Source organism: Streptococcus oralis subsp. dentisani, from assembly GCF_002096335.1.
GTDB classification, from domain to species: Bacteria; Bacillota; Bacilli; order Lactobacillales; family Streptococcaceae; genus Streptococcus; species Streptococcus oralis_Z.
The window spans coordinates 1-56741 of the sequence record NZ_NCUW01000024.1; the positions used below are offsets into that span (position 1 = coordinate 1).

Annotated in this window: 66 protein-coding genes and 2 pseudogenes (1 of these 68 running past the window's edge); 60 read left to right on the top strand and 8 right to left on the bottom strand. The window is 41.2% G+C overall.

The features are described 5' to 3' along the window. The first annotated feature begins 450 nt into the window (after positions 1–450). From B7709_RS00785 to B7709_RS00840, 12 genes are all read left to right on the top strand, one after another. Positions 451–696 (top strand): YneF family protein, encoded by a 246-nt coding sequence (locus B7709_RS00785; RefSeq protein WP_084971013.1) that lies wholly within the window; start codon positions 451–453, stop codon positions 694–696. A gap of 205 nt (positions 697–901) precedes the next feature. Continuing rightward, positions 902–1696 (top strand): glutamate racemase, encoded by a 795-nt coding sequence (gene racE / locus B7709_RS00790; protein WP_000370379.1) that lies wholly within the window; start codon positions 902–904, stop codon positions 1694–1696. Then, complete coding sequence (locus tag B7709_RS00795; RefSeq protein WP_084970899.1) at positions 1693–2664, top strand: nucleoside-triphosphate diphosphatase; 972 nt, start codon at positions 1693–1695, stop codon at positions 2662–2664. Before racE ends, B7709_RS00795 begins: the two co-directional genes overlap by 4 nt. Next, positions 2640–3161 carry a metallophosphoesterase gene (locus B7709_RS00800; protein WP_001118939.1) on the top strand — a complete coding sequence of 174 codons (522 nt, stop codon included), beginning with the start codon at positions 2640–2642 and terminating at the stop codon, positions 3159–3161. The genes B7709_RS00795 and B7709_RS00800 overlap by 25 nt, the downstream gene beginning before the upstream one ends. Continuing rightward, positions 3158–3619: a cyclic-di-AMP-binding protein CbpB gene (gene cbpB / locus B7709_RS00805; RefSeq protein WP_000560697.1), complete on the top strand. Its 462-nt coding sequence runs from the start codon at positions 3158–3160 to the stop codon at positions 3617–3619. The genes B7709_RS00800 and cbpB overlap by 4 nt, the downstream gene beginning before the upstream one ends. Continuing rightward, positions 3616–4350: a site-specific tyrosine recombinase XerD gene (xerD, locus tag B7709_RS00810; protein ID WP_345769896.1), complete on the top strand. Its 735-nt coding sequence runs from the start codon at positions 3616–3618 to the stop codon at positions 4348–4350. Before cbpB ends, xerD begins: the two co-directional genes overlap by 4 nt. After that, entirely contained in the window at positions 4350–5078 is a 729-nt protein-coding gene (locus tag B7709_RS00815; protein WP_084970903.1) for a segregation/condensation protein A, read from the top strand. Before xerD ends, B7709_RS00815 begins: the two co-directional genes overlap by 1 nt. 18 nt (positions 5079–5096) lie before the next feature. After that, a complete protein-coding gene (scpB, locus tag B7709_RS00820) occupies positions 5097–5666 on the top strand; it encodes an SMC-Scp complex subunit ScpB (RefSeq protein WP_000105288.1) in 570 nt (189 codons plus the stop codon). Further along, the gene (locus B7709_RS00825; protein WP_001222214.1) at positions 5653–6375 is read left to right on the top strand and encodes a pseudouridine synthase; all 723 of its coding nucleotides are present in this window, start codon (positions 5653–5655) and stop codon (positions 6373–6375) included. Before scpB ends, B7709_RS00825 begins: the two co-directional genes overlap by 14 nt. Then, on the top strand, positions 6375–6626 hold the full coding sequence (yidD, locus tag B7709_RS00830) for a membrane protein insertion efficiency factor YidD (RefSeq protein WP_061454564.1): 252 nt from the start codon (positions 6375–6377) through the stop codon (positions 6624–6626). Before B7709_RS00825 ends, yidD begins: the two co-directional genes overlap by 1 nt. A 102-nt stretch (positions 6627–6728) precedes the next feature. Further along, positions 6729–7793 (top strand): glutamyl aminopeptidase, encoded by a 1065-nt coding sequence (pepA, locus tag B7709_RS00835; protein WP_084970905.1) that lies wholly within the window; start codon positions 6729–6731, stop codon positions 7791–7793. Positions 7794–7814: 21 nt separating this feature from the next. Beyond that, the gene (locus B7709_RS00840; RefSeq protein WP_084970907.1) at positions 7815–8111 is read left to right on the top strand and encodes a bacteriocin immunity protein; all 297 of its coding nucleotides are present in this window, start codon (positions 7815–7817) and stop codon (positions 8109–8111) included. A 95-nt stretch (positions 8112–8206) separates the two neighbouring features. On the opposite strand, the gene B7709_RS00845 is transcribed toward B7709_RS00840, so the two are convergent. Next, on the bottom strand, positions 8207–9838 hold the full coding sequence (locus B7709_RS00845; protein ID WP_084970909.1) for a Na/Pi cotransporter family protein: 1632 nt from the start codon (positions 9836–9838) through the stop codon (positions 8207–8209). 339 nt (positions 9839–10177) lie between these two features. Here B7709_RS00845 and B7709_RS00850 point away from each other — a divergent pair, with 339 nt between their 5' ends. The 13 genes from B7709_RS00850 to dnaJ all read left to right on the top strand — a co-directional run bounded on the left by B7709_RS00850 (position 10178) and on the right by dnaJ (position 26335). Then, the gene (locus tag B7709_RS00850) at positions 10178–14902 is read left to right on the top strand and encodes an endo-beta-N-acetylglucosaminidase (RefSeq protein ID WP_084970911.1); all 4725 of its coding nucleotides are present in this window, start codon (positions 10178–10180) and stop codon (positions 14900–14902) included. Positions 14903–15131: 229 nt separating this feature from the next. Further along, positions 15132–16331: a phosphoglycerate kinase gene (locus B7709_RS00855; RefSeq protein WP_084970913.1), complete on the top strand. Its 1200-nt coding sequence runs from the start codon at positions 15132–15134 to the stop codon at positions 16329–16331. Positions 16332–16468: 137 nt separating this feature from the next. Beyond that, positions 16469–16996 carry an FUSC family protein gene (locus B7709_RS00860; RefSeq protein WP_061454557.1) on the top strand — a complete coding sequence of 176 codons (528 nt, stop codon included), beginning with the start codon at positions 16469–16471 and terminating at the stop codon, positions 16994–16996. 76 nt (positions 16997–17072) lie between these two features. Then, positions 17073–17429 carry a transcriptional repressor GlnR gene (gene glnR, locus B7709_RS00865; RefSeq protein WP_084970915.1) on the top strand — a complete coding sequence of 119 codons (357 nt, stop codon included), beginning with the start codon at positions 17073–17075 and terminating at the stop codon, positions 17427–17429. 36 nt (positions 17430–17465) lie between these two features. After that, positions 17466–18812: a type I glutamate--ammonia ligase gene (glnA, locus tag B7709_RS00870; protein WP_001122883.1), complete on the top strand. Its 1347-nt coding sequence runs from the start codon at positions 17466–17468 to the stop codon at positions 18810–18812. Positions 18813–18925: 113 nt separating this feature from the next. Further along, a complete protein-coding gene (locus B7709_RS00875; protein WP_084970917.1) occupies positions 18926–19246 on the top strand; it encodes a PadR family transcriptional regulator in 321 nt (106 codons plus the stop codon). Beyond that, complete coding sequence (locus B7709_RS00880; protein ID WP_061454574.1) at positions 19246–19821, top strand: DUF2812 domain-containing protein; 576 nt, start codon at positions 19246–19248, stop codon at positions 19819–19821. The genes B7709_RS00875 and B7709_RS00880 overlap by 1 nt, the downstream gene beginning before the upstream one ends. A 34-nt stretch (positions 19822–19855) precedes the next feature. Next, positions 19856–20368 carry a DUF2812 domain-containing protein gene (locus B7709_RS00885; protein ID WP_084970919.1) on the top strand — a complete coding sequence of 171 codons (513 nt, stop codon included), beginning with the start codon at positions 19856–19858 and terminating at the stop codon, positions 20366–20368. Between the two features lie 160 nt (positions 20369–20528). Further along, positions 20529–21563 carry a heat-inducible transcriptional repressor HrcA gene (gene hrcA, locus B7709_RS00890; RefSeq protein ID WP_084970921.1) on the top strand — a complete coding sequence of 345 codons (1035 nt, stop codon included), beginning with the start codon at positions 20529–20531 and terminating at the stop codon, positions 21561–21563. A 38-nt stretch (positions 21564–21601) separates the two neighbouring features. Then, the gene (grpE, locus tag B7709_RS00895) at positions 21602–22117 is read left to right on the top strand and encodes a nucleotide exchange factor GrpE (RefSeq protein WP_084970923.1); all 516 of its coding nucleotides are present in this window, start codon (positions 21602–21604) and stop codon (positions 22115–22117) included. A gap of 252 nt (positions 22118–22369) precedes the next feature. Beyond that, the gene (dnaK, locus tag B7709_RS00900; protein WP_084970925.1) at positions 22370–24193 is read left to right on the top strand and encodes a molecular chaperone DnaK; all 1824 of its coding nucleotides are present in this window, start codon (positions 22370–22372) and stop codon (positions 24191–24193) included. 213 nt (positions 24194–24406) lie between these two features. Then, entirely contained in the window at positions 24407–25039 is a 633-nt protein-coding gene (locus B7709_RS00905; protein ID WP_084970927.1) for a DJ-1/PfpI family protein, read from the top strand. 159 nt (positions 25040–25198) lie between these two features. Beyond that, entirely contained in the window at positions 25199–26335 is a 1137-nt protein-coding gene (dnaJ, locus tag B7709_RS00910; protein WP_061454552.1) for a molecular chaperone DnaJ, read from the top strand. Positions 26336–26413: 78 nt separating this feature from the next. Here the strand turns inward: dnaJ and B7709_RS00915 are convergent, their stop codons facing one another. From B7709_RS00915 to B7709_RS00925, 3 genes are all read right to left on the bottom strand, one after another. Continuing rightward, complete coding sequence (locus B7709_RS00915; RefSeq protein WP_084970929.1) at positions 26414–27067, bottom strand: hypothetical protein; 654 nt, start codon at positions 27065–27067, stop codon at positions 26414–26416. Between the two features lie 69 nt (positions 27068–27136). Next, positions 27137–27415 carry a hypothetical protein gene (locus tag B7709_RS00920; RefSeq protein ID WP_084970931.1) on the bottom strand — a complete coding sequence of 93 codons (279 nt, stop codon included), beginning with the start codon at positions 27413–27415 and terminating at the stop codon, positions 27137–27139. 9 nt (positions 27416–27424) lie between these two features. Further along, on the bottom strand, positions 27425–27835 hold the full coding sequence (locus B7709_RS00925) for an HIT family protein (RefSeq protein ID WP_084970933.1): 411 nt from the start codon (positions 27833–27835) through the stop codon (positions 27425–27427). Between the two features lie 67 nt (positions 27836–27902). On the opposite strand from B7709_RS00925, the gene B7709_RS00930 reads away from it, so the two are divergent. Together B7709_RS00930 and B7709_RS00935 are read left to right on the top strand one after the other, a co-directional pair. Next, on the top strand, positions 27903–28634 hold the full coding sequence (locus B7709_RS00930; RefSeq protein WP_084970935.1) for an ABC transporter ATP-binding protein: 732 nt from the start codon (positions 27903–27905) through the stop codon (positions 28632–28634). Next, positions 28631–29674, top strand: a complete 1044-nt coding sequence (locus B7709_RS00935) for an ABC transporter permease (protein WP_084970937.1) — start codon at positions 28631–28633, stop codon at positions 29672–29674. The genes B7709_RS00930 and B7709_RS00935 overlap by 4 nt, the downstream gene beginning before the upstream one ends. 61 nt (positions 29675–29735) lie before the next feature. Here the strand turns inward: B7709_RS00935 and B7709_RS00940 are convergent, their stop codons facing one another. Beyond that, positions 29736–30065 carry a helicase BlpT gene (locus B7709_RS00940; RefSeq protein ID WP_084970939.1) on the bottom strand — a complete coding sequence of 110 codons (330 nt, stop codon included), beginning with the start codon at positions 30063–30065 and terminating at the stop codon, positions 29736–29738. Between the two features lie 278 nt (positions 30066–30343). On the opposite strand from B7709_RS00940, the gene B7709_RS00945 reads away from it, so the two are divergent. Genes B7709_RS00945 through B7709_RS00955 form a run of 3 tightly spaced genes read left to right on the top strand, consistent with a single transcriptional unit; the run spans position 30344 to position 32778 of the window. Further along, entirely contained in the window at positions 30344–30682 is a 339-nt protein-coding gene (locus B7709_RS00945; protein ID WP_084970941.1) for a LytTR family DNA-binding domain-containing protein, read from the top strand. A gap of 4 nt (positions 30683–30686) precedes the next feature. Next, on the top strand, positions 30687–31424 hold the full coding sequence (locus B7709_RS00950) for a response regulator transcription factor (protein ID WP_084970943.1): 738 nt from the start codon (positions 30687–30689) through the stop codon (positions 31422–31424). A 13-nt stretch (positions 31425–31437) separates the two neighbouring features. After that, entirely contained in the window at positions 31438–32778 is a 1341-nt protein-coding gene (locus B7709_RS00955) for a sensor histidine kinase (RefSeq protein WP_084970945.1), read from the top strand. 43 nt (positions 32779–32821) lie between these two features. Here the strand turns inward: B7709_RS00955 and blpC are convergent, their stop codons facing one another. The 3 genes and pseudogenes from blpC to blpA form a co-directional block, all read right to left on the bottom strand. Further along, complete coding sequence (blpC, locus tag B7709_RS00960) at positions 32822–32977, bottom strand: quorum-sensing system pheromone BlpC (RefSeq protein ID WP_084877481.1); 156 nt, start codon at positions 32975–32977, stop codon at positions 32822–32824. A 56-nt stretch (positions 32978–33033) separates the two neighbouring features. Then, positions 33034–34411, bottom strand: a pseudogene (gene blpB / locus B7709_RS00965) (peptide export ABC transport accessory protein BlpB). A gap of 10 nt (positions 34412–34421) precedes the next feature. Next, entirely contained in the window at positions 34422–36575 is a 2154-nt protein-coding gene (gene blpA / locus B7709_RS00970; RefSeq protein ID WP_084970947.1) for a peptide cleavage/export ABC transporter BlpA, read from the bottom strand. Between the two features lie 282 nt (positions 36576–36857). On the opposite strand from blpA, the gene B7709_RS00975 reads away from it, so the two are divergent. The 30 genes and pseudogenes from B7709_RS00975 to B7709_RS01125 form a co-directional block, all read left to right on the top strand. Beyond that, the gene (locus B7709_RS00975) at positions 36858–37055 is read left to right on the top strand and encodes a class IIb bacteriocin, lactobin A/cerein 7B family (RefSeq protein ID WP_084874605.1); all 198 of its coding nucleotides are present in this window, start codon (positions 36858–36860) and stop codon (positions 37053–37055) included. Between the two features lie 4 nt (positions 37056–37059). After that, positions 37060–37221, top strand: a complete 162-nt coding sequence (locus tag B7709_RS10395) for a Gip family bacteriocin immunity protein (protein WP_084970949.1) — start codon at positions 37060–37062, stop codon at positions 37219–37221. 298 nt (positions 37222–37519) lie between these two features. Next, complete coding sequence (gene blpJ, locus B7709_RS00985) at positions 37520–37789, top strand: bacteriocin-like peptide BlpJ (RefSeq protein WP_084874606.1); 270 nt, start codon at positions 37520–37522, stop codon at positions 37787–37789. 67 nt (positions 37790–37856) lie between these two features. Further along, positions 37857–38087, top strand: a complete 231-nt coding sequence (locus B7709_RS00990) for a Blp family class II bacteriocin (RefSeq protein ID WP_084970951.1) — start codon at positions 37857–37859, stop codon at positions 38085–38087. 286 nt (positions 38088–38373) lie between these two features. Next, positions 38374–38508, top strand: coding sequence for a hypothetical protein (locus B7709_RS10370; RefSeq protein ID WP_275655628.1), 135 nt, complete (start codon positions 38374–38376; stop codon positions 38506–38508). 208 nt (positions 38509–38716) lie between these two features. After that, positions 38717–38944 carry a bacteriocin class II family protein gene (locus B7709_RS01005; protein WP_084970957.1) on the top strand — a complete coding sequence of 76 codons (228 nt, stop codon included), beginning with the start codon at positions 38717–38719 and terminating at the stop codon, positions 38942–38944. A gap of 14 nt (positions 38945–38958) precedes the next feature. Next, a complete protein-coding gene (locus B7709_RS01010) occupies positions 38959–39279 on the top strand; it encodes a hypothetical protein (protein WP_000645118.1) in 321 nt (106 codons plus the stop codon). A 28-nt stretch (positions 39280–39307) separates the two neighbouring features. Continuing rightward, complete coding sequence (locus B7709_RS01015) at positions 39308–39712, top strand: immunity protein (RefSeq protein ID WP_084970959.1); 405 nt, start codon at positions 39308–39310, stop codon at positions 39710–39712. Positions 39713–39898: 186 nt separating this feature from the next. After that, on the top strand, positions 39899–40132 hold the full coding sequence (locus tag B7709_RS01020) for a bacteriocin class II family protein (RefSeq protein ID WP_084970961.1): 234 nt from the start codon (positions 39899–39901) through the stop codon (positions 40130–40132). Positions 40133–40163: 31 nt separating this feature from the next. Continuing rightward, entirely contained in the window at positions 40164–40853 is a 690-nt protein-coding gene (locus B7709_RS01025; RefSeq protein WP_084970964.1) for a CPBP family intramembrane glutamic endopeptidase, read from the top strand. Positions 40854–40895: 42 nt separating this feature from the next. After that, positions 40896–41144 (top strand): immunity protein BlpZ, encoded by a 249-nt coding sequence (gene blpZ, locus B7709_RS01030; protein ID WP_061454541.1) that lies wholly within the window; start codon positions 40896–40898, stop codon positions 41142–41144. Positions 41145–41174: 30 nt separating this feature from the next. Further along, positions 41175–41786: a CPBP family intramembrane glutamic endopeptidase gene (locus B7709_RS01035; RefSeq protein WP_084970966.1), complete on the top strand. Its 612-nt coding sequence runs from the start codon at positions 41175–41177 to the stop codon at positions 41784–41786. Between the two features lie 162 nt (positions 41787–41948). Beyond that, positions 41949–42743, top strand: a complete 795-nt coding sequence (gene ccrZ, locus B7709_RS01040) for a cell cycle regulator CcrZ (RefSeq protein ID WP_084970968.1) — start codon at positions 41949–41951, stop codon at positions 42741–42743. After that, positions 42740–43375, top strand: a complete 636-nt coding sequence (trmB, locus tag B7709_RS01045) for a tRNA (guanosine(46)-N7)-methyltransferase TrmB (protein ID WP_001266087.1) — start codon at positions 42740–42742, stop codon at positions 43373–43375. Before ccrZ ends, trmB begins: the two co-directional genes overlap by 4 nt. A gap of 126 nt (positions 43376–43501) precedes the next feature. Further along, positions 43502–43981: a ribosome maturation factor RimP gene (gene rimP, locus B7709_RS01050; RefSeq protein ID WP_000338695.1), complete on the top strand. Its 480-nt coding sequence runs from the start codon at positions 43502–43504 to the stop codon at positions 43979–43981. Between the two features lie 42 nt (positions 43982–44023). After that, complete coding sequence (gene nusA, locus B7709_RS01055; RefSeq protein WP_084970970.1) at positions 44024–45160, top strand: transcription termination factor NusA; 1137 nt, start codon at positions 44024–44026, stop codon at positions 45158–45160. Positions 45161–45181: 21 nt separating this feature from the next. Further along, positions 45182–45475, top strand: coding sequence for an RNase P modulator RnpM (gene rnpM / locus B7709_RS01060; protein ID WP_000857555.1), 294 nt, complete (start codon positions 45182–45184; stop codon positions 45473–45475). Then, the gene (locus tag B7709_RS01065) at positions 45468–45767 is read left to right on the top strand and encodes a YlxQ-related RNA-binding protein (protein WP_084970972.1); all 300 of its coding nucleotides are present in this window, start codon (positions 45468–45470) and stop codon (positions 45765–45767) included. Before rnpM ends, B7709_RS01065 begins: the two co-directional genes overlap by 8 nt. A 16-nt stretch (positions 45768–45783) precedes the next feature. Beyond that, on the top strand, positions 45784–48570 hold the full coding sequence (gene infB, locus B7709_RS01070; protein WP_084970974.1) for a translation initiation factor IF-2: 2787 nt from the start codon (positions 45784–45786) through the stop codon (positions 48568–48570). 169 nt (positions 48571–48739) lie between these two features. Then, positions 48740–49090 (top strand): 30S ribosome-binding factor RbfA, encoded by a 351-nt coding sequence (rbfA, locus tag B7709_RS01075; protein WP_001273601.1) that lies wholly within the window; start codon positions 48740–48742, stop codon positions 49088–49090. 151 nt (positions 49091–49241) lie between these two features. Beyond that, positions 49242–50020, top strand: a pseudogene (locus tag B7709_RS01080) (hypothetical protein). 1 nt (position 50021) lies between these two features. Next, positions 50022–50195 (top strand): hypothetical protein, encoded by a 174-nt coding sequence (locus B7709_RS10100; protein WP_084970976.1) that lies wholly within the window; start codon positions 50022–50024, stop codon positions 50193–50195. Positions 50196–50329: 134 nt separating this feature from the next. Continuing rightward, positions 50330–50563 carry a DUF1858 domain-containing protein gene (locus B7709_RS01090; protein ID WP_000368739.1) on the top strand — a complete coding sequence of 78 codons (234 nt, stop codon included), beginning with the start codon at positions 50330–50332 and terminating at the stop codon, positions 50561–50563. Next, positions 50563–51897, top strand: coding sequence for a DUF438 domain-containing protein (locus B7709_RS01095; RefSeq protein WP_084970978.1), 1335 nt, complete (start codon positions 50563–50565; stop codon positions 51895–51897). Before B7709_RS01090 ends, B7709_RS01095 begins: the two co-directional genes overlap by 1 nt. A 9-nt stretch (positions 51898–51906) precedes the next feature. Continuing rightward, positions 51907–52161, top strand: a complete 255-nt coding sequence (locus tag B7709_RS01100) for a DUF1912 family protein (protein ID WP_084970980.1) — start codon at positions 51907–51909, stop codon at positions 52159–52161. 97 nt (positions 52162–52258) lie between these two features. Beyond that, complete coding sequence (locus B7709_RS01105; RefSeq protein WP_084970982.1) at positions 52259–52654, top strand: helix-hairpin-helix domain-containing protein; 396 nt, start codon at positions 52259–52261, stop codon at positions 52652–52654. Between the two features lie 285 nt (positions 52655–52939). Then, positions 52940–53518 carry a flavin reductase family protein gene (locus B7709_RS01110; RefSeq protein ID WP_084970985.1) on the top strand — a complete coding sequence of 193 codons (579 nt, stop codon included), beginning with the start codon at positions 52940–52942 and terminating at the stop codon, positions 53516–53518. Further along, on the top strand, positions 53505–54071 hold the full coding sequence (locus tag B7709_RS01115) for a GNAT family N-acetyltransferase (protein ID WP_084970987.1): 567 nt from the start codon (positions 53505–53507) through the stop codon (positions 54069–54071). Before B7709_RS01110 ends, B7709_RS01115 begins: the two co-directional genes overlap by 14 nt. Positions 54072–54137: 66 nt before the next feature. After that, positions 54138–55118, top strand: a complete 981-nt coding sequence (locus B7709_RS01120) for a hypothetical protein (protein ID WP_025168473.1) — start codon at positions 54138–54140, stop codon at positions 55116–55118. Between the two features lie 37 nt (positions 55119–55155). Next, on the top strand, positions 55156–56741 hold the 5' portion of the coding sequence (locus B7709_RS01125; protein WP_084970988.1) for a valine--tRNA ligase. 1066 nt of this gene lie beyond the right edge of the window; 1586 of the gene's 2652 nt are visible here — the first part of the coding sequence; the start codon lies at positions 55156–55158; the stop codon falls past the right edge of the window.

The following is a 56741-nucleotide window of genomic DNA, read 5'->3' on the forward strand; positions in this document are numbered from 1 at the left end:
GGGATATTTCCTTCAGAGGTTGGAAAGGTTTTTTTCTATCATTTGTCTAGTCAGCTACAGTCCCTCAAAAGTTAGATTTTCCTGTTTAATTTTTTGGGGGGCGGTGGGTCAATCGCTCATGCAATGTACTTCACGAAGTGATTTCGATGAGCGGGGGTTAAGTCTATTTATAGATTAAGCTTTCTGAGATACTCCCATAACTACAGAGAGTCATCATTTCCAGCTGGGATCTATAGTCAAGAGGTGTAGCTACATCCATCGTTATGATTGCTGAAGGCCTATTGTCTAAGAATATTAGCGGGTAATATTACTAGTAGATTGATAAGTGACCAATTGAATTCCTTCTTACTACCTTCCCCTCTCTCTGAAAGCGTAAAACAAACTAGTCAGAAAAGCCACTTTGTGGTATAATATAGAAGACTCAAAAAGAAACAGGAGAATAATATGGAAATCAATCTTATTTTAGCAATTATCTTGATTGTGTTAGCTTTTCTAGGAGGAGCTCTTGGAGGTATGTATTTGGTTCGTAAGCAAATCGAAAAAGAATTTGCAGACAATCCACGTTTGAACGCTGAGGCAGTTCGTGCTCTCTTGAGCGCAAATGGTCAAAAACCAAGCGAAGCCAAGGTTCAACAAGTTTACCACCAAATCATCCGTCAACAAAAAGCGGCTCTTGCTAACAATAAAAAGAAATAAATAGGAAAAGTCTGGGATGAAAGTTCCAGACTTCTCACTATGTTCAATAGTTCTCAAGGATAAGACTTTTTCCTTGCATTCTATTGATATTTGATTATGATTAAAAGAGAGGCAGTTGCCATTCTATCAAGCTGTCTGTCCGTTCATTTAGGACAAGTAATCATGATGAACTATCAATCAGAAAAAAGACTAGAAAGAAGACTGTATGGATAATCGACCAATTGGTTTTTTGGATTCGGGTGTCGGGGGCTTGACCGTTGTTCGTGAGCTCATGCGCCAGCTTCCCCATGAAGAAATCGTCTATATTGGAGATTCGGCACGGGCGCCCTATGGTCCCCGTCCTGCTGAGCAAATCCGTGAATATACTTGGCAGTTGGTCAACTTTCTCTTGACCAAGGATGTCAAAATGATTGTCATTGCTTGCAACACTGCGACTGCGGTCGTCTGGGAAGAAATCAAGGCTCAACTAGATATTCCTGTCCTAGGCGTGATTTTGCCAGGAGCTTCGGCAGCCATCAAGTCCAGTCAAGGTGGGAAAATCGGAGTCATTGGAACGCCCATGACGGTCCAATCAGACATCTACCGTCAGAAAATCCATGATCTGGATCCGGATTTACAGGTGGAGAGTTTGGCCTGTCCCAAGTTTGCTCCCTTGGTGGAGTCTGGTGCCCTGTCAACCAGTGTCACTAAGAAAGTGGTTTATGAAACCCTGCGTCCCTTGGTCGGCAAGGTGGATAGCTTGATTTTGGGTTGTACCCATTACCCACTCCTTCGCCCTATCATCCAAAATGTCATGGGACCAAAGGTTCAGCTCATCGATAGTGGGGCAGAGTGTGTACGGGATATCTCGGTTTTGCTTAACTATTTTGAAATCAATCGTAGCCGAGATGCGGGACCTCTTCAACATCGTTTTTACACAACAGCCAATAGCCAAAGTTTTGCCCAGATTGGAGCAGAATGGCTGGAAAAAGAGATTCATGTGGAGCATGTAACTTTATGACAAACAAAATTTATGAATACAAGGATGACCAGGACTGGTATGTCGGTGTCTGGGATGTCTATGGAGGCATCTATAGCCTTATCAAAGATCCTCTCGAGCTTGATTTTATGGATTTAGCGCGGATTTTTCGGGACGAGGAAAATGGCTTTCCGATTACGATAACGGTGATGCGCTGGTCTTCTAACTTCCGTCTGCTCTCCTTTATCGTTGAGATTTTAAATGCCGAAGCAGGTCGCAATCTAGAAGTCATCCAACGTCAGGGAGCTCTGCTCTTGGTTGAAAATGGAAAGCTTTTGCATGTTGAATTGCCTAAAGAAGGAGTCGATGTAGAAGCCTTCTTTGAAACTAGCAAGGTTAGAGAAACTCTGCTCATTGCGACTCGTAACGAGGGCAAGACCAAGGAATTCCGAGCTATCTTTGACAAGTTAGGCTACGATGTGGAAAATCTCAATGACTATCCAGATTTGCCTGAAGTAGCTGAAACAGGTATGACCTTTGAAGAAAATGCCCGCCTCAAAGCAGAAACCATTTCCCAATTAACAGGCAAGATGGTGCTAGCAGATGACTCAGGTCTCAAAGTCGATGTCCTCGGCGGTTTGCCAGGAGTCTGGTCAGCCCGTTTTGCAGGTGTGGGAGCAACCGACCGTGAAAACAATGCCAAACTCTTGCACGAATTGGCCATGGTCTTTGAACTCAAGGACCGTTCGGCTCAATTCCACACAACCCTAGTCGTAGCTAGTCCAAACAAGGAAAGCTTGGTGGTTGAAGCTGACTGGCCAGGTTATATCAACTTTGAACCCAAGGGTGAAAATGGCTTTGGTTATGATCCGCTCTTCCTTGTGGGAGAGACAGGTAAGTCAGCAGCTGAATTAACCCTTGAAGAAAAAAATAGCCAATCCCACCGTGCCTTAGCCGTTAAGAAACTTTTGGAGGTATTTCCATCATGGCAAAGCAAACCATCATTGTAATGAGTGATTCCCATGGCGATAGCTTGATTGTGGAAGAAATTCGTGATCGTTATCTGGGGAAAGTTGATGCCATTTTTCACGATGGTGACTCAGAACTCCGTCCAGACTCTCCGCTCTGGGAAGGCATTCATGTCGTCAAAGGAAATATGGACTTTTATGCTGGCTACCCAGAACGGTTGGTGACTCAACTTGGTCCCACTAAGATCATCCAGACGCATGGACACTTGTTTGACATCAATTTCAACTTTCAAAAGTTGGACTACTGGGCTCAGGAAGAAGATGCCGATATCTGTCTCTATGGTCACTTGCATGTGCCAAATGCTTGGATGGAAGGCAAGACTCTTTTTCTAAATCCAGGCTCCATCAGCCAACCACGAGGGACTATCAGAGAATGTCTCTATGCTCGAGTGGAGATTGATGACAGCTATTTTAAAGTAGACTTTTTGACACGTGACCATGAGGTTTATCCAGGCTTGTCCAAGGAGTTTGCTCGATGATTGCCAAGGAATTTGAAGCATTTTTATTGGAGCAGGAAGAGACTTTTCTTACCCCTGCTGAGAATCTAGCAGCCTTGATTGATACCCATAACGCTGACCATGCAATTTTGGTGCTGAGCCAAATCACCTATACCCGTATCCCTGTTGTGACCTTTGACAAACGCTTTGTTGGAACCATTGGTCTGAGGGACATTTTGGCTTATCAAATGGAGCAAGGTTTGACGGATGAGCAGATGGCAACGACAGACATCGTCAATATGACCAAGACAGATGTGGCAGTCGTCGCTCCAGACTATAACATCACAGAGGTCCTCCATAAACTGGTGGATGAACCCTTCTTGCCAGTGGTAGATGGTGAAGGAATTTTCCAAGGAATCATCACGCGCAAGTCCATCCTCAAGGCTGTCAATGCCCTTTTGCATGACTTTAGTAAGGAATATGAGATTCGATGCAAATGAGAGATAGGATTTCAGACTTTTTAGAGGAAAAACAGGGCTTGTCTGCCAATTCCAAGCAGTCCTATAAGTATGATCTGGAGCAATTTTTAGACATTGTGGGTGAGCGGATTTTTGAGACCAGTCTTAAGATTTACCAAGGCCAGCTAGCCAATCTAAAAATTAGCGCCCAGAAGCGAAAACTTTCGGCCTGTAACCAATTTCTCTACTTTCTCTATCAAACAGGAGAGGTGGACAGTTTTTACCGCTTGGAATTAGCCAAACAAGCTGAAAAGAAGACCGAAAAGCCAGAACTGTTAGACCTAGAGTCTTTTTGGCAAGAAAGTGATTATCCAGAGGGGCGCTTGCTGGCACTCTTAATCCTAGAAATGGGACTCTTGCCTAGCGAGATTTTAGCTCTCAAGGTTGCGGATATCAATCTGGATTTTCAGGTGTTGCGAATCAACAAGGCTTCCCAACAGAGGATTGTCACTATTCCCATGACCTTGCTTTCAGAATTGAAACCCTTGATGGGCCAGACCTATCTTTTTGAAAGGGGAGGGAAAGCCTATTCTCGTCAGTGGGCCTTTCGTCAGCTAGAATCTTTTGTCAAGGAGAAAGGTTTCCCAGCCTTATCAGCCCAAGCCTTGCGGGAACAGTTCATTCTAAGACAAATAGAAAACAAGGTCGATTTGTACGAAATAGCAAAAAAATTAGGATTAAAAACAGTTCTGACCTTAGAAAAATATAGATAATGGATATTAAATTAAAAGATTTTGAAGGGCCACTGGACTTGCTCTTGCACTTGGTTTCCAAGTATCAGATGGATATTTACGATGTGCCCATTACGGAAGTCATCGAACAGTATCTAGCCTATGTCTCAACCCTGCAGGCTATGCGTCTGGAAGTGACTGGTGAGTATATGGTCATGGCCAGTCAGTTGATGCTCATCAAGAGCCGCAAACTCCTTCCAAAGGTAGCAGAAGTGACAGATTTGGAGGATGACCTGGAGCAGGATCTTCTCTCCCAAATCGAAGAATACCGCAAATTCAAGCTCTTGGGTGAGCACTTGGAGGCCAAGCACCAAGATCGGGCCCAGTACTATTCCAAAGCGCCGACAGAGTTGATCTACGAAGATGCGGAGCTTGTGCATGATAGGACGACCATTGACCTCTTTTTGGCTTTTTCTAATATCCTAGCCAAGAAAAAAGAGGAGTTCGCTCAGAACCATACGACCATCTTGCGGGATGAGTATAAGATTGAGGACATGATGTCCATCGTAAAAGAGTCCTTGGCTGGCCGAGACCAGTTGCGCTTGCAGGATTTGTTCAAAGAAGCCCAAAATATCCAAGAGGTCATTACCCTCTTTCTGGCAACCCTAGAGTTAATCAAAACCCAAGAACTGATCCTTGTTCAAGAGGAGAGTTTCGGAGATATCTATCTCATGGAAAAGAAGGAAGAAAGTCAAGAGGCACAAAGCTAGACTTGATAGAGAGGAAAGATGAGTACTTTAGCAGAAATAGAAGCGCTCTTGTTTGTAGCAGGTGAAGATGGGATTCGAGTCCGACAGTTGGCTGAACTCCTATCACTTCCACCGACAGGCATCCAGCAGAGTTTAGAAAAATTAGCCCAAAAGTATGAAAAAGACCAAGAGTCGAGCTTGTCCCTGATTGAGACAGGGGGCGCTTACAGATTGGTGACCAAGCCTCAATTTGCAGCGATTTTAAAGGAATACTCCAAAGCTCCCATCAACCAGAGTCTGTCTCGGGCTGCCCTTGAGACCTTGTCCATCATTGCCTACAAGCAGCCCATTACGCGGATAGAAATTGATGCCATCCGTGGGGTTAACTCGAGTGGGGCCTTGGCAAAGTTGCAGGCCTTTGACTTGATACGAGAAGACGGAAAAAAAGAAGTGTTGGGGCGCCCCAACCTCTATGTGACTACGGATTATTTCCTAGATTACATGGGAATTAACCATTTGGAAGAATTACCAGTGATTGATGAGCTTGAGATTCAAGCCCAAGAAAGCCAATTATTTGGTGAAAGGATAGAAGAAGATGAGAATCAATAAATATATTGCCCACGCAGGTGTGGCCAGTAGGAGAAAAGCAGAAGAGTTGATCAAGCAAGGCTTGGTGACGGTCAACGGCCAAGTGGTGCGTGAACTAGCAACGACCATCAAGGCTGGTGATAAGGTTGAAGTTGAAGGCCAACCTATCTATAACGAAGAAAAGGTCTACTATCTTCTCAATAAACCCCGCGGAGTGATTTCTAGTGTGACAGATGACAAGGGACGCAAGACGGTTGTTGACCTCTTGCCCAATGTCAAAGAGCGCATCTACCCAGTGGGACGTTTGGACTGGGATACATCTGGTGTCTTGATTTTGACCAATGATGGGGATTTTACGGATGAAATGATTCACCCGCGTAATGAGATTGACAAGGTCTATGTCGCGCGTGTTAAAGGTGTGGCCAACAAAGAAAATCTCCGTCCCTTGACCCGTGGCCTTGAGATTGATGGCAAGAAAACCAAGCCTGCTGTCTATGAGATTCTCAAAGTGGATCCAGTCAAAAATCGCTCAGTAGTGCAGTTGACCATCCATGAAGGGCGTAACCATCAGGTTAAAAAAATGTTTGAAGCCGTCGGTCTCCAAGTGGACAAGTTGTCTCGGACTCGTTTTGGACACTTAGATTTGACAGGCCTTCGTCCAGGTGAATCCCGTCGTCTTAACAAAAAAGAAATCAGCCAACTGCATACTATGGCTGTAACCAAGAAATAATGAAACGAATCTTAATAGCGCCAGTTCGCTTTTACCAACGCTTTATCTCACCAGTCTTTCCACCCTCTTGTCGTTTTGAGCCCACTTGTTCCAACTACATGATTGAAGCTATTGAAAAACATGGCTTCAAGGGAGTTTTGATGGGCTTAGCTCGGATTTTACGTTGCCACCCTTGGTCGAAAATAGGCAAGGATCCTGTGCCAGACCACTTTTCACTCAAACGAAATCATAAACAAAAAGAATCAGCCTGATTCTTTTTTGTATACTTTAGAAAGGAAGTTGGCAGATTAAGATTTTCACTATCCTTCTCCTATAAAAAGTGGTAAAATGGAGGACAGAAAGAAGGAACTGATATGACAACATTATTTTCAAAAATCAAAGAAGTAACAGAACTTGCTGCGATCTCAGGTCATGAAGCGCCTGTTCGTGCCTATCTCCGTGAAAAGTTGACTCCGCATGTGGATGAAGTTGTGACAGATGGCTTGGGCGGTATTTTCGGGATTAAACATTCAGAAGCTACCGATGCGCCCCGTGTTTTAGTCGCTTCTCATATGGACGAAGTTGGCTTTATGGTCAGCGAGATTAAGCCAGATGGAACCTTCCGTGTCGTTGAAATCGGTGGCTGGAATCCTATGGTAGTTAGCAGCCAACGCTTTAAACTCTTTACTCGTGATGGTCGTGAAATTCCCATGATTTCAGGATCTGTTCCACCACATTTGACTCGTGGAAAGGGCGGACCAACCATGCCAGCTATTTCAGATATCGTCTTTGATGGTGGCTTTGCGGATAAGGCTGAGGCAGAAAGCTTTGGCATCCGTCCTGGTGATACTATCGTACCAGATAGTTCAGCAATCTTGACAGCCAATGAAAAAAATATCATCTCAAAAGCTTGGGATAACCGCTATGGGGTCCTTATGGTTAGTGAGCTAGCAGAAGCTCTTTCAGGTCAAAAACTCGGAAATGAACTCTATCTTGGTGCTAATGTCCAAGAAGAAGTGGGTCTCCGTGGCGCACACACTTCAACAACTAAGTTTGACCCAGAAGTCTTTCTTGCAGTTGACTGTTCACCTGCTGGTGATGTTTATGGCGGCCAAGGCAAGGTTGGGGACGGTACCTTGATTCGTTTTTACGATCCAGGTCATTTGCTTCTCCCAGGTATGAAGGATTTCCTTTTGACAACGGCTGAAGAAGCTGGTATCAAGTACCAATACTACTGTGGTAAAGGCGGAACGGATGCAGGTGCAGCTCATCTGAAAAATGGTGGTGTTCCATCAACAACTATCGGTGTTTGCGCTCGTTATATCCATTCTCACCAGACCCTCTACGCTATGGATGACTTTTTAGAAGCTCAAGCTTTCTTGCAAGCCTTAGTGAAAAAATTGGATCGTTCAACAGTTGATTTGATTAAAAATTATTAAAGAATAAGAGAGGTGAGCGAAATGACAGAACCAAACCTAGAAAGCCTTATAAAAGATCTCTATAATCATGCCCGTCAAAGCTTGAGTGATGAGTTAGTCGCCGCTCTCCTAGAGACTGCTAAAAAACTACCTACTACAAACGAGCAATTACTAGCAGTCCGTCTCTCAGGCCTGGTCAATCTTGAACTGTTCAGAAATCCCAAACACCCAGCACCTGAATTGATCAACTTAGCTCGCTTTATCAAAAGAGAAGAAGCCAAGTACAGAGGAACCGCAGTTTCTGCTATTATGTTTGGGGAACTCTTTAAAATGCTTTGATTCCATTGTGAATCAAAGCATTTTTTATACGTCAGAAAAGCCATTCTTGATTAAGAGACGAAAAAACCACCTAGGTCAAGGTGGCTTCTTGTTTATTAAATTTGTTCAGCAATGACCTTTTCAGCTAGGTTCATGGCGTGGTCAGATACGCGAGTGTAGTGGGAAATGATGTCGATAAAGTTGACCCCTGCTTGTGTTGAACACTCGCCCTTGTTAAGGCGCTTGATATGGGTCTTTCTGAGAATGCGTTCCATATTGTTAATCTCTTTATGGCGTTCAATCAGGCTTTGAGCTTTTTCAATATCATTGTTCTCAACACTATCAAGGGCATCCTTGATAAACTCAGTAGTTTTTCGATAAATATCAGCTAATTCCTCTAGAGCAGCTTCAGAAAAATGAACATCTTTGCGTTGGAGATAGTCTGTTAGGTTGAGCAACCCTTCTGCGTGGTCCCCAATCCGTTCCAAATCACGAGATGAATCTAGGATGTTGGTCAACACTTCGCTTTCTTTCTGACTTAAGGATTCGCTTGAGAGCCTGATGAGGTAACGAGTGAGTTTTTCATCGATGGTATTGATGGCCTCCTCTGTTTTGTGTCCTTTTTCAGCTACCTTTTCATCCAAACCGATGATATAGTTATAAGAAAGGTCAAAAGCTTTAGCTGCATAATTCCCCAAGTGCAAGAGTTCTTTTTTTGCATTTCCTAGTGCGATAGAAGGAGATTGCTGGATAAGTTGTTCGTCGAGATAAAGGGGCTCGTACTTGACAACTTCATCTTCACCAGGGATGAGCTTGGTTACAAAGTAGGCCAAAGCTCCGATGAATGGAAATTGTACAATAGTATTACTTACGTTAAAGGCACCGTGAGAGAAGGCAATAGTCATCTCAGGTGAGAGGTGAAGGAGTGTCTGGAAGTACTCGATCATAGCAGTGAAGGGGCCTAATAAGATTAAGCAAAGAATAGTTCCTAAAACGTTAAAGGTAACGTGGGTTGCTGCAACGCGCTTTGCAGAGACATTGGCTCCAGCAGCCGCTAGGATAACAGTTAGGGTTGTCCCGATATTATCCCCAAAGAGAACTGGTAGAGAACCTTTAAGATCAAGGAACCCACCGGCATAGAGGCCTTGTAGAATCCCAATTGTCGCAGAAGAAGCTTGGATAAGGACGGTAATCACTGCACCGGCTACCACTCCTAAAATAGGATTTTGTCCCAAGGTTACCATATATTCCTTGAATTGTGGTAAATCTTTAAGTGGGCTCATACCGGCACTGATGAGGTTGAGGGCGTAGAAGATTCCCCCAACACCAAATAGGATGCGTCCGATATTGTTTGCTGTTCTATTTTTTGTAAAGAAGAGGAACATGGTTCCAAGGAAAATCAGGGGTAAAGCATATTCGCCAAGCTTGAAACCGATGATAAAGGAAGTAACGGTGGTTCCAATATTGGCTCCCATGATGATTCCGATAGCTTGTCTAAGAGTTAGAAGGCTAGCGCTGACCAGTCCAACCGTGATAACTGTAACCCCTGTACTTGACTGAATCAGGGCGGTTACGACAATCCCGACTAGAACACCTAAAAAGGGATTGCTGGTGTACTTGTCAATGTAAAAACGAAGGCGATCTCCAGCAGCTTGTTGCAAACCGTCTCCCATGGTCTTGATACTATATAAAAACAGTCCTAGACCTCCTAAAAAGTGAAATAAAATTTCCTGCCAATTAATGGACATTTCTTTTTCCTCCGAAAAATAATAACGGAATTTCTCCTATTCTATTTTAAAGGATAAAAGTAAATCCCACAAGTGTTTTCTCGATATTTTAGTAAGAAATCGCTAACTTTTTTAAATTTCTTCCTTAAGCAGAGTTCTTACTTCAAGTATAAATGTCTGAAAGGATTGTGTCCAAATTTTACTGATTCTTATCCTAGTTATAGTTTATACGTAAAATAGATTGACATCGCTTTCATATAAGATAAAATGAAGATGATCCTGTTCTGGTGGTATGCCATGAGAACAGTTACTTTTCATCAAAAGTAAAGCGCTTACTTTATATTTTATTAGGAGGATAAGATGAAAAATTTATTTTTTGAAAAACGTTGCCGCTACAGCATTCGTAAGCTGTCAATCGGAGCTTGTTCTTTGATGATTGGGTCAGCTCTATTTGCGAGCCCAGCTCTTGCAGAGCAGGTTGCTGTCCCTGAGGCAGTTGCAAATACGAGCGCCCAAGCTACAAGCGCTAGTGAAACAGCGAGTCCAGACACTGCGACCATCGAAAAACAATTAGAAAAAACTGAAAACAAAGTAGCTGAGCAACCAATTTCAGAAAACACTCCAGCAATAGCTGATTTGGTTAATGAAAAAGAAGAGGCAAAGCCAGCTCCGACAGAAAAAGTTGAGGAGCCAGCTCCAGCAACTGACAAAGAAGGAGTCAAGCCGGAGCCAGCTCCTCAAGTGGTTGACAATAAAGCCGACAAACCAAGTTTAGCAGACGTTCCTAAAAATGAAGAAAAGAGTCTCCGACCAAAAGAAATCAAGTTTGATACTTGGGAAGATTTGTTGAAATGGGAACCGGGTGCGCGTGAGGATGATCCCATCAATCGTTCCTCAGTTGAACTAGCCAAGCGCCATAGAGGTCAGTTGGTTAACGAAAAAGCAAGCAGAAGAGCCAAAGTTCAGGCACTAGCAAATACCAACTCAAAGGCTAAAGACCACGCTTCTGTTGGTGGAGAAGAATTCAAGGCATATGCTTTTGACTATTGGCAATACTTGGATTCAATGGTCTTCTGGGAAGGTCTAGTTCCAACTCCAGATGTCATTGATGCAGGTCACCGCAACGGAGTTCCTGTTTATGGGACACTCTTTTTCAACTGGTCTAATAGCATTGCCGACCAAGAGAAGTTTGCCGCCGCCTTGAAACAAGATGAGGATGGCACCTTCCCGATTGCACGTAAACTCGTTGACCTTGCTAAATACTATGGTTTTGATGGCTACTTCATCAACCAAGAAACAACGGGGGAATTGGTAGCACCTCTTGGTGAAAAAATGCGCCAATTCATGCTCTATACAAAAGAATACGCAGCCAAAGTCAACCACCCAATCAAGTATGCTTGGTACGATGCCATGACCTACAAATACGGTCGATACCACGAAGATGGCTTGGGAGACTACAACTACCAGTTTATGCAAAAAGAAGGTGACAAGGTCCCTGCAGATCAATTTTTTGCCAATTTTAACTGGAACAAGGAAAAGAATGACCACTCTGTAGAGATGGCAAAATGGCTAGAACGTAGCCAGTATGATGTCTTTGCAGGCTTGGAATTGCAACAAGGTGGCTCTTATAAGACCAAAGTCAAATGGGATGCCCTCTTAGATGAAAAAGGCAAGTTGCGTTTGTCACTTGGACTTTTTGCACCAGATACGATTACCAGTCTAGGAAAAACAGGCGAAGACTACCACAAGAATGAAGATATCTTCTTCACAGGCTACCAAGGAGATCCAACGGCTCAAAAACCAGCAGATAAAGAGTGGTATGGGATAGCCAATTTAGTTGCTGACCGCACACCAGCAGTTGGCCGAACCTTCACGACCTCCTTTAATACAGGTCATGGTAGAAAATGGTTTGTAGACGGTAAAGTTTCTAAGGATTCTGAGTGGAACTACCGTTCTGTTTCTGGTGTCTTGCCAACATGGCGCTGGTGGCAGACTTCAACGGGGGAAAAACTTCGTGCAGAATATGACTTTACAGATGCCTATAATGGAGGTAACTCCCTTAAATTCTCAGGTGATGTAGCTGGTAAGACGGACCAGGATGTGAATTTGTATTCTACCAAACTAGAAGTAACTGAAAACACCAAACTTCGTGTTGCCCACAAGGGAGGAAAAGGCTCTAAAGTTTATATGGCCTTCTCTACAACACCAGACTACAAATTTGAGGATGCAGCCGCATGGAAAGAGCTAACACTTTCTGATAACTGGAAGAATGAAGAATTTGACCTTAGCTCACTAGCAGGTAAAACAATCTATGCAGTCAAACTCTTCTTCGAACATGAAGGGGCTGTAAAAGATTATCAGTTCAACCTAGGACAATTAACAATTTCGGATAATCACCAAGCACCACAAGCGCCTACAGGCCTTTCTGTAGTGAAACAATCTCTCAAGAATGCCCAAGAAGCTGAAGCAGTGGTCCAATTTGCTGGTAACCAAGATGCAGATTTCTATGAAGTCTACGAAAAAGATGGAGATAACTGGCGTTTGTTGACAGGATCATCTGCTTCAACCATCTACTTGCCAAAAGTTAGCCGTTCTGCTAATGCGACTGGTAGGACTCAGGAACTGAAAGTCGTTGCAGTTGGTAAAAATGGCCTCCGTTCCGAAGCTGCGACGGCATCCTTTAACTGGGGGATGACAGTTCAGGATACAACTCTCCCAAGACCTTTGGCTGAAAATATTGTTCCAGGGGCAACGGTTATTGGTAGCACTTTCCCAAATACTGAAGGTGGAGAAGGTATTGAAGGTATGCTGAACGGTACCATTACTAGCTTGTCAGATAAGTGGTCTTCAGCTCAGTTGAGCGGTAGTGTGGATATTCGCTTGACCAAGCCACGTACCGTTGTTAGATGGGTCATGGATCATGCAGGAGCTGGTGGAGAATCCGTAAACGACGGTTTGATGAACACCAAGGACTTTGATCTTTACTACAAGGATACAGATGGCGAGTGGAAACTAGCTAAGGAAGTTCGTGGCAACAAAGCACACGTGACAGATATCACTCTTGACAAACCAATCACCGCTCAAGACTGGCGTCTAAAAGTTATCACTTCAGATAACGGAACACCTTGGAAGGCCATTCGTATCTACAACTGGAAGATGTATGAAACCCTGGACACAGAAAGTCAAAATATTCCAATGGCTAAGGTGGCTGCCCGTTCACTTGGAAACCATCAAGTTCAACTAGGCTTCTCTGATGTTCCAGCGGGTGCAACTATCACCGTTTACGACAAGGCAGATTCACAAACACCGATTGCAACTTTGAAGTCTGATACTGGAGGGGACTTGGCAACAGCACCATTGGGCTTTGACAAGCAACCAACTCTCCTCTACTATCGTACTCAACTACCTGGCAAAGAAATCAGTAACACCTTGGCTGTAGCGATTCCACAGGATGAAAGAAAAATTGCTGCAGTTAGTCTCGAAAAAGGACCTAAGAAGACAGTTTACAAAGAGGGAGAAAAACTTGACCTCAGAGGCGGAACACTCCGTGTTCAATATGAAGGTGGCGAAGCTGATGAACTGATTAACCTTACTCACTCAGGTGTGACGGTATCTGGATACGATGCTCATCAAAAAGGGGAACAAAAGCTCACAGTCAGCTACCTTGGACTTCCAGTTACTGGTGACTTGAAGGTACAAGTGACAGGACAAGATGAAGGAAAACCAAAAGAAGTAGCGGGCTTGTATATTACTAAGAAACCAAAAACAGACTATCTAGTAGGAGATCAACTGGATCTTGCAGAAGGTCGCTTCGGTGTTCTCTATGATGATGAGACGGAAGAAAGTCATGCCTTTACGGACCAAGGTGTTGAAATCACGGGCTATGATGCTCAGAAGACTGGACGACAAACCTTGACCTTGCATTACAAGGGACTCACTGCTGAGTTCGATGTCTTGGTTTCTCCAAAAGCAGCTGTCAACGATGAGTACCTCAAACAAGAAATCACTGCTGCCCAAGGTCGCCAGTCAACCCTTGGCTACACCTTCTCAAGCGAGGACAAACAAGCAGCACTAGTAGAGAAGCTCAATGCAGCGAAAGCTGTAGCAGAAAACCATAATGCTAGCCAAGAAGAAGTCAATCGGGCTTTGAATGAGTTGAAACAAGCAGGGACAGCCTTGGATGGAAATCAACGTTATCAGACTGCTAGAGAAGAATTGGAAGGTTTGCTCGAATCCCTTCGTGAAAAAGATCCTAAAGCTGAGTTGATTGCCCAAGCAGAAACCTTGTTGGCTTCAGAAATGCCAACTCCACAAGCTTTTGCGGAAATGAAAGAAAAGCTAAATAAGAAACTAGCTCCTGCAGAAGAAAGTCATCATGTTGGAAGCGTGGATCCAAATGAAGTGGCCCCAACGGTTGAGGCCCTCCCTGAACTAGTTATTGAAACTGAAACAACAGCCTTTGAACGTCAGGAGCGACCAAACGCAGCCCTTCTCAAAGGACAACGCCGTGTTGTGCAAGCTGGAGTTGAAGGCCAAGTTCGCCACTTTGTAGCAGTAGATACCCAAGGCAAACGCACTCTTCGTTCGACTGAGGTAGTCAAGGAAGCAATCCCAGAAATCACCGAAGTTGGAACAAAAGTTCTATCAAGCAACCAACCAGCTGAAGGTGTGAAAGATTTAGTTCTAGAAACTCCGAAACTGGAAATTGAAGAGGGGACAGTTTCCTTCGAACGTCAGGAACGACCAAATGCAGCCCTTCTCAAAGGACAACGCCAGCTAGTTCAAGCAGGAGTTGAAGGCCAAGTTCGTCGCTTTGTAGAAGTTGATGGTCAGGGCAAACGCACCCTTCATTCTACTGAGGTTCTCAAGGAAGCCCTTCCAGAAATTGTTGAAGTTGGAACGAAAGAAGAGCAAGTCTCACAAACAAGGGATCAAGCGCTCTCAGCAACACCAGCAAAAGTTGAAGAAACAAGCAGAGAGCTTCCAAATACGGGAGCGACAAGAGATGCTAGCCTAGTAGCGCTGGGACTTCTCGGACTAATGAGTGGCTACGGCTTGCTCTCTAAAAAGAGGAGAGAAGACTAATCAGATTTACGAATCTTGGATTTTCTCATAAAAACTAAAAAACAAGGTTTGACTATAGATTAGTCAGGCCTTGTTTTAATTACTTATTTTATGAGGTCTTTCTAGTTTTAATTTTAAAAAAAGTAGTTTCAGTTGCAAGAATGAACAAGAAAAGTTTAGGGTTTTTCTATCTCTTTTGCGGATTTTGTGATATAATTAACACGTATAAAAAAAGAAGGAGTCATATCTAATGGCAAAATTGACTGTTAAAGACGTTGACTTGAAAGGGAAAAAAGTTCTCGTTCGTGTTGACTTCAACGTACCTGTTAAAGATGGCGTGATTACCAATGACAACCGTATCACTGCAGCTCTTCCAACTATCAAGTACATCCTTGAACAAGGTGGACGTGCAATCCTCTTCTCTCACCTTGGACGTGTAAAAGAAGAAGCAGACAAAGAAGGTAAATCACTTGCTCCTGTAGCTGCTGACTTGGCTGCTAAATTGGGACAAGAAGTTAAATTTATCCCAGGTGTTACACGTGGTGCTGAATTGGAAGCCGCTGTTAACGCTCTTGAAGATGGACAAGTTCTCTTGGTTGAAAACACTCGTTTCGAAGATGTTGATGGCAAGAAAGAATCTAAAAGCGATCCTGAACTTGGTAAATACTGGGCATCACTTGGAGATGGCATCTTCGTAAACGATGCATTCGGTACAGCTCACCGTGCACACGCATCTAACGTTGGTATCTCAGCAAACGTTGAAAAAGCAGTTGCTGGTTTCCTTCTTGAAAACGAAATTGCCTACATCCAAGAAGCGGTTGAAGCTCCAGAACGTCCATTCGTAGCTATCCTTGGTGGTTCAAAAGTTTCAGACAAGATCGGTGTTATCGAAAACTTGCTTGAAAAAGCTGATAAAGTCCTTATCGGTGGTGGGATGACTTACACATTCTACAAAGCACAAGGTATCGAAATCGGTAACTCACTTGTAGAAGAAGACAAATTGGATGTCGCTAAAGCTCTTCTTGAAAAAGCAAACGGCAAATTGATCTTGCCAGTTGACTCAAAAGAAGCAAACGCATTTGCTGACTACACTGAAGTAAAAGATACTGAAGGTGAAGCAGTAGATCCAGGTTTCCTTGGTCTTGATATCGGTCCAAAATCAATCGCTAAATTTGACGAAGCTTTGACTGGTGCGAAAACAGTTGTTTGGAACGGACCAATGGGTGTATTTGAAAACCCTGACTTCCAAGCTGGTACAATCGGTGTCATGGACGCTATCGTAAAACAACCAGGCGTGAAATCAATCATCGGTGGTGGTGACTCAGCTGCCGCAGCTATCAACCTTGGTCGTGCAGACAAGTTCTCATGGATCTCTACTGGTGGTGGAGCATCAATGGAACTTCTTGAAGGTAAAGTATTGCCAGGACTTGCAGCCTTGACAGAAAAATAAGCTTTCGTAAATAAAACGATGAAAAGAGGAACTTAGTTTCCTCTTTTTCTTGTTGCTTGAATTAAAAACGTTTCCGATTGATTTTGGCTCATAAAATCAACTAATTTATGATAAAATGGAAATAGAAAGTTGAGATTATGGGTTATTTTAAAAAATATAAATTTGATAAGTCACAGTTCAAGCTTGGTCTACGAACCTTTAAAACTGGAATTGCTGTTTTTTTAGTTCTCTTGATTTTTGGATTTTTTGGTTGGAAGGGACTTCAAATTGGGGCTTTGACAGCAGTCTTTAGTTTGAGAGAGAGTTTTGATAAGAGCGTTCATTTTGGAACATCACGTATTCTAGGAAACAGTATCGGTGGTTTCTACGCCCTTGTTTTCTTCCTCTTAAACACTCTATTTCAAGAAGCTTTTTGGGTGACCTTACTGGTTGTTCCGATTTGCACCATGTTAACCATTATGACAAATGTTGCTATGAACAACAAAGCGGGAGTTATCGGTGGTGTAGCAGCTATGTTGATCATTACCCTATCAATACCAAGCGGAGAAACATTTTTGTACGTATTTGCGCGTGTATTTGAAACATTTATGGGTGTTTTTGTGGCCATACTCGTAAATTATGATATTGAACGTTTTAGAAATCTTTTGGAGAAAAAAAGAAAATAATGTTACATTTTATGACATTATTGATTGACGTATGTGCTTTTTTAGACTATAATAGACAGAAAGAAGGAAATTGTAAATGAAGGAAAGAGAATTTCGTCGAAATATGGCTGTTTTTCCTATCGGTAGTGTGATGAAGTTGACCGATCTCTCGGCGCGTCAGATTCGTTATTATGAAGATCAAGAGTTGATAAAGCCTGATCGAAACGAAGGGAACCGTCGTATGTATTCTTTGAATGACATGGATCGTTTGCTTGAAATCAAAGATTATATCTCTGAAGGTTTCAATATCGCTGCTATTAAGAAAAAATATGCTGAACGTGAGGCGAAATCCAAGAAATCAGTGAGCCCAACGGAGGTGCGTCGTGCGCTTCATAATGAGCTCCTCCAACAGGGACGCTTTGCTTCAGCACAGTCGCCTTTTGGTCGCGGTTAGGTAATCGCAAGTAGTCATACATTAAGGAGAAAACTCATGCCAATCACAGCTGCAGATATTCGTCGTGAAGTCAAGGAAAAAAATGTTACCTTTATCCGTCTCATGTTTTCAGATATTCTGGGAACTATGAAAAACGTCGAAATTCCTGCTACAGATGAACAACTAGACAAGGTCTTGTCAAACAAAGCCATGTTTGATGGATCTTCTATTGAAGGTTTTGTACGTATCAATGAGTCAGATATGTACTTGTACCCAGACTTGGATACATGGACAGTCTTCCCTTGGGGAGATGAAAATGGAAGTGTTGCAGGTTTGATCTGTGATGTCTATACAACAGAGGGTGAGCCATTTGCAGGTGACCCTCGTGGGAATCTGAAGCGTGCACTTCGTCATATGGAAGAAGTAGGATTCAAATCCTTCAACCTTGGTCCAGAACCAGAATTCTTCCTATTTAAATTGGATGAAAATGGTGACCCGACACTTGAGGTAAATGACAAGGGTGGTTACTTTGATTTGGCACCTACGGATCTTGCAGACAATACGCGTCGTGAAATCGTGAATGTCTTGACCAAAATGGGATTTGAAGTAGAAGCAAGTCACCACGAAGTTGCGGTTGGTCAACATGAAATTGACTTCAAGTATGATGAAGTTCTCCGCGCTTGTGATAAGATTCAAATCTTTAAGCTCGTTGTAAAAACCATTGCTCGCAAACATGGCCTTTACGCAACCTTTATGGCAAAACCAAAATTTGGTATTGCTGGGTCAGGTATGCACTGTAACATGTCCTTGTTTGATGCAGAAGGAAACAATGCCTTCTTTGATCCAAATGATCCAAAAGGAATGCAGTTGTCTGAAACGGCCTACCATTTCCTTGGTGGTTTGATCAAGCATGCTTACAACTATACTGCCATCATGAACCCAACAGTTAACTCATACAAACGTTTGGTCCCAGGTTATGAAGCGCCTGTTTACATTGCTTGGGCTGGTCGCAACCGTTCACCACTTGTGCGCGTGCCTGCTTCACGCGGTATGGGAACTCGTCTCGAGTTGCGTTCAGTGGATCCAATGGCAAACCCATACATCGCTATGGCAGTTCTATTGGAAGTTGGTTTGCATGGTATTGAAAACAAAATCGAAGCACCAGCTCCTATCGAAGAAAATATCTATATCATGACAGCTGAAGAGCGTAAGGAAGCTGGAATTACCGACCTTCCATCAACTCTTCACAACGCCTTGAAAGCTTTGACAGAAGATGACGTGGTCAAGGCAGCCCTAGGTGAACACATCTACACTAGCTTCCTTGAGGCTAAACGTATCGAGTGGGCTAGCTATGCAACCTTTGTTTCACAATGGGAAGTTGATAATTATCTTGACCTTTACTAATATAGAAGAAAGATTGCCTGAGGGCGGTCTTTTTTCTTGCGTTTTATATCGAGGTGTGATATATTTTATATAACGAGGTGCGATGTATCGAACTGAATAGGAGGCAGTTGTAAATGGAATTAACGGATAAGATTCGTCGAGTTTATCTTCCGATGACGGAAACGGGTTTTTATATCTTGTTCTGTCTGCAAAAGGAACGTCATGGTTATAGTATTACCCAAAAGGTCAAGGAGATGACAGATTCGCAAGTCTTGATTAGTCCTGGAACTATGTATGGAACCTTGTCAAAGATGGAAAAGGATGGTTTGATTTTCTTTGTCCGAGAAGAAGAAAAACGGAAAATCTATCAGATTACAGACTTGGGACGAAAAGTCTTGGATATTGAATTGAAACGTATTGAACGACTCTACAGAAATAGTCGGGAGGGAGGATGATGGAAAAGAAGGTTGTTTATAGAATTGCTACCATTGCGGATTATGATAGAGAGGCTTTATATCTTAGAAAAATGCATGCTGAGGGCTGGAAACTTAAGGAAGTGACCTACTCTAACTTAGTAGTTGCAGTTAAGTATACTTTTGAAGAGTGTCAGCCTGAGCAGGTGTCTTATCAGTTGGACTTTTATCCCATGAAAAAATCAGAGAGAGCCTCCTATTTACAACTATTTAAAGACTGTGGCTGGGAGCATATTACAGACTTTAACAAATTTTCCTATTTTAGAAAAGCGCATTCTGAAATTGAATCGGATGCGGAATTTGAAATTTATAACGATGCGGCCGGGAGGTTAGCTATGGTCAAACGTATTTTAACAATGCGGATGCTTCCTATCTTGCTTCTATTTTCAGCTCTACTACCGGTTTTCTCAAAGTTTGTCAGTGGAGTTAGTTCTTTTAGTTGGGAATTGTTTTTGATTTTCATAATAGATGGTGTTTTATTGATAGTATTTGCAATTCAGATTTCTTATATTCTTTGGAGATTGTTTCAAAAATGGAAAGTATTATCTGATAAATAAAACAATGTATGTTTTCTAATTGGGAGGAAGGATTATGAAAAGTAAAGCACAATTTCGAGTTTTCACCATTGTTGATTTGGACAAGGAAGAAGAATATTTACATGAGATGCATTTGAAAGGTTGGAGGTATAGAACGAGTCGTTTTGGTTTTTTCTATTTTGACCAATGTCAACCGGAAGATATCATCTACCGTATCTATGATTCTAGATTTCTTAAAAAGTATAAGCATGAACTGCAAGATCTCAGAAATAGAGGTTGGGAATTGATAGAAACAGGTTCTTGTTCAATTCTTCGTCAATCATCTTCTGATTTACTTCCAGAGGATCAAGTCTATATGAGTAAGACTCTCAGGTGGGAAGTTATGCGGTATAGACTTCGTTCATGTACAGCTGTTTTCTCGGGTGGTCTTGTTGTTTGTATGAGTTTGTTTCGAGAAGAACTGTCGCAATCTTTCTTCGTCATTTTTGCTCTATATGCCTTTATAATTTCTTATCTATTCTATGGTTTTTTCAGGCTTAGAAGAAAATATCGAGTAGATGGAAGGTAAGTTTCTAGGTCTTTAGACTGATTTTTAGCACTCTTGATAAAAGAGTGCTAATTTTTTGAGTTTTTGTCTTGACATTCTCTTTTAAGGGTGTATAATAGAATCATAAGTTAGCACTTAGGTGTATCGAGTGCTAATCAATCTGACAGAAGGGAGTGATGAGATGGTTACAGAGCGTCAGCAGGATATTTTGAATCTGATTATTGACATCTTTACCAAAACGCACGAACCTGTCGGATCCAAAGCACTACAAGAGTCTATTAACTCTAGCAGTGCAACCATTCGTAATGATATGGCGGCTCTAGAAAAGCAAGGTTTGCTTGAGAAAGCTCATACTTCTAGTGGTCGGATGCCAAGTGTTGCTGGTTTTCAGTACTATGTGAAACACTCATTGGATTTTGACCGACTGGCTGAAAATGAGGTATACGAAATTGTCAAAGCCTTTGATCAGGAATTCTTCAAATTGGAGGATATTCTGCAAGAGGCTGCTAATCTACTAACAGACCTAAGTGGCTGTACGGTAGTGGCTCTGGATGTTGAACCGAGCAGACAACGCCTGACAGCTTTCGATATTGTCGTTCTAGGCCAACATACTGCTCTTGCAGTTTTCACCCTAGACGAGTCTCGAACGGTTACCAGTCAGTTTCTGATTCCAAGGAATTTCTTGCAAGAGGATTTGCTGAAACTGAAGACCATCATTCAGGAACGTTTCCTCGGTCACACCGTTCTGGATATTCACTACAAGATTCGGACGGAGATTCCGCAGATTATCCAGCGTTACTTTACAACAACGGACAATGTTATGGATCTCTTTGAACACATTTTTAAGGAAATGTTCAATGAAAACATTGTGGTGGCGGGCAAGGTCAATCTCTTGAATTTTGCCAATCTAGCAGCCTATCAGTTCTTTGACCAACCGCAAAAGGTGGCTCTGGAGATTCGTGAAGGTCTGCATGAAGATCAGATGCAAAATGTTCGTGTTGCAGATAGTCAAGAATCCTGCCTAGCTGATCTAGCAGTGATTAGCAGTAAATTCCTTATCCCTTATCGTGGTTTTGGAATTCTGGCGATTATCGGCCCAGTCAATCTGGATTACCAGCAATTGGTCAATCAAGTCAATGTTGTCAATCGAGTTTTAACTATGAAACTCACAGATTTCTACCGCTATTTGAGTAGTAATCATTATGAGGTGAGTTGAACATGAAATTACATAAATTCCTAAAAAGGAGGCGAAAAATGTCTGAGGAAATAAAAAACGAAGAAGTAAAAGAAGAGGAAGTTGTGGAAACAGCTGAAGAAACAACTCCTGAGAAGTCTGAGTTGGACTTGGCAAATGAACGTGCGGACGAGTTCGAAAACAAATACCTTCGCGCTCATGCAGAAATGCAAAACATCCAACGCCGTGCCAATGAAGAACGTCAAAACTTGCAACGCTATCGTAGTCAAGACTTGGCGAAAGCAATTCTCCCTTCTTTGGATAATCTTGAACGCGCCCTTGCCGTTGAAGGTTTGACAGACGACGTCAAAAAAGGATTGGAGATGGTGCAAGAAAGCTTGATTCATGCTTTGAAAGAAGAAGGAATCGAAGAAATCGCAGTGGATGGAGAATTTGACCATAACTATCATATGGCCATCCAAACTCTCCCAGCAGACGATGAACATCCAGCAGATACCATCGCCCAAGTCTTCCAAAAAGGCTATAAACTCCATGACCGCATCCTACGTCCGGCAATGGTGGTAGTGTATAACTAAGCTAGAAAACTTGAAAAACCTTGTCCGAAACGACAATAAACTATGAATGAAGATAAGAGGCAAGCCAGAGGCTTGCAAAAACGATATTTTCCGCCGTGGTGAAAATTTTAGTAGCTTGTACTACCGAAACAGGGGATTTTTGAGACTTTAGGCTCAAAAATAAGTGATGAAATCCCATAGGGAGTTGCTCACGTCCCCACCACTTAAGGAAAATATCAAAAAATAGAAGAAAAAACTTAAGGAGAAAAACACATGTCTAAAATTATCGGTATTGACTTAGGTACAACAAACTCAGCAGTTGCAGTTCTTGAAGGAACTGAAAGCAAAATCATTGCAAATCCAGAAGGAAATCGTACAACTCCATCTGTTGTTTCATTCAAAAACGGCGAAATCATCGTTGGTGACGCTGCAAAACGTCAAGCAGTAACAAACCCAGATACAGTAATCTCTATCAAATCTAAGATGGGAACTTCTGAAAAAGTTTCTGCAAACGGAAAAGAATACACTCCACAAGAAATCTCAGCTATGATCCTTCAATACTTGAAAGGTTACGCTGAAGAATACCTTGGTGAAAAAGTAACCAAAGCAGTTATCACAGTTCCAGCTTACTTCAACGATGCTCAACGTCAAGCAACTAAAGACGCTGGTAAAATCGCTGGCCTTGAAGTAGAACGTATCGTCAACGAACCAACTGCAGCGGCTCTTGCTTACGGTTTGGACAAGACTGACAAAGAAGAAAAAATCTTGGTATTCGACCTTGGTGGTGGTACATTCGACGTCTCAATCCTTGAATTGGGTGACGGTGTCTTCGATGTATTGGCAACTGCAGGGGACAACAAACTCGGTGGTGACGACTTTGACCAAAAAATCATCGACCACTTGGTAGCAGAATTCAAGAAAGAAAACGGTATTGACTTGTCTACTGACAAGATGGCAATGCAACGTTTGAAAGATGCAGCTGAAAAAGCTAAGAAAGATCTTTCTGGTGTAACTTCAACTCAAATCAGCTTGCCATTTATCACTGCAGGTGAAGCTGGACCTCTTCACTTGGAAATGACTTTGACTCGTGCGAAATTTGACGATTTGACTCGTGACCTTGTAGAACGTACAAAAGTTCCAGTTCGTCAAGCCCTTTCAGATGCAGGTTTGAGCTTATCAGATATTGATGAAGTGATCCTTGTCGGTGGTTCAACTCGTATCCCAGCCGTTGTTGAAGCTGTTAAAGCTGAAACTGGTAAAGAACCAAACAAATCAGTCAACCCTGATGAAGTAGTTGCTATGGGTGCTGCCATCCAAGGTGGTGTCATCACTGGTGATGTTAAAGACGTTGTCCTTCTTGACGTAACGCCATTGTCACTTGGTATCGAAACAATGGGTGGTGTCTTCACAAAACTCATCGATCGCAACACTACGATTCCAACATCTAAATCACAAGTCTTCTCAACTGCAGCAGATAACCAACCAGCCGTTGATATCCATGTTCTTCAAGGTGAACGCCCAATGGCAGCAGATAACAAGACTCTTGGACGTTTCCAATTGACAGATATCCCAGCTGCACCTCGTGGAATTCCTCAAATCGAAGTAACATTTGACATTGACAAGAACGGTATCGTATCTGTTAAGGCCAAAGACCTTGGAACTCAAAAAGAACAAACTATTGTCATCCAATCAAACTCAGGTTTAACTGATGAAGAAATCGACCGCATGATGAAAGATGCCGAAGCAAACGCTGAAGCAGATAAGAAACGTAAAGAAGAAGTAGACCTTCGTAACGAAGTTGATCAAGCTATCTTTGCGACTGAAAAGACTATCAAGGAAACTGAAGGCAAAGGCTTTGACGCAGAACGTGATGCTGCCCAAGCTGCCCTTGATGACCTTAAGAAAGCGCAAGAAGACAACAACTTGGACGAAATGAAAGCAAAACTTGAAGCATTGAACGAAAAAGCTCAAGGACTTGCTGTGAAACTCTACGAACAAGCCGCAGCAGCCCAACAAGCTCAAGCAGGAGCAGAAGGTGCACAAGCAACAGGAAACGCAGGCGATGACGTCGTAGACGGAGAGTTTACTGAAAAGTAAGATGTTGAGGCGTTAAGAAAACGAAAGAAAAATAGGAAGCCATTGCCTTGTGCGATGCACAAAAGATAGCTTATCTTTTTTCCGAAGTTTTTAGCCGAAACTCAGTTAAGCATTACTAGTTTAATTTTTAAAACTTGAATGTCGTAATGATAAAAAGAAATCCAGAGGTTGCAACCCAGCCTCTGTTTTTCGGTAAAATAGAGGATGTTGCGTATGAAAAAAGTACTTTGTATCCTTTATCCCAATTTTTCTCTTTATGAGATAGCCACTTTAACAAGTACTTTAGCTCTGTCTTTTGACATCACGATTGATTATGTAGCTTCAGATTATTCGATGGTGGTCTCTGAAGATGGCTTGCCTTGTTTACCTACAAAAACATTGGATCAAGTACGTATAGAAGAGTATTCTTGTGTGATTTTGCCAGGAATGGTAAATATAGTTCCTGCTCTACAGGATGAAAAATTAAATTCGTTTTTGAGGGGACTCGGCAAGCAGAATATCTTAATTGCAGCAATTTCTTTAGCGCCTATTTTGTTGGCAAAAGCAGGTTTGCTGAACGATACGAAATTTACAGGTGGGATTTGGCAAAACTTCTTTGACTATTTTGAATTTCTTCCACGTGAGAATTTCCAACCCAAACTGGTTGTGCAAGATAAAAATATCATTACGGCTATAGGCTTTGCACATCAAAAATTTGCAAGAAAAGTGATTCTTGGTCTAGGTTTGGCAGAAAATACTGACAACTATTTTAAAGAACAGAACGAATATTCAGAAGAGGACTTGATTTTTACTCTATCGGACAAAGAGTTTGATGAAGTGAAGCAGAGTATAGAAAATACCCTCTAATGATCTACTTATAAATTATAGAAAGGAATAAGGGTGTTCGAGTAACTGAACACGGGCTACGGACTGTGTCAAAAAGATAGTTTTTTCTAGGACGTAAGCGTCCGTCGTCAAAACTCCTATTTTGACTGTGTCCGTTTGACGCCCTTTGTATCTTGAATTATGAACAATACTGAATTTTATGATCGTCTGGGGGTGTCAAAAAACGCTTCGGCAGACGAGATCAAAAAAGCTTATCGTAAGCTTTCCAAAAAATATCACCCAGATATCAACAAGGAGCCTGGTGCTGAGGAAAAGTACAAGGAAGTTCAAGAAGCCTATGAGACTTTGAGTGACGACCAAAAACGTGCCGCCTACGACCAATATGGTGCTGCAGGTGCCAACGGTGGCTTTGGTGGTACTGGCGGTTTCGGTGGCTTTGACGGAGCAAGTGGCTTCGGTGGTTTTGAAGATATCTTCTCAAGTTTCTTCGGTGGAGGCGGAGCTTCGCGCAATCCAAACGCCCCTCGTCAAGGGGATGACCTCCAGTACCGTGTGAATTTGACTTTTGAAGAAGCTATCTTTGGAACGGAAAAAGAAGTGAAATACAACCGTGAAGCAAGCTGTCGTACATGTAATGGCTCTGGTGCTAAGCCAGGAACAAGTCCAGTCACTTGTGGACGCTGTCATGGTGCAGGTGTCATTAACGTTGATACGCAGACTCCTCTTGGTATGATGCGTCGCCAAGTAACCTGTGATGTCTGTCATGGTCGAGGAAAAGAAATTAAAGACCCATGTACTACATGTCATGGAACAGGTCATGAAAAACAAGCTCATAGCGTCCATGTCAAAATCCCTGCCGGTGTGGAAACAGGCCAACAAATCCGACTCGCTGGTCAAGGTGAAGCAGGCTTTAATGGTGGACCTTACGGGGACTTGTACGTGGTGGTTTCTGTTGAAGCCAGTGATAAGTTTGAACGTGAAGGAACAACCATTTTCTACAAGCTGAACCTTAATATTGTTCAAGCAGCTCTTGGTGATACTGTGGAAATTCCGACTGTGCATGGTGACGTTGAATTGGTCATTCCAGAGGGGACTCAGACTGGCAAGAAATTCCGTCTACGTGGCAAAGGAGCTCCGAGCCTTCGTGGTGGTGCCGTTGGTGATCAATACGTTACAGTTAATGTCGTGACTCCGACAGGCTTGAATGATCGCCAAAAAGCAGCGCTTAAAGAATTCGCAGCTGCGGGTGATTTGAAAGTCAATCCAAAGAAAAAAGGCTTCTTTGAGCATATAAAAGATGCCTTTGAAGGAGAATAAAGTAAAAAGAGCCGATTGGCTCTTTTTTGCGTTATCTTTGAAAATTTAGCATCGAAAAATCATTTTCCAGTTAGCCTGCTATTTATACTTTTGAGTAAGCAGGCCAGCTGCATCCATCTCCCGGATGAGTTGCTTGATTTCCGCTTCTTTACCTGGCTTAACGGTGACGGTATCAATGTGCTTGATTGCCGAATTATCCTGAATATCCACTAAAGTCAAAGCTTTTTCATAGAATGCAATTCCCTTTTTTAGACTTTCCTGATCATTCCAAAAGAGAATTGAGTAATTGGGATTAAATTTCTTTCCGATTTCTTGGAGATACTTCTCGCTTTCTTTCTCTAAAAACTGCAACAAACCATGATTGAACAAGTTATCCCCTACTTTATAGTATGAAATCTCTCCTGTCTGTAGGACATAGACTTCGAGTCGATTTTTGGCGAGTTTTGGACTTTCTTTTAGGACGGTGTGACTATTGATAACCTCATCTGAGAAAGTAACATAAAAATTTAAGCCTCCACCCTCATATTGATAGTGTCCATTTGATTCTACTTTCTTAGGAGGCATATCAAGGGAGATAAAGATTTGTTTTAAGGCTTCATTCCCCTCGCGGATGTCACTCGGTGAGGCCTTGAAAAGATTGGCCACTAGTAGAAATGCTAGGGCCGCAAGAAGGCAGAGACAGCCACAAGGGATCGCGATGACCTTCGCTAGAACTTTTAAAAACTGTTTCATTTTCACTCCCTCCCTTTTCTGTTCGAATCTAGTAATCCAAAATGGATTTAAGGAAAGTTGGAGGATTTCTCATTCTTGTTTTTCTTCTTGGAGGATCGCCATTCTGGTTTGGAAATCTTTTTCCAAGACTTTGAATTTATAGGTTAAATCTTTTTGGTATTCCTTGATAAGTGCTTTTTGTTGGTTGATGATTTGGAGGCTGTTTTGGATGATATCCAAATCATCCTTAATGGTCTCGACACGGTCGCTAGTATCAATAAACTCCTCTGTGATGGCTTGGCGATTTTTTACGACAAAATAGCTTCCAGCTGCAGCTCCTGCGAAGAGCAGTAGATTTGATAGTTTCATGGCATCTCCTTAAGCATTTTTAATGGTTTCCGCGACTTGGGCAAGTTTGTCAAAGTCAGGTTCGTGGGCGATAAAGTCAATCTTGAGGTCATCTTCTGCACCGTAGCGAGGTACGAGGTGCACGTGAGTATGAAAGACTGTTTGACCAGCGATTTCCTCGCAGTTAGCAATGATATTCATGCCGACAGCCTTGGTAGCCTTCATAACTTTTTGAGCTACCAGTGGCACTTGGGCAAAGAGTTGGCTGGCACTTGTAGCATCCATCTCCAAAAGATTGCGATAATGTTCTTTTGGTACAATGAGGGTGTGTCCAGGCGTTACTTGAGAGATATCAAGAAAGGCAAGAACCTGCTCATCTTCGTATACTTTTGAAGCAGGAATCTCCCCTGCGATAATCTTACAAAAAATGCAATCTGACATAAAATCCACCTCTACTCTATTGAATTTTGATATAATATAGCTACATTATACCAGATTCGGAGAAAATATGTTAGAAATTAAAAACCTGACAGGTGGCTATGTTCATGTCCCTGTCTTGAAAGATGTGTCCTTTACAGTTGAAAGTGGGCAGTTGGTCGGTTTGATTGGTCTCAACGGTGCTGGGAAATCAACGACTATCAATGAAATTATCGGTCTTTTGACACCTTACAGTGGTTCCATCAATATCAATGGTCTGACCCTGCGAGAAGATGCGACCAATTACCGCAAGCAGATCGGCTACATCCCAGAAACGCCTAGCTTGTACGAGGAATTGACTCTCAGAGAGCATATCGAGACGGTTGCTATGGCTTATGGAATCGATCAGAAAATAGCTTTTGAGCGAGTGGAACCTTTGTTAAAGATGTTTCGTCTGGATCAAAAATTGGACTGGTTTCCGGTCCATTTCTCCAAAGGGATGAAGCAGAAGGTCATGATTATCTGTGCCTTTGTCGTGGATCCGAGCCTCTTTATAGTGGATGAACCTTTCCTTGGTCTCGATCCCTTGGCGATTGCAGACTTGATTCAGCTTTTGGAAGTGGAAAAGCAAAAAGGCAAATCCATCCTCATGAGTACCCACGTGCTGGATTCGGCAGAGAAGATGTGTGACGCCTTTGTTATCCTCCATAAGGGAGAGGTGCGGGCTCAGGGGAACCTCCAGCAACTCCGCGAGGCCTTTAACATGCCTGAGGCTAGCTTGAATGACATTTACTTGGCACTGACCAAAGAGGAGGACCTATGAAAGACTTGTTTTTAAGGAGAAAGCAGGCTTTTCGTAAGGAGTGTGTCGGTTATCTGCGTTATGTTCTAAATGACCACTTTGTCTTATTCCTGCTAGTTCTCATCGGTTTTCTAGCCTACCAGTACAGTCAACTCTTGCAAAATTTTCCTGAAAATCATTGGCCTATTCTTTTGTTTTTGGGGATTGTATCTGCCTTACTTTTGGCTTGGGGAGGAATCGCTACTTACACGGAAGTACCTGACAAGCTCTTTCTCTTAGTCAGTGAAGAGGAGGTCAAGTTGTACCTCAAAGGGCAGACGGTGCGTTCATTGGTTTTCTGGACAATTGTTCAAACCCTCTTTTTGCTCCTGTTTGCGCCCTTGTTTTTAGCCATGGGCTATGGCTTGCCAGTCTTTCTTGTCTATGTGATTTTATTGGGGACTGGGAAATACCTCCTCTTTCGCCACAAAGCTAGTAAATTTTTCACTGAAACTGGACTGGACTGGGACTATGTCATTGTCCAAGAAAGCAAGCGCAAGCAAGTCTTGCTTCGTTTCTTTGCCCTCTTTACTCAGGTCAAGGGCGTTTCAAACAGTGTCAAGCGTCGCGCTTATCTGGACTTCATCCTAAAGACTGTTCAAAAGGTGCCAGGGAAGATCTGGCAGAACCTCTATCTCCGCTCTTATCTGCGAAATGGAGACCTCTTTGCCCTCAGTCTTCGCCTCTTGCTCCTATCCTTCTTAGCTGTGATTTTTATCGAGCAGTCTTGGATTGCGACAGCAGTGGTTGTCCTGTTTAATTACCTCATGCTCTTCCAGTTGTTGGCCCTCTATCGTGCTTTTGACTACCAGTACTTGACCCAGCTCTTTCCTTTAAAAAAGGGTGAAAAAGAGAAGGGACTACAGGAAGTTATCCGAGGATTGACAGGTTTTGTTTTAATGGTTCAACTGATAGTTGGTTTGATTACCCTCCAAGAAAAACTAGCCCTTCTAGCCCTGCTTGGAGCTGGACTGGTCCTACAAATCTTGTATCTACCTTATCAGGTGAAACGCCAGATGTAAGACTAACATTGCTTAAACAATACAAAAAGAAGTTGAGTTCTGTCTCAGCTTCTTTTATTTTCTACAAGATAATAGTTGATCCGTAGAGACTTAGCTTGGTTTTGACTTGGTCAAAGTGGAAACGGTCATAGGCCCGCCAAGCGGCGCGAGTAGGAGCATCTGGATTGAGAACACTGAGTCCCAGGAGAAGACTGGAAGTCTGGTAAAATTTTTCCAGCTCAATCAAGAATCGATTATCCACTGTCTCAGTTTTAGAGAGAAAGAGAAGAATAGAGTTTAATTGCTCCTGAAAGTGTACGTCGTCAGCTGTTGCCTGTTTGCAGACTTGATAGGCTTTGTTTAACTCAGTTATCAGTGCCTGAGCAGTTTTGATTGGGTCTGTATCCGTCATGAGAATGCCTCCTTTGTGATGGTTCTAAAGTTGTTTCAAGTGATTGTCTTTCTATAATCATAGCTTATCACTTTTAACTCTTTTTTTACCTTCAAATCTTTAATTGTCATTGAAATTTCCTGAATGGTAATTGCAGGATTTTATGATAAAATAATTGTAAGATTATCATAGCTATTTTGCGAATGATTCGACACTTTAGGAATTTTTGAGAACCGTTTAGGATTTGGTGAAAAATAGTTTCTAGACTTATGCTATCCTCTTTTTAGGAGGTTTTATCCATGAACTACATTATCATCCAAAAAGAGAAAGAAATTTTCAAATTAAACATAAAGGATATCTACTATATCCAAATGCATCCAAGTAAAGCCCATACCGTGCAGATTGTTACAGAAAACGCTAGCTTTGATCTATTTCAAAATTTAAGCAATCTTGAGAAACAATATGGGGAAACCTTGACGAGATGTCATCGAAATTGTCTGGTCAACCTTGAACGAGTAAAATCCATGGATATCCAATCAAAGACCCTCTTTCTTGGAGAAGAAGGTCGATATGCTGTTCAGTATGCCAGACGTCGCTATAGAGACATTAGCCAAAAATGGTTGAAACAAGGAGAGTAAGAAGATGAGAATATTTGTTTTAGAAGATGACTTTTCCCAACAAGCTAGAATTGAAACGACGATTGAGAAACTTTTGAAAAAACAGAGTATCATTCCTAGTTCTTTTGAAGTTTTTGGCAAGACAGACCAACTGCTGGCAGAGGTGCATGAGAAGGGAGCACATCAGCTTTTCTTTTTGGACATTGAGATTCGAAATGAGGAGATGAAAGGCCTAGAAGTGGCAAGAAAGATTCGGGATCGAGATCCTTATGCCCTGATTGTCTTTGTGACGACTCACTCGGAGTTTATGCCCCTGTCCTTTCGCTACCAGGTATCAGCTTTGGACTATATTGATAAGGCCTTGTCGGCAGAGGAGTTTGAGTCTCGTATCGAGACAGCTCTTCTCTATGTCAATAGTCAAGACAGCAAAAGCCTGGCGGAAGATTGCTTTTACTTTAAATCAAAATTTGCTCAATTTCAGTATCCTTTTAAAGAGGTTTACTATCTCGAAACGTCCCCAAGACCCCATCGTGTTATTCTCTATACCAAGACGGATAGGCTGGAATTTACGGCGAGTCTAGAGGAGGTTCTCAAGCAGGAACCTCGTCTCTTGCAGTGTCATCGTTCTTTTCTCATCAATCCAGCCAATGTAGTGCATTTGGATAAGAAAGAAAAACTGCTTTACTTTCCTAATGGTGGAAGCTGTCTAATCGCGCGTTATAAGATCAGGGAAGTGTCTGAGGCTATCAATAACTTACACTGAGCTAGGAGAATTTATGAATATTGCTTGGATATTATTGTATACACTTATTACTAATGGGCTAGAAATTGTCATTTTCTTTAAGGTGGATGGAATTAATCTTACTTTCGAGAGGATTTTTAAGGCTTTTCTTTTTAAGATACTGTTGGCCTTTGTTTTTGTAATGATTAGCTATATAGTAGGAAATGCTTACCTATCTTATTTTATGGAACCCTTGTACGGCATAGGCTTGTCTTTCTTATTGTTAAGAGGGCTTCCTAAAAAACTCCTTTTCTTTTATGGTCTCTTTCCAATGATATTGGTGAATCTCTTTTATAGGGGAGTCTCCTATTTTGTGCTTCCATTTTTGGGACAAGGGCAAGTATATGATGACTACTCATTTACTGGGTTATGTATAATAATTTTCAATTTCTTCATTTCTCTAGTATTTTTAAAATGGTTAGACTATGATTTTACTAGTTTGAGAAGGGAGATTCTAGATAAAGATTTTCAAAAGTCCCTGATTAAGATTAACTGGATAATGGGGGCCTACTATCTAGTCATGGAAAGTCTGTCTTTTTTTGAATATGAACAAAGTATTCAATCAACGACTGTTCGCCATCTGATTCTGGTGTTTTACTTGCTCTTTTTTATGGGGGTTGTCAAGAAATTGGATACCTACTTGAAGGAAAAACTTCAGGAAAAACTGAACCAAGAGCAGACCTTGCGCTATAGAGACATGGAGAGGTATAGTCTGCATATAGAGGAGCTTTATAAGGAAGTTCGGAGCTTTCGTCATGATTACACCAACCTCTTGACCAGCTTACGCCTAGGTATTGCAGAGGAGGATATGGGGCAGATAAAAGAGGTCTATGACTCCGTCTTGAAGGATTCCAGTGAAAAATTGCAGGATAATAAATATGACCTGGGCCGATTGGTGAATATTCGTGACCGTTCCCTCAAAAGTCTCCTCGCAGGAAAATTTCTAAAAGCCAGAGAAAAGGATATTGTCTTTAATATCGAAGTTCCTGAGGAGATTCAAGTTGAGGAGATGAGTCTGCTTGATTTTTTAACCATCGTATCTATCCTTTGTGACAATGCTATTGAAGCCAGTCTAGAGGTCTGTCAACCTCACGTTTCAATTGCCTTTTTTAAAAATGGGGCACAGGAGACCTTCATCATTGAAAACTCCATCAAAGAAGAGGACATAGATATTTCTGAAATCTTCTCTTTTGGAGTTAGTTCTAAAGGGGAGGACCGAGGTGTTGGTCTCTATACCGTCATGAAGATTGTGGAAAGTTATCCCAATGTCAGTCTCAATACCACCTGTCAAGATCAAGTCTTTCGTCAGGTACTTGCTATGATACATACAGAATGATGAAAAATAAGACCGAGAGTGCTTGTTTCTCGGTCTTATTTTTTTATAGTTGTATTGGCTGATGAAGTCCTTGTGCGATGTAATGAGCATATCTATTAATGTTATATAATAAATCTTCCCACAACCCTCCACCTGTAATCTGGTTGAGTTCAGTAGCTGTTAGTTCCTGGAATGAAGTTAGGTTTTGATTCTTATCCATGTTATGATTCTCCTGTTTTATAAGATAATAAATAGTTATAGAGTGTTATCTGAAAATTAATCAGAATGTGTTAAAATTTTATCTTTGAAATAATCAAAATATGTTTTCTTTGCAGTTACACTAGTGACGCGACCTTGTAAGCCATATTGGATGAGCTTACTATCCTCATTAGATAGTTTTGCAAGAGCGGTTAATTTAAAGAGATTTCCTTGCTCTGTTCTGGTAGGAGTTTGATCAATGCTCTGAAGTTGGCCAATGATGGTAATACCGTGATTTCCAATCTTCTCAAGTTTTAATCTTCTCAAGTTTTAATCTTACAGTTTGTCCTTTATCTAGTAAGGGGAGATAGTCAGATGATACGTAGTAAGTGATTAGTACTTCTCTTGTATCTGTGATGACAGGGAATATTTGAGCAATTTCTGTACCAGTTGGAATTCTATTTTTACCTTCAAATTCGCTGTTTAGATGAACGATACCTTTACTTGGAGCAGTTAAGGTATTGTTTTCCAAGCGCTGTGTCGCTTGATCTAGTTGTACTTTTAATTCTGTTAATTGATTCTCCACGGTTAGTTGTTGCTGAGAAGCAGTCTGTAAAAATTGAGTGCGGAGTACTTCAATTTTGGTTGCTAAACTATTATCATAAGTTGCTACACTTCCGATACCAGCTTGCTGAATTTTGAGGCTTGCGATAGATGATTCAAGATTTGCAATACTTTGATTGATTTGAGATAAAAATGGCTCATCTGCAGTTTCTTGTGTTTGTTCTTGAGAGGCTACAAGATAACGATTCAAAATTGACTGGTGTGGATTGCCAGTCGGTAAGCGCGCTCTTTTGTTTATGATAGCATCTCTCAGCTCTTGATATTCTCCAATTTGTTGTTGCATTTTTGTAATTTCTTGTTCGATAGCTGATGAACTGCTATTAGCAAGATTGGCTTGATTTGAAACCTCAGTATTAGTCTTTGTGATACCCAGTTCAATATCATGAGCTTGTTTAGTAAAATTCATAAAGGTATTATGGTAGCCAAACTCATCTTCACCAGAAAAAAGATCAGTCGCTTTTTCTAAGCTTTGTTTCAAAATTCCAAGTCCTTCTTTTTGCTTCTCAAGTCTTTGTAATTGAGTTTCTAAGGCAGTTTTCTGACTTTCTTCCATTGTTTCAGAGTATTTGATGAGTAAGTCGCCTTTTTCAACTACTTGATTTGCCACTAAATGATTAGCTAGGATAGGATTATCACTGGTCGACTGAATGGATGCAATGACACTTGTAGGGGTAATTTCTCCTTGTGACGTAACTGTAATTTCTTTTGTGGCAACAAGGGAGAAAATTAAGATGAAAGTAAACAGTAATGAAAGTGGTATGATCAATACTGTCGCATAATTATGGTAACGTCTCTGATAAAACTCGACGCTTCTAAAAAGATTAGGATTCATAACATTCTCCTTATTTGTTGAATAGATGATGGTAGAAACCCTGCGCCTTCATTAACTCTTGATGACTACCAACTTCAATGATTTTCCCTTGGTCAAGAACAATGACACGGTTAGTCCGTTCGGCTATACTTAGACGATGGGCTACAAAGAGAATGGTTTTATCAGTTAGGGACATAAGATTATCTATAACCTTTTTCTCAGTCAAAACATCGAGAGCACTAGTAGCTTCATCTAGTATTAAAACAGGAGATTTAGTTAAAAGAGCACGAGCGAGAGCAATTCGTTGCTTCTGTCCTCCTGACAGACCTGCTCCATCAGAAAGTTGAGTTTGATAGCCCATAGGCATTCTTTCAATATCTTGACGGATTTCAGCTAATTCGCAAGCTTTTAGAATATCTTCTTGGCTAATCATATTATTACCGCCCAAGGTTAAGTTTTCCAAGATAGAGCCATTAAAGATATAGGCTTGTTGGGGCAGGTAATTAATATGACGTCGCAAGATTTTTTTATCAATATTTTTAATATCCTGATGATTGATGGTAATCTGTCCTTTGTAAGGGTCAAAGAAATTGACAATCATTTTGGCTAGAGTTGTTTTACCAGAACCACTAACTCCAACCAGGCTAACCTTATCACCTTCTTTAATTGTTAGATTGATATCTGTTAAGGTATCTCGTCCAAAACCATACTTATAAGAAAGGTCATCAAATTCAATATCGCCCATCAAAAAATTTGAATGAACAGGATTTTCTTGAACTTGAAATTCAGATTCAACTAAATAGACCTCGTTCAAGCGGTTATTAGCAACCTTCGCAGATTGGAGTTTAGTTTGTAGGTTGATAATATTTTCCATAGGAGTTGTAAAGTAAGAAAGAAGTGTATTAAAGGTAATCAGCTGACCGATAGAAATCTTACTCGACATGACTAATTGAGCACCAAACCATAGGATAAAGATATTAAGAACTAACTTTGTTCCTTGTTTTAAATTAGTTTGTAAAATAGAATATTTAGTAAGTTTAAAGGATTTTTCCAAATAATCTACAAATTCACTGTCTATATTTTGGTAGCGATTTTCTTCACTTGTGAGTGACTTGATGGTTTCAATCCCATTGATATCTTCGATAATGGCAGAACTAACCATAGAATTACTTTGCATGACATCGTGGTTCATTTTTTCAAAAGGCTTCATAAAAGAAAAGATGATGAACATGTATATAGGAACGGAAATAAGAGAAAGAAGGAAGAGATTAGGGTTTTGTGCCAGTAAGACGCTCCCTACAAGAATCAGAATGGAAACATCAAGAAGAAGAGAGAGAATGGTAGAAGCTAAGGCATCTATAATAGAGTTGGCATCTGTGAATCGTGAAATGATTTCCCCTGTACGACGTGTCGCAAAGAAAGACATAGGAAGTTCAAAGATATGGCGAATATAGGCCAAAATTACATCAATGCTTAATCTCTGACTCAGAACAGTTAGGAGATAATCTCTGGAGAAGCTCATGGCTTGTTGGAGGATATAGGTGATAATTAGACCAATTGAGATAATTCCTAAAGTTGATTTCATCTGATTTGGGATGTACTCATCCAAGATTCCTTGGAGATAATAAGAACCACCGATATTGATAATAGTGACTAATAAGCTTGAGAGAACAATGTAAGCAATAAGAGATTTTTGTTTGAAAATCAGAGGGAGGAAGCTCAGTAGACCATTCTTTTTATCTTTATGGGGTTGATAGCTGGGTTTGGGAGCTAGAAAAATAGCTACTCCAGTCCATTCAGAGAAAAAGCGTTCTTTTGACATTTTGGTGATTTTTACAGAAGGATCAGGATCACCAATAATCAGATAGTCTTTCCTTGTTTGATAGACAACATAGTAATGTTGGAGTTTCCCTTCTTTGTTAACGTGAACGATAAATGGATAGGGGACATCGCTCATATCAAAGAGCGTTTTATCTGCTTGAATAGGCCTTGTTTCAAAGCCCATTTCATCAGCGGCTTTTACAATGCCAAGAGCAGTCGTCCCTTCTTTGTTGGTCTTTGCAAGTTCTCTCAAGTGAGCTAGAGAAAAATCTGAACCATAGAATTTGGCAATCGAGGCTAAGGCAGCGACACCACAGTCTCTAGCATCTATTTGAGGAACAAATGTACGTTTATAAGAAGTCATTGGCAAATCCTTTCATATAAAATATGAATTTATTATACCATGATACTAAGTTCATATTTTATAAAATCTTGAATTGTCATTGAAACTTCCTGAATGGTAAAAAAGTGATTAGAAATTATCTTTTTTTAAAAAATTTAGAGGTGGTTTCAAATGAAAAGCTAATTCAAGACGTTTCGATGACAATTCAAGATTTGGGTGAGAAATTAAAAAAAAACAATGTTATACTAAACTTGTCAAAGTTGCAACAGGACAAAAATTAAAAATAAAAAAGGAGTAATTGTCATGAATACAAAAATGATGTCACAATTTGAGATTATGGATGCTGAGGAACTCGAAATAGTTAGTGGAGGAGGAGGCAATTTAGGATCTGCAATCGGTGGTTGTATTGGAGCAGTGCTATTAGCTGCTGCGGCTGGTCCGATAACTGGGGGAGCAGCAACACTTATTTGTGTAGGTTCAGGAATTATGTCCTCTTTGTAAGATTATGATTTTTAAATATAGTATTATTATTGCTATTAATTTACTATCTTATTTACTTACTTACAAAATATCACAGCTATCTAAGAATGATGGAAATAAGGTAGTTAGCAAAATTTTAATTATATTATCAATAGTTTATATAATTGTTGATACTTTACTTGGTTGATGGAAATAAAAAAACTTAACTACAAACTATTAATTTACTAATATTTTTTAATTTCTGCAAGATAATAAATAGTATAGTAAAACTTTTTATTGCAAGGAGAGTAACGAAAATTAAGATATTTTAGATACTCAAGATTATTGAAATCTTAAACTAAAAAATAGGTACTGCTACCTTTAAGAAGATAGTATACGTACATACTTTTTTAAGAAAATCAAAAAGATACTATAAAAAAATTCTATTTGTTTATTGAATTTAAGACTTTGGTAAAAAAATGAAAATAAAAAAGGAGGTATTTATCATGAATACAAAAATGTTGTCACAGTTAGAGGTTATGGATGCTGAAATGCTTGCGAAAGTTGAAGGTGGGTATAGCTCCACTGATTGTCGAAATGCACTGATTACAGGAGTCACTACGGGAATTATAACTGGTGGAACTGGAGCAGGTTTGGCCACTTTAGGAGTAGGTGGACTTGCTGGTGCATTTGTTGGAGCACACATTGGTGCAATTGGGGGTGGATTAACATGCCTAGGAGGTATGGTTGGTGATAAATTGGGACTAAGTTGGTAAGACTTATAGTGAAATTATGAGGATTCTATTCTGATTTATTTTAGTTTTTTAAAAAAGAGTATTTGTCATAGATACAAAAATGATGGAACAATTTGAGATTATGGATACTGATATGCTTGCTTGCGTTGAAGGTGGCGGTTGGATAAAATGTGGACTAGGTGTAGTTGGAGGTGCATTGACTGGAGGAGTTGCTGGTGGTGCCGTGGGAACTGTAACGCTACCTTTCTTTGGTACTGTATCTGGAGCTGCTGCTGGTTTTTGGGGTGGAGGAGCAACGGGTGCTGCTACATTCTGTTAGAAATCGCTCTTCATTGATAAGTTGGCTTTACTTGGAATGGAGTAAATAATTATGGATAAGAAAAAAATAGTTTCAACTATAGTATCTATAGTATTTCTTATAGTGTCAGTGGCTAATTTTTTTAGAGACTTAACCCCATTACTGTTCATTTTAAATATTATTGGCCTGTATTGTTTTTTAGTATTAACGTACATTAACGTGAAAGAGATGCTCTTAAATAGAAGTAAATGATGATTTGGTCGGTTCAAAAACTAATCATCTTATGTTCATCAATCTGACAAGCTTTATGTCTATTATTGGTTTGTATAGAGGTATCACAGCAACAGAATCCTATCAGCAATTAATTGTCTACATTGGCGCTATTCTCTGCTTGATTATCATGCTTCTGCTCATTTGGGGATTGAAGTATTATAAAAAGTAGAAGCTAATGAAGTATAAAAGGGTAAGTGTTTTTGAAATACTTACCCTTTTATAATGAAGTTTTTGCAATTCAAGACGTTTCGATGACAATTCAAGATTCGGGTGAAAAATTTTAAAAAACAATGATATACTAAACTTGTCAAAGTTGCAACAAGACAAAAATTAAAAATTAAAAATTAAAAATTAAAAATAAAAAAGGAGTATTTGTCATGAATACAAAAACGATGTCACAATTTGAAATTATGGATACTGAGATGCTTGCGAAAGTTGAAGGAGGTTTCGGAGGTTGGGGAGATATGATTGCTGGTTTATTGGGTGGGCTAGCACCTTCTCCAACTTTGGATCAATTAAATGGTAAGTGGCCTATTATACATTTTTCAAAACCATGTGGTCCTTATGGTATAGGGGGAACTCCAAACTCATGTAATGGTATTTAAAAAGGATTGAAGCTATGAAGGCAAAATATGGGAATCAAATTGTTGATGTTTGGGAAATTGGTCAAGCAACTCCTAAACCAAGTTGGGTAGAGGAAGCTTTTCAAAAAAATTATATGGTTTGGTTGGATAATCATGTGCGCATTCTAATGGCAGGTCTCAACACTTCTCTCGCAACGAATATCAAGTTTGGTCTAGTTGGAACAGTTGGAGGGGGATTCGCTGGTTATGGAATGTATGTTCTTGGTTATCCAGGTGATTATATAGATATCACCAATCATAGAGTTGTTTCTGCTAAAACATTTCACAAAAGTTATCAAATTTTAGAAAATGATTAGATGTCATTTAATTGTAATGGAGAAAGCAATGAAAAAAATATTTGCAAAAAAAAGCAATGTATTCTTAGTGAGGGTGTTGTTCGGACAGATACCCTTGCTTGTCTCTACTTATCTATTTCTATCTCGTCAATTTTTAAATTTTTCCTTGGTTTTCCAATTTCTTTTAGTGGTTATTAACTTAGCTTCTATTTTGGCTACTGTTTATCTCACTAGGGAAATGAGAGTGAAAAAATTTGAAGATGATGATTTGGTTAGTCCTAGAACCAATCAACTCATGTTCATCGGCTTGACAGGCTTTATGTCTATTATCTGTTTGTATAGAGGTATCACAGCAGGAGAATATTACCAACAACTAATCGCCTATATTGGCGCGGTTCTATGCTTGCTTATCATGCTTTTGCTTATTTGGGGTTTGAAGTATTATAAAAAGTAGAGGTTAATGAAGTATAAAAGGGTAAGTGTTTTCGAAACATTTACCTTTTATAATAAAGTTTTTGCAATTCAAGATGTTTCGATGACAATTCAAGATTTGGATGAAAAATTTTAAAAAACAATGATATACTAAACTTGTCAAAGTTGTAACAGAACAAAAAATTAAAAATAAAAAGGAGTATTTGTCATGAATACAAAAATGATGGAACAATTTGAAATTATGGATACTAAAATGCTTGCTTGTATAGAGGGTGGGGATGTATCTGGTATTTATAGAGGGTATGCTTATCAGGACAGTCCATTTGTTTCTTACCCTTCTATATTAAAAAATTCAGGTCCTTTCCCAGTAAGTGGGTACTGCCCGCGTGGTTATCGTGACCTTGGTTATATAGGAGCAGGTTTTCATTTATGTGGAATATAGGCTGAAATATAAGAAATGAGGAAGAATTTCTATGAAAAAGTATCAGCTTCTATTCAAAACAAGTGCAATTTTATCCTACCTATTTTTCGTATTTGGTCTTTCTCAGCTGACGCTTATCGTCCAAAACTATTGGCAATTTTCTTCTCAGATAGGCAATTTCTTCTGGATTCAAAATATCTTGAGTTTACTTTTTATTGGAGTCATGATTGTGGTTCTTGTTAAGACAGGCCATGGTTATCTCTTTCGCATTCCAAGAAAAAAATGGCTTTGGTATTCGATTTTGACAGTATTAGTGGTAGTGCTCCAGATCTCTTTTAACGTTCAGACAGCTAAACATGTTCAGTCAACTGCGGAAGGTTGGGCTGTATTGATTGGTTATAGTGGGACTAACTTTGCAGAGCTAGGTATTTATATAGCCCTGTTCTTTCTGGTTCCACTGATGGAAGAGTTAATCTATAGAGGATTACTGCAACACGCTTTCTTTAAGCATTCGCGATTTGGTCTTGATTTGCTTCTTCCTTCTATTTTATTTGCTCTCCCTCATTTTTCAAGCCTGCCTAGTCTGTTAGATATCTTCGTCTTTGCAACAGTTGGAATCATCTTTGCTGGTTTGACCCGCTATACCAAGAGCATTTATCCATCCTATGCGGTGCATGTTATCAATAATATCGTAGCGACATTACCATTTTTGCTCACTTTTCTACATAGGGTCTTGGGGTGAAAAAACCAAAAGGCTTGCTTTTTAGCTATAGAGGAGTTCATCATGTATAAACACTTATTTTTTCTAGATTCAAAAACTTTAGACTGGTTGACACCTTATATTCTAGTCTTGGCTTCTGACACCATTGCCTTTAATGTTTTTGTGTTAACCTTTGTATCTGCGGCGGTCTTTTCTTCCCTGAATCCCATGTTAGCTTTTATGGCTATATTCTTAGGAGCTGGTTATGTTATCGGATTTTGGTTACTAAAATGGTTTGTTTTGGAAAGACTAGAGCTCAAGGATGACTTGTAGGAAAGTCTGTTTGTTGAGGAGGATAGCTGTATGGCCATTTTCAATAAGTGTCATGCCTTGTTTTTTGGATTTTTAGTATTTGCAATCGTTGGTGCAGCGGGGTATTCCATCAATCAAGGGGATTATTTTCAACACCAGTACACATTCATTGTTGTAAAGAGTCTCTTGCTTTTCCTTAGTTTTGGCTATGCGAAATGGTTTGATATGATTTCTTTTGGTAATTTAAGCAAGAAACAACTCTTGCTGTTTATTGGAACCTTTCTTCTTACTGTGCTAGTAAATATAGGTTATCATACCTTTTTCTCAGTTGCTTCTGGTGCCTCGGCTCAACACCTTGAGGAAACGAGTAAAGGGCTTCCGCTTTCCTTTATTGTAAGTATTACAGTTTTGGGACCAATCCAGGAGGAACTCATGTTCAGAGGACTTCTTCAGGGGGCTATATTTGAAAATTCTTGGTTAGGGCTTGTACTGACTTCCTCTCTCTTTTCTTTCATGCATGAACCTTATGATGTGCCTTCGTTTTTCTATTATCTACTTGGGAGCTTGTTGCTGGGCTTTGCTTACAAAAAGAGCCAAAATTTGTGGGTTTCTACTCTAGTCCACATGTCTTACAACAGTTTGCCACTTTTAACTTATTTCTAAAAATCATGGAAAGGTAAGCAGAAGACGGTGCTTGCCTTCTTAAAGCTATAATGATAGCCTGAATCAATTGAGATGCTTTTCTTTGGGAATCGGGTGTGAAGCGGTTGACGAATGGACCAAAAACTAGTAGAATAGTAAGGAAACTTTATACGGAGGAAAGAAATGGACTTGGGTGATAATGAGCTAACGCTGACCCCTATACCTGGGAAGAGTGGCAAGGCTTATATGGGAAGCTATCCTGATGGGAAGCGCGTCTTTGTAAAAATGAACACCTCTCCAATCCTACCTGGCCTAGCCAGAGAACAAATCGCTCCTCAATTACTATGGACTCGTCGTTTGCCAGATGGTCGTGATATGTGTGCCCAAGAATGGTTGACGGGTAAAATCTTGACACCGCACGATATGAATCGCAAGCAGATTATCAATATCTTGACACGTCTCCACCGCTCACGTCCCTTGATGAAGCAGTTGAGCCGTTTGGGATATACCATGGAGACGCCAGTAGACTTGTTGCAGTCTTGGAAGCAAGAAGCGCCTGAAGTCTTGAAACGACATCAGTACTTAAATTCGGTGATTGATGATTTGCGCAGAACGGTTCCAGGTTTTAGGGAAGATCATGCAACGATTGTGCATGGGGACCTTCGTCATAGTAATTGGATTGAGACAGAGAGTGGGCTCGTTTATCTAGTGGATTGGGATTCGGTTCGCCTGACGGATCGCATGTTTGATGTGGCGCATATGCTGTGTCATTATATTCCAGAGCAACATTGGCATGATTGGCTGACTTATTACGGTTATAAGTACAATCAGACAGTGTTAGATAAATTGTATTGGTATGGCCAGTATTCTTACTTGAGCCAGATTACCAAATACTTTGTAAATCAAGATTTAGATAATGTAAACCGGGAGATTTATGCCTTGCGTGTCTTCCGTGACAAGTATGGAAAGAAAAGATGAGAGTAAGAAATCGTAAAGGGGCGACAGAGTTACTAGAGGCTAATCCCCAGTATGTTGTCCTCAATCCCTTGGAAGCTAAAGGGAAATGGCGAGACTTGTTTGGAAATGATCATCCTATTCATGTTGAAGTTGGGAGTGGCAAAGGAGCCTTCGTATCAGGAATGGCCAAACAAAACCCTGACATCAACTATATCGGGATTGACATCCAAAAGTCGGTCTTGAGTTATGCCTTGGATAAGGTATTAGAAGTTGGAGTGCCTAATATCAAGTTGTTGTGGGTAGATGGTTCGGATTTGACGGACTACTTTGAAGACGGTGAGATTGATCGTCTCTACCTAAACTTTTCAGATCCCTGGCCTAAAAAACGCCATGAAAAACGCCGTCTGACCTACAAGAGTTTCTTGGACACCTTCAAGCGCATCTTGCCTGAGAATGGGGAAATCCATTTCAAGACAGACAATCGTGGTTTGTTTGAGTACAGTTTGGTGAGTTTTTCTCAGTATGGGATGAAACTGAATGGAGTTTGGTTGGACTTGCATGCCAGTGATTTTGAAGGCAATGTCATGACAGAGTATGAGCAAAAATTCTCCAACAAGGGTCAAGTGATCTACCGAGTTGAAGCAGAATTTTAAGAAATAGCTTGAAAACCAGCTGTTTGAGTGCTAATGCTTTACATAAATTGACAAACGTGCTATACTGATAGTAAGAATATGAGAAAGAGAGGCGGGGAAATATCTTCGCCTCTTGCTTATGAGGAGGTGGACGCAATCGCAACAATCGTAGAATTAGTCAGAGAAGTTGTAGAACCTGTCATCCAAGCGCCTTTCGAACTCGTGGATATCGAGTATGGAAAGATTGGCAGTGACATGATTCTCAGTATTTTTGTAGATAAACCCGAAGGAATTACCTTGAACGACACGGCAGACTTGACAGAAATCATCAGTCCTGTCCTAGACACCATCAAGCCTGATCCCTTCCCAGAACAATATTTCCTAGAAATCACCAGTCCAGGCTTGGAACGTCCTTTGAAAACCAAGGATGCTGTCGCTGGAGCAGTTGGGAAATACATCCATGTCGGGCTCTACCAAGCCATCGATAAGCAAAAAGTCTTTGAAGGAACCTTGGTATCCTTTGAAGAGGACGAGTTGACCATGGAATATATGGACAAGACACGTAAGAAAACCGTCCAAATTCCATACAGTTTAGTATCAAAAGCACGTTTAGCAGTAAAACTATAGAAAAGAAAGGATAGCTTTTGAGGATTCAAAAGTAAAAAGAACATGAGTAAAGAAATGCTAGAGGCCTTCCGCATTTTGGAAGAAGACAAGGGAATCAAAAAAGAAGACATCATCGACGCAGTAGTAGAGTCGCTTCGTTCCGCTTATCGCAGACGCTATGGTCAATCTGACAGTGTAGCCATCGACTTCAATGAAAAGACAGGTGACTTTACTGTCTATACTGTTCGTGAAGTTGTTGATGAAGTATTTGATAGTCGTTTGGAAATCAGCTTGAAAGATGCCCTTGCCATTAATTCAGCCTATGAGCTTGGTGACAAAATCAAGTTTGAAGAAGCACCAGCTGAGTTTGGTCGTGTAGCAGCCCAATCTGCCAAACAAACCATCATGGAAAAAATGCGTAAGCAAACACGTGCCATCACTTATAATACATACAAAGAACATGAACAAGAAATCATGTCTGGTACAGTAGAACGTTTCGACAACCGTTTCATCTATGTCAATCTTGGCAGCATCGAAGCGCAATTGTCAAAACAAGACCAAATCCCTGGAGAAGTATTTGCTTCCCACGATCGTATTGAGGTCTATGTCTACAAGGTTGAAGACAACCCTCGTGGCGTCAACGTCTTTGTTAGCCGTAGCCATCCAGAAATGATTAAGCGTTTGATGGAGCAAGAAATTCCAGAAGTCTACGATGGAACTGTTGAAATCATGAGCGTAGCTCGTGAAGCAGGTGACCGTACCAAGGTTGCCGTTCGTAGCCACAATCCAAACGTGGACGCTATCGGGACAATCGTTGGGCGTGGTGGTGCCAATATTAAGAAAATCACCAGCAAATTCCACCCAGCTCGTTACGATGCCAAGAGCGATCGCATGATTCCTGTCGAAGAAAACATCGACGTTATTGAGTGGGTAGCAGATCCAGCTGAGTTCATCTACAATGCCATCGCACCTGCAGAGGTTGACCAAGTTATCTTTGATGAAAATGACAGCAAACGTGCCTTGGTCGTTGTACCTGATAACAAACTTTCTCTTGCTATCGGTCGTCGTGGACAAAACGTTCGCTTGGCGGCTCACTTGACGGGTTACCGTATCGATATCAAGTCTGCCAGCGAATTTGAAGCTATGGAAGAAGCAGGTCAAATTGATTATGCAGATGTAGATGAATTGATCGAAGAATAAAAGCTGCTAGAGGAGGGAAAGATGAAAACAAGAAAAATCCCTTTGCGCAAGTCTGTTGTGTCCAACGAAGTGATTGACAAGCGTGATTTGCTCCGCATTGTCAAGAACAAAGAAGGAGAGATCTTTATCGATCCGACAGGCAAGGCCAATGGCCGTGGCGCTTATATCAAGCTAGACAATGCAGAAGCCCTAGAGGCAAAAAAGAAGAAAGTCTTTAACCGTAGCTTTAACATGGAAGTGGAAGAAAGCTTTTATGACGAGTTGATCGCCTATGTGGATCACAAAGTAAAAAGAAGAGAGTTAGGACTTGAATAAGCAAAAAGTAAGCAATCTCTTGGGTCTTGCTCAACGAGCAGGCCGGATCATATCGGGTGAGGAATTGGTGGTCAAGGCTATCCAAGAACAGAAAGCCAAGCTAGTCTTTCTAGCCCATGATGCTGGTCCCAATCTAACCAAGAAGATTCAAGATAAAAGTGACTATTATCAAGTAGAAGTTATAACCGTGTTTTCAACACTGGAATTAAGCATAGCAGTCGGAAAATCTAGAAAGGTTTTGGCTGTGACAGATGCTGGATTTACAAAGAAAATGAGGTCTCTTATGGAATAGAAGAGGAGGACATGATTTGTCTAAGAAAAGATTGTACGAAATCGCAAAAGAACTTGGAAAAGAAAGTAAAGAAGTTGTAGCGCGTGCAAAAGAGTTGGGTTTGGATGTAAAAAGCCACTCATCGAGCGTAGAAGCTGCCGCTGCTGAGCAAATTGCTGCTAGTTTTAAACCTGCACCTGCTCCTAAGGCAGAAGCAAAACCTGCAGCACCAAAAGCAAGTGTAGAAAAGAAAGCAGAAAAGTCTGTTTCGGATAAACCAGTTGTCGCTAAGGAAGAAAGCAAACCAGCTACACCTGCAGCTCCTAAGGAAGAAAAAGTGGTGGCTGCAAGACCGCAGAGCCGAAACTTCAAGGCGGAGCGTGAGGCGCGTGCCAAAGAGCAGGCAGAGCGACGCAAACAAAACAAGGGCAACAACCGTGACCAACAACAAAACGGTAACCGTCCGAAAAACGACGGCCGTAATGGTGGCAAACCTGGTCAAGGAAACCGCGACAATCGCCGTTTTAACGACCAAGGGAAGAAACCACAAGGTCAAGGAAATCGTGGCAATGATCGCCGTCAGCAACAAGACTTCCAGCCAAAACCAGCTGGACCACGTGTTGACTTTAAAGCCCGTGCAGCAGCCCTAAAAGCAGAGCAAAATGCAGAGTACGCACGCTCAAGCGAGGAGCGCTTCAAACAATCGCAAGCTGCTAAAGAAGCTTTGGCTCAAGCTAATAAACGCAAGGAGCCTGAGGAAATCTTTGAGGAAGCTGCTAAGTTAGCTGAACAAACTCAGCCAGCCGTAACAGTAGCTCCTGTAGCGAAAGAAGCGCCAGTGGATACACGTCGTAAAAAACAAGCTCGACCAGACAAAGAACGTGACGATTATGATCACGAAGAAGATGGTCCTAGAAAACAACAAAAGAATCGAAGTAGTCAGAATCAAGTGAGAAATCAAAGAAATAGTAACTGGAATAACAACAAGAAAAATAAAAAAGGCAACAAGCAAAATAACCGCAATCAGGCACCAAAACCTGTTACAGAACGTAAGTTCCATGAATTGCCAACAGAATTTGAATATACAGATGGTATGACTGTTGCGGAAATCGCAAAACGGATCAAACGTGAACCAGCTGAAATCGTTAAGAAACTCTTTATGATGGGTGTTATGGCCACACAAAACCAATCTTTGGATGGAGAAACCATTGAACTCCTATTGGTAGATTATGGTATCGAAGCCAAACAAAAGGTTGAAGTGGACAATGCGGACATCGAACGTTTCTTTGTCGAAGATGGTTATCTCAATGAAGATGAATTGGTTGAGCGTCCACCAGTTGTAACCATCATGGGACACGTTGACCACGGTAAAACAACCCTTCTAGATACCCTTCGTAACTCTCGTGTTGCAACAGGAGAAGCAGGTGGAATCACGCAGCATATCGGTGCCTACCAAATCGTTGAAAATGGCAAGAAGATTACCTTCCTTGATACACCAGGACACGCGGCCTTTACATCGATGCGTGCGCGTGGTGCATCTGTTACCGATATTACCATCTTGGTCGTAGCAGCAGACGACGGTGTTATGCCTCAAACTATCGAAGCCATCAACCACTCAAAAGCAGCCAACGTCCCAATCATCGTAGCCATCAACAAGATTGATAAACCAGGTGCCAACCCAGAACGCGTTATCGGTGAATTGGCAGAGCATGGTGTCATGTCAACAGCTTGGGGTGGGGACTCTGAGTTTGTCGAAATTTCAGCTAAGTTCAATCAAAATATCGATGAACTCTTGGAAACAGTCCTTCTTGTGGCTGAAATCCAAGAACTCAAGGCAGACCCAACAGTTCGTGCGATCGGTACGGTTATCGAAGCTCGCTTGGATAAAGGAAAAGGTGCGGTTGCAACCCTTCTTGTTCAACAAGGTACTTTGAATGTTCAAGACCCAATTGTTGTCGGAAATACCTTCGGTCGAGTCCGTGCCATGACCAATGACCTTGGTCGTCGTGTCAAGGTTGCAGGACCATCAACACCAGTTTCTATCACAGGTTTGAACGAAGCGCCAATGGCGGGTGACCACTTTGCTGTTTACGAAGATGAAAAATCTGCGCGTGCAGCAGGTGAAGAACGTGCCAAACGTGCCCTTATGAAACAACGTCAAGCAACGCAACGTGTCAGCCTTGAAAACCTCTTTGATACACTTAAAGCTGGTGAACTCAAGTCAGTTAACGTTATCATCAAGGCCGACGTACAAGGTTCTGTCGAAGCCCTTTCTGCCTCACTTCAAAAGATTGACGTAGAAGGTGTCAAAGTTACCATCGTCCACTCAGCGGTTGGTGCCATCAATGAATCTGACGTGACTCTTGCGGAAGCTTCAAATGCCTTTATCATCGGTTTCAATGTGCGCCCTACACCACAAGCGCGTCAACAAGCAGAAGCAGACGATGTGGAAATCCGTCTCCACAGCATTATCTACAAGGTTATCGAAGAGATGGAAGAAGCCATGAAAGGGATGTTGGATCCTGAATTCGAAGAAAAAATCATCGGTGAAGCGGTTATCCGTGAAACCTTCAAGGTGTCCAAAGTGGGAACCATCGGTGGATTCATGGTTACAAGTGGTAAGGTTACCCGTGACTCTAAAGTCCGTGTCATCCGTGACGGCGTCGTTATCTATGATGGCGAACTCGCAAGCTTGAAACACTACAAAGATGATGTCAAAGAAGTTACTAACGGTCGTGAAGGTGGATTGATGATCGACGGCTACAATGATATCAAGATGGATGATGTCATTGAGGCTTATGTCATGGAAGAAATTAAGAGATAATAGAGAAACGATAGCTCATTTGACTCGTTGTCAACAGCGCCTTGATGAACTTCAGTTCTATCAAAGGCTTGTTTCCTAGATTCAAATGGCTCTTGTTCCTCTATCTATTAGAAATAGCTAGGTCTGCTGGCCTAGCTTTTGGTTCATTATAAAAGTGAAAGGAAGAAACATGGCAAATCATTTCCGTACGGATCGTGTGGGCATGGAAATCAAGCGTGAAGTCAATGAGATTTTGCAAAAGAAAGTCCGTGATCCTCGTGTCCAAGGTGTGACCATCACAGATGTTCAGATGCTGGGGGACCTATCTGTTGCCAAGGTTTACTACACCATTTTGAGTAACCTTGCTTCGGATAACCAAAAAGCTCAGATTGGGCTTGAAAAAGCAACTGGTACCATCAAACGTGAACTTGGTCGCAATTTGAAATTGTACAAAATCCCAGATTTGACCTTCGTCAAAGACGAATCCATCGAATATGGAAACAAGATTGACGAAATGCTACGTAATCTGGATAAGAATTAAGAAAGAGGGATTGACCCTCTTTTTTCTTTTCAGAGTAGTCTGTTTGCTAATCATCGATATGTTGCACTTGTAAAACGCAGTTTAAAAAATTTGTAAATTTCAAATAGTATGATATGATAAAGCATAATATGAATGAAAAATGGAGATACAAATGGCTAAACAAGATATAGCTATGCAAGTATTGCAACAAGTGGTGAAACTTCCCGTAGTCAAAGTTGATCGAGAGAAATTTTTGGTGGAAAAATTTTCCAAGGAATTAGATCGCAAGGATATTGCAACCTTATTAGAACAAGGACCGACTTCATTGTTGCCTCAGGAAAGCTTGGATCGAGTGGCAAAGGCCTGTATTAAGGACAACGTCTTGTTGGCCAGCGGAACTTCGGTATTGGCAGGTTTACCTGGAGGCTAGCCATGGCAATTACTATTCCAACAGATGTAGCACAGTTTTACGCTTTCTCATTAAAACTAGCTCAAGAACTAGGGTATATTTACGGATTTGATGATCTATGGGCATCGCGCAATGAGTTGAGCGAAGATGCTAAAAACACACTCTTACTGTATCTTGGTGTGATGCTGGGAGTAAATGGTGCAGGTGCCCTGCTTCGATCAGGCGGAGTGACAGTAGCCAAACAAGTCATAAAAGTAGTGAATAAGAAAGCTTTGACAAAGACGCTCTGGTATCCTATTTTAGAGAGAATTTTGAAAATTTTTGGTGTTAATCTGACAAAAGGAGGTTTAGCCAAAGGAATGGGGAAAGTGATTCCTATCCTAGGCGGAGTCATTTCTGGTGGCTTAACCTTTGCGACCATGAAGCCGATGGGAGAAAGATTGCAACAGGAATTGTCCAAACTAGTTAACTACAATGAAGTTCAATATCAAAAAGATGTTGATATTATCCGAAAAGAAGTAGAAATCATCGAAGGTGAGTAAGATGGGTCTCATAAAAATGATAGCTAAAACTTATGGGAATTACTTTTTTACGATGCAAGGTTTAAAAGTGATGAAAAAAGATGACAATCTTGTTGTTGGTCTAGGGAAGTTATTTCTTGTAGATAAGTTAATGGATACGGCTCACTGGTTAGCAAAACCGGAGGATAAAGAATGATTTTTTTGTTAAAAGAGTCATTTTAAAGAAAAATGAAAGAAACTAGCAGGAACTCCACTGCTAGTTTTTTAATCTCTCTCCTTGTGGTATAATAAAACAAGCAAAATCATTTTAGAACATACATGGAGGTCGTCATGGACAATATCATCGATGTGTCAATTCCTGTTGCAGAAGTGGTGGACAAGCATCCAGAAGTCTTGGAAATTCTAGTGGAGCTGGGTTTTAAACCGCTAGCCAATCCCTTGATGCGAAATACCGTCGGTCGCAAGGTATCGCTCAAACAGGGTTCGAAGCTCGAAGGAACTCCTATGGACAAGATTGTCCGCACACTGGAAGCGAATGGCTATGAAGTGATTGGATTAGACTAATGGCAGATGAACGGATTCATATCCTACGGGATATTTTGTTAGAATTGCACAATGGTGCCTCTCCTGAGTCAGTTCAGGAGCGTTTTGATGCGACCTTTACAGGTGTGTCCGCCATCGAGATTTCCCTCATGGAGCACGAGCTGATGAACTCAGACTCAGGTGTTACTTTTGAAGATGTCATGGAGCTCTGTGATGTCCATGCCAATCTTTTTAAAAACGCTGTTAAGGGTGTCGAAGTGGAGGATACCGAGCATCCTGGCCACCCCGTTCGCGTCTTTAAGGATGAAAATCTGGCTCTCCGGGCTGCCTTGCTTCGCATTCGGAGACTGTTAGATACCTATGAGTCTATGGAAGACGAGGAAATGCTGGCAGAGATGCGCAAGGGTTTGGTCCGTCAAATGGGGCTTTTGGGTCAATTTGATATCCACTACCAGCGCAAGGAAGAGCTCTTCTTTCCCATCATGGAGCGTTATGGACACGATTCCCCTCCCAAAGTTATGTGGGGAGTGGATGACCAGATCAGAGAACTCTTTCAAAAAGCCCTAACGACAGCTAAGTCACTACCAGAAGTGCCAATTAGCAGTGTAAAAGAAGATTTTGAAGCTTTTGCGACAGAGTTTGAAAGTATGATTTTCAAGGAAGAGTCCATCCTTCTCATGATTCTCCTCGAGTCCTTCACTCAGGATGACTGGATTCAGATTGCGGAGGAAAGTGATGCCTACGGTTATGCCATCATCCGTCCGTCTGAGAAATGGGTTCCAGAACGCCAGAGTTTTGTTGAGGAAAAGAGTGCAGAGGAGCCTGTGCAACTAGACACGGCCGAAGGCCAAGTGCAACAAGTTATCGATACGCCAGAAGGTCAGTTTACTATTACCTTTACCCCTAAGGAAAAGGAAGCGGTGCTGGACCGTCATAGTCAACAGGCCTTTGGCAATGGTTATCTCTCCGTCGAGCAGGCCAATCTCATCCTCAATCACCTCCCTATGGAGATCACTTTTGTCAATAAAGACGATATTTTCCAGTATTATAATGACAATGCGCCAGCTGATGAGATGATTTTTAAACGGACGCCGTCCCAAGTCGGGCGCAATGTAGAACTCTGCCATCCGCCCAAGTACCTAGACAAGGTGAAGGCTGTTATGAAAGGTCTTCGTGAAGGAGTCAAGGACAAATATGAAATGTGGTTCAAGTCGGAGTCGCGAGGCAAGTTTGTCCACATCACCTATGCTGCGGTACACGATGAAAACGGGGAATTCCAAGGCGTGCTAGAGTATGTTCAGGATATCCAGCCCTACCGTGAGATTGATACGGACTATTTCCGTGGATTAGAATAAGGAGAATCAATGAGTTACGAACAGGAATTTATGAAGGAATTTGAAGCTTGGGTCAATACCCAGATCATGATCAACGACATGGCGCACAAGGAAAGTCAAAAAGTCTACGAAGAAGACCAAGACGAGCGTGCCAAAGATGCCATGATTCGCTACGAGAGCCGTTTGGATGCTTATCAGTTCTTGCTTGGTAAGTTTGAAAATTTCAAGGCAGGCAAGAGATTCCATGACTTGCCAGAAGGCTTGTTTGGTGAGAGAAACTATTAAAATACAGATACTTTCTTGATTTTTTCCCAAAATCTTGATAGAATATCTTTATTAAATCCTTGTCAGAGCAGGGATTTTTTATTGAAAGGATTTTATCATGTCAAAGAAACTCCAACGTAAAAAACAATTGCGAAATAGCCTTCGTCGCTCAGGTGCCTTTTCAAATACGGTGACCAAGGTTGTCGAAGAGACCAAGAAAGTCGTGAAACACGCAGAAAAATCTGCCAGCGAAGCAGGAAAAGTTGTCTCTAAAAAAGTGGAACAAGCAGTAGAAGCGACTAAGGAACAAGCTCAAAAAGTAGCCAATTCAGTAGAAGATTTCGCAGCTACTTTGGGTGGTCTCTCAGTAGATCGTGCTAAGACTTTCTATGATGAAGGCATCAAGTCGGCTGCTGACTTTAAAAATTGGACTGAAAAAGAACTCCTTGCCTTGAAAGGAATTGGCCCAGCTACCATTAAGAAATTAAAAGAACAAGGAATCAGCTTCAAGTAATTTTTCTTGTCCCTTGCATTTCCGTCAAAAACTTGCTACAATAGAGCCATTAGAGGTGTTTTGAATCCCACATTTTACAGAAAGTGGCAGTGCTGAGAAGTCCACAAATGTGTCAAGACTGGTTGCTGATGGTTAAAAATGAAATAAAAGTGTCTTTGTATTTACTTCAAAGACGAAAGTTGCGGGCAACTGCCCGAAATTGGGTGGTACCGCGGATAAACACATTCGTCCCTGTCATGTAGATGGCAGGGCTTTTCTTTTGCGTCTTAGTCAAAGGAGGTTGTCATGAAGCAATCTTTTAAAACAAGTAAACTATATTATGGTTTTCCGATCTTCATCTTGGAATATCAGGATCAGAATTTTGGACACAATATCACGACCTGTAGCTCCTCTTATAGTCTGGGAGATTGGTTAGTCATCGGAGTTGGTGCTGAGGAAAATGCGGCTGACCAGATTAAGCATTACCACCAGTTCACCGTAAATATCCCTGACGCAAACTTCATGCTGGAGATGGAGCAGGCTGGATTTATCAGCCACCGTGAAAAGTTGGAACACTTGGGATTAGACTATGAAATTTCTGAACGAACCCAGGCACCGATTATAGAGGCTTGCCCAGTCGTATTGGACTGCCAGGTGGATCGGATTATCGAGGAGGATGGAATCTGCCACATCTTTGCTAAGATTCTTGATCGACTGGCGGATTCAGAACTATTGGACGATAAAGGCCATTTTAAAAATGACTGTTTTGCACCGACTTACTTTATGGGGGATGGTCATCAGCGTGTTTACCGTTATCTAGATAATCGAGTCGATTCTATGGGAAGCTTTATTAAGAAAGCGAGAAAAAAAGATGACAAGGGCTGAACTACCTGAACGAATCGAGACGGAGCGTCTGATCCTGCGAGTCCGTACAGTGGCGGATGCCGAGGATATCCATGCCTACGCTAGTTTGCCAGAGGTCGCCTATCCAGCAGGATTTCACCCCGTCAAGACCTTGGAAGATGAGATTTATTATCTGGAGCATATCCTTCCTGAGCGCAATCAAAAGGAAAATCTCCCAGCTGGCTATGGAATTGTCGTCAAAGGAACCGATAAAGTCATTGGTTCTGTTGACTTCAACCATCGCCACGCAGATGATGTGCTGGAGATTGGCTATACCTTGCATCCAGACTATTGGGGTCGAGGTTATGTACCAGAAGCAGCGCGTGCTGTGATTGACCTAGGCTTTAAGGAATTGGATCTTAACAAGATTGAACTGGTCTGCTTTGGCTACAATGTCCAAAGTCAACGAGTCGCAGAGAAGCTTGGCTTCACCCTCGAAGCTCGCATCCGAGACCGCAAAGATGCCCAAGGCAATCGCTGTGACAGTCTGATATATGGCTTGCTGAAGAGTGAGTGGGAGTGTTTAAACTGTTAGTTGAACTATTCGAGAAAATCGAACAGTTGGGATGTATTGAAGAATTTCGAAAGGGAGGTGAGAAGATTGGAAACAAGCCAGATTATTACTCTAATTAGTGGGGCTGGTCTAGGGGCTATCTTGAGTGCGATTCTAGTTTTTGCTAATAATAGTAAAAGAAATCAACTTGATTATATTACTAAAGAACGCTCTGAATGGAGAAAAAGCATAAAGTTGATAATTGTTGATTTGCTAAATGGAGAAAATAGGGAGTCTGCAGTAAATAGTCTTAGAACACAAATCAATCCATATGGCTATTGTAGAAATATTAAATATACTAATGAGTATTACATGAAAGATGGACATATTTGGGATCTTTTAAATGATTTTGATTACTCAGAAGAAAAATCGCAAAAACTCATTCAGTATCTAAGGTTACTCTTGAAATATGATTGGGAACGTTCAAAAAATGAGGTTAGAATTAATAATAATTTCTTATGGAATTTTTTAAGATGGGGATTGATAATTCTAAACTTAATAATGTTATTTTGGGCGGGAAATGTGAATAATGAAGTAAATATGTATTTATCATTATTTTCAGTTATTCTTTTATTTTTGCAACCGTCCCTAATAAAATTGCTATCTAAACTCAATTCTGATTCGCCTAAAGAAAAAACTATTTTAATACTAACCTTCTTAGTAGGGTTTGTATCGCCTTATCTTTATTCACTTTATTTAACAATCATTTTATTAAATTTTTATAATCTGATTAAAGTGAATTTGCTAGTAGACATTCTGCCAGTAATCTTAGTGTTAGTTATAATTTCTTCAGAAATTTTTTTCCTTTATCAAATTTTTGATATAGATCATAAATATATTTCTCAAATAAAAAAGATAGAAAAAAATAGGACTGATTTAGAGTTAAAATATTACGAAATTTACAATTTAAATTATAGATTGAAACAAAAATTATGGGATATAAAGTATAATATAACAAAAGAAGATGTTAATAAACTAAAAAAAGAACAGATAAAAATACGCAAGAAACTAAATAAGAAATTAAAATAGAAGCTAATTAGGAAACTAATAATTAAGGAGAACACACATGTCTAAAGAGCTTTCACCTAAATACAATCCAGCCGAGGTTGAGGCTGGTCGTTACCAAAAATGGCTTGATGCTGATGTTTTCAAGCCTTCAGGCGATCAAAAGGCCAAGCCTTATTCAATCGTGATTCCACCACCAAACGTGACTGGGAAACTTCACCTTGGTCACGCTTGGGACACGACTCTTCAGGATATCATCATCCGTCAAAAGCGCATGCAAGGCTTTGATACGCTTTGGCTTCCAGGTATGGACCATGCGGGAATTGCGACTCAGGCTAAGGTCGAGGAGCGCTTGCGTGGTGAGGGCATTACGCGTTACGACCTCGGTCGTGAAAAATTCCTAGATAAAGTCTGGGAATGGAAAGACGAATATGCCACTACCATCAAGGAACAATGGGGCAAGATGGGACTCTCTGTAGACTACTCTCGCGAGCGTTTCACCCTTGACGAAGGCTTGTCAAAAGCCGTTCGCAAGGTCTTTGTAGACCTATACAAGAAAGGCTGGATCTACCGTGGTGAGTTTATCATCAACTGGGACCCAGCAGCTCGCACAGCCCTTTCGGATATTGAGGTGATCCACAAGGATGTGGAAGGTGCCTTCTACCACATGAACTACATGCTAGAAGATGGCTCACGCGCCCTTGAAGTTGCGACAACTCGTCCTGAGACTATATTTGGGGACGTTGCCGTTGCGGTCAATCCAGAAGACCCACGCTACAAGGACTTGATTGGTAAAAATGTCATCCTTCCAATCGCCAATAAATTGATTCCGATTGTTGGAGACGAACACGCAGATCCTGAGTTTGGTACTGGTGTCGTGAAAATCACACCTGCTCACGATCCAAACGACTTCTTGGTTGGTCAACGTCACAACTTGCCACAAGTCAACGTCATGAACGACGACGGAACCATGAACGAGCTTGCCTTCGAATTTGCAGGTATGGATCGTTTTGAAGCTCGTAAGGCAGTCGTTGCTAAGTTGGAAGAAATCGGTGCCCTCGTTAAAATCGAAAAACGTGTTCACAGCGTTGGTCACTCAGAACGTACAGGTGTCGTGGTTGAGCCACGCTTGTCTACGCAATGGTTCGTCAAGATGGACCAATTGGCTAAAAATGCCATTGCTAACCAAGATACTGATGATAAGGTAGAATTCTACCCACCTCGTTTCAACGATACCTTCCTTCAATGGATGGAAAATGTCCACGACTGGGTAATCTCTCGTCAGCTCTGGTGGGGTCACCAAATCCCTGCTTGGTACAATGCTGAGGGTGAAATGTACGTCGGTGAAGAAGCTCCAGAAGGCGACGGATGGACTCAGGATGAGGACGTATTGGATACGTGGTTCAGTTCTGCCCTTTGGCCATTCTCAACCATGGGCTGGCCTGATGTCGACTCAGAAGACTTCAAACGTTACTTCCCAACTTCAACCTTGGTAACGGGCTACGACATCATCTTCTTCTGGGTGTCTCGCATGATCTTCCAGTCCTTGGAATTCACTGGCCGTCAGCCATTCCAAAACGTGCTGATTCACGGTCTTATTCGTGACGAGCAAGGACGCAAGATGTCTAAATCTCTCGGTAACGGGAT

Bases quoted from the DNA above. Each gene is read 5' to 3' on its own strand.
- racE (WP_000370379.1), top strand. From the start codon at position 902: ATGGATAATCGACCAATTGGTTTTTTGGATTCGGGTGTCGGGGGCTTG.
- B7709_RS00795 (WP_084970899.1), top strand. From the start codon at position 1,693: ATGACAAACAAAATTTATGAATACAAGGATGACCAGGACTGGTATGTC.
- B7709_RS00800 (WP_001118939.1), top strand. From the start codon at position 2,640: ATGGCAAAGCAAACCATCATTGTAATGAGTGATTCCCATGGCGATAGC.
- cbpB (WP_000560697.1), top strand. From the start codon at position 3,158: ATGATTGCCAAGGAATTTGAAGCATTTTTATTGGAGCAGGAAGAGACT.
- xerD (WP_345769896.1), top strand. From the start codon at position 3,616: ATGAGAGATAGGATTTCAGACTTTTTAGAGGAAAAACAGGGCTTGTCT.
- B7709_RS00815 (WP_084970903.1), top strand. From the start codon at position 4,350: ATGGATATTAAATTAAAAGATTTTGAAGGGCCACTGGACTTGCTCTTG.
- scpB (WP_000105288.1), top strand. From the start codon at position 5,097: ATGAGTACTTTAGCAGAAATAGAAGCGCTCTTGTTTGTAGCAGGTGAA.
- B7709_RS00825 (WP_001222214.1), top strand. From the start codon at position 5,653: ATGAGAATCAATAAATATATTGCCCACGCAGGTGTGGCCAGTAGGAGA.
- yidD (WP_061454564.1), top strand. From the start codon at position 6,375: ATGAAACGAATCTTAATAGCGCCAGTTCGCTTTTACCAACGCTTTATC.
- pepA (WP_084970905.1), top strand. From the start codon at position 6,729: ATGACAACATTATTTTCAAAAATCAAAGAAGTAACAGAACTTGCTGCG.
- B7709_RS00840 (WP_084970907.1), top strand. From the start codon at position 7,815: ATGACAGAACCAAACCTAGAAAGCCTTATAAAAGATCTCTATAATCAT.
- B7709_RS00845 (WP_084970909.1), bottom strand. From the start codon at position 9,838: ATGTCCATTAATTGGCAGGAAATTTTATTTCACTTTTTAGGAGGTCTA.
- B7709_RS00850 (WP_084970911.1), top strand. From the start codon at position 10,178: ATGAAAAATTTATTTTTTGAAAAACGTTGCCGCTACAGCATTCGTAAG.
- B7709_RS00855 (WP_084970913.1), top strand. From the start codon at position 15,132: ATGGCAAAATTGACTGTTAAAGACGTTGACTTGAAAGGGAAAAAAGTT.
- B7709_RS00860 (WP_061454557.1), top strand. From the start codon at position 16,469: ATGGGTTATTTTAAAAAATATAAATTTGATAAGTCACAGTTCAAGCTT.
- glnR (WP_084970915.1), top strand. From the start codon at position 17,073: ATGAAGGAAAGAGAATTTCGTCGAAATATGGCTGTTTTTCCTATCGGT.
- glnA (WP_001122883.1), top strand. From the start codon at position 17,466: ATGCCAATCACAGCTGCAGATATTCGTCGTGAAGTCAAGGAAAAAAAT.
- B7709_RS00875 (WP_084970917.1), top strand. From the start codon at position 18,926: ATGGAATTAACGGATAAGATTCGTCGAGTTTATCTTCCGATGACGGAA.
- B7709_RS00880 (WP_061454574.1), top strand. From the start codon at position 19,246: ATGGAAAAGAAGGTTGTTTATAGAATTGCTACCATTGCGGATTATGAT.
- B7709_RS00885 (WP_084970919.1), top strand. From the start codon at position 19,856: ATGAAAAGTAAAGCACAATTTCGAGTTTTCACCATTGTTGATTTGGAC.
- hrcA (WP_084970921.1), top strand. From the start codon at position 20,529: ATGGTTACAGAGCGTCAGCAGGATATTTTGAATCTGATTATTGACATC.
- grpE (WP_084970923.1), top strand. From the start codon at position 21,602: ATGTCTGAGGAAATAAAAAACGAAGAAGTAAAAGAAGAGGAAGTTGTG.
- dnaK (WP_084970925.1), top strand. From the start codon at position 22,370: ATGTCTAAAATTATCGGTATTGACTTAGGTACAACAAACTCAGCAGTT.
- B7709_RS00905 (WP_084970927.1), top strand. From the start codon at position 24,407: ATGAAAAAAGTACTTTGTATCCTTTATCCCAATTTTTCTCTTTATGAG.
- dnaJ (WP_061454552.1), top strand. From the start codon at position 25,199: ATGAACAATACTGAATTTTATGATCGTCTGGGGGTGTCAAAAAACGCT.
- B7709_RS00915 (WP_084970929.1), bottom strand. From the start codon at position 27,067: ATGAAACAGTTTTTAAAAGTTCTAGCGAAGGTCATCGCGATCCCTTGT.
- B7709_RS00920 (WP_084970931.1), bottom strand. From the start codon at position 27,415: ATGAAACTATCAAATCTACTGCTCTTCGCAGGAGCTGCAGCTGGAAGC.
- B7709_RS00925 (WP_084970933.1), bottom strand. From the start codon at position 27,835: ATGTCAGATTGCATTTTTTGTAAGATTATCGCAGGGGAGATTCCTGCT.
- B7709_RS00930 (WP_084970935.1), top strand. From the start codon at position 27,903: ATGTTAGAAATTAAAAACCTGACAGGTGGCTATGTTCATGTCCCTGTC.
- B7709_RS00935 (WP_084970937.1), top strand. From the start codon at position 28,631: ATGAAAGACTTGTTTTTAAGGAGAAAGCAGGCTTTTCGTAAGGAGTGT.
- B7709_RS00940 (WP_084970939.1), bottom strand. From the start codon at position 30,065: ATGACGGATACAGACCCAATCAAAACTGCTCAGGCACTGATAACTGAG.
- B7709_RS00945 (WP_084970941.1), top strand. From the start codon at position 30,344: ATGAACTACATTATCATCCAAAAAGAGAAAGAAATTTTCAAATTAAAC.
- B7709_RS00950 (WP_084970943.1), top strand. From the start codon at position 30,687: ATGAGAATATTTGTTTTAGAAGATGACTTTTCCCAACAAGCTAGAATT.
- B7709_RS00955 (WP_084970945.1), top strand. From the start codon at position 31,438: ATGAATATTGCTTGGATATTATTGTATACACTTATTACTAATGGGCTA.
- blpC (WP_084877481.1), bottom strand. From the start codon at position 32,977: ATGGATAAGAATCAAAACCTAACTTCATTCCAGGAACTAACAGCTACT.
- blpA (WP_084970947.1), bottom strand. From the start codon at position 36,575: ATGACTTCTTATAAACGTACATTTGTTCCTCAAATAGATGCTAGAGAC.
- B7709_RS00975 (WP_084874605.1), top strand. From the start codon at position 36,858: ATGAATACAAAAATGATGTCACAATTTGAGATTATGGATGCTGAGGAA.
- B7709_RS10395 (WP_084970949.1), top strand. From the start codon at position 37,060: ATGATTTTTAAATATAGTATTATTATTGCTATTAATTTACTATCTTAT.
- blpJ (WP_084874606.1), top strand. From the start codon at position 37,520: ATGAATACAAAAATGTTGTCACAGTTAGAGGTTATGGATGCTGAAATG.
- B7709_RS10370 (WP_275655628.1), top strand. From the start codon at position 38,374: ATGTCTATTATTGGTTTGTATAGAGGTATCACAGCAACAGAATCCTAT.
- B7709_RS01005 (WP_084970957.1), top strand. From the start codon at position 38,717: ATGAATACAAAAACGATGTCACAATTTGAAATTATGGATACTGAGATG.
- B7709_RS01010 (WP_000645118.1), top strand. From the start codon at position 38,959: ATGAAGGCAAAATATGGGAATCAAATTGTTGATGTTTGGGAAATTGGT.
- B7709_RS01015 (WP_084970959.1), top strand. From the start codon at position 39,308: ATGAAAAAAATATTTGCAAAAAAAAGCAATGTATTCTTAGTGAGGGTG.
- B7709_RS01020 (WP_084970961.1), top strand. From the start codon at position 39,899: ATGAATACAAAAATGATGGAACAATTTGAAATTATGGATACTAAAATG.
- B7709_RS01025 (WP_084970964.1), top strand. From the start codon at position 40,164: ATGAAAAAGTATCAGCTTCTATTCAAAACAAGTGCAATTTTATCCTAC.
- blpZ (WP_061454541.1), top strand. From the start codon at position 40,896: ATGTATAAACACTTATTTTTTCTAGATTCAAAAACTTTAGACTGGTTG.
- B7709_RS01035 (WP_084970966.1), top strand. From the start codon at position 41,175: ATGGCCATTTTCAATAAGTGTCATGCCTTGTTTTTTGGATTTTTAGTA.
- ccrZ (WP_084970968.1), top strand. From the start codon at position 41,949: ATGGACTTGGGTGATAATGAGCTAACGCTGACCCCTATACCTGGGAAG.
- trmB (WP_001266087.1), top strand. From the start codon at position 42,740: ATGAGAGTAAGAAATCGTAAAGGGGCGACAGAGTTACTAGAGGCTAAT.
- nusA (WP_084970970.1), top strand. From the start codon at position 44,024: ATGAGTAAAGAAATGCTAGAGGCCTTCCGCATTTTGGAAGAAGACAAG.
- rnpM (WP_000857555.1), top strand. From the start codon at position 45,182: ATGAAAACAAGAAAAATCCCTTTGCGCAAGTCTGTTGTGTCCAACGAA.
- rbfA (WP_001273601.1), top strand. From the start codon at position 48,740: ATGGCAAATCATTTCCGTACGGATCGTGTGGGCATGGAAATCAAGCGT.
- B7709_RS10100 (WP_084970976.1), top strand. From the start codon at position 50,022: ATGGGTCTCATAAAAATGATAGCTAAAACTTATGGGAATTACTTTTTT.
- B7709_RS01090 (WP_000368739.1), top strand. From the start codon at position 50,330: ATGGACAATATCATCGATGTGTCAATTCCTGTTGCAGAAGTGGTGGAC.
- B7709_RS01095 (WP_084970978.1), top strand. From the start codon at position 50,563: ATGGCAGATGAACGGATTCATATCCTACGGGATATTTTGTTAGAATTG.
- B7709_RS01100 (WP_084970980.1), top strand. From the start codon at position 51,907: ATGAGTTACGAACAGGAATTTATGAAGGAATTTGAAGCTTGGGTCAAT.
- B7709_RS01105 (WP_084970982.1), top strand. From the start codon at position 52,259: ATGTCAAAGAAACTCCAACGTAAAAAACAATTGCGAAATAGCCTTCGT.
- B7709_RS01110 (WP_084970985.1), top strand. From the start codon at position 52,940: ATGAAGCAATCTTTTAAAACAAGTAAACTATATTATGGTTTTCCGATC.
- B7709_RS01115 (WP_084970987.1), top strand. From the start codon at position 53,505: ATGACAAGGGCTGAACTACCTGAACGAATCGAGACGGAGCGTCTGATC.